48 protein-coding genes, 2 tRNA genes, 3 rRNA genes and 1 pseudogene (2 of these 54 cut by a window edge) are annotated in these 57671 nt (G+C 42.6%); 31 read left to right on the forward strand and 23 right to left on the reverse strand.

The features are described from left to right. The 3 genes in view from ACFN7Z_RS17205 to tviB are tightly spaced (at most 19 nt apart) and all read right to left on the reverse strand, a layout consistent with a single transcriptional unit that may run on beyond the window. On the reverse strand, positions 1 to 349 hold the 5' portion of the coding sequence (locus ACFN7Z_RS17205) for an oligosaccharide flippase family protein (RefSeq protein WP_159151671.1). Its footprint begins 896 nt before the window's first position; 349 of the gene's 1245 nt are visible here — the first part of the coding sequence; the start codon lies at positions 347 to 349; the stop codon falls past the left edge of the window. Between the two features lie 4 nt (positions 350 to 353). Continuing rightward, positions 354 to 1382 carry an NAD-dependent epimerase/dehydratase family protein gene (locus ACFN7Z_RS17210; RefSeq protein ID WP_159151672.1) on the reverse strand — a complete coding sequence of 343 codons (1029 nt, stop codon included), beginning with the start codon at positions 1380 to 1382 and terminating at the stop codon, positions 354 to 356. A 19-nt stretch (positions 1383 to 1401) separates the two neighbouring features. After that, positions 1402 to 2679 carry a Vi polysaccharide biosynthesis UDP-N-acetylglucosamine C-6 dehydrogenase TviB gene (tviB, locus tag ACFN7Z_RS17215; protein WP_159151673.1) on the reverse strand — a complete coding sequence of 426 codons (1278 nt, stop codon included), beginning with the start codon at positions 2677 to 2679 and terminating at the stop codon, positions 1402 to 1404. Positions 2680 to 2987: 308 nt separating this feature from the next. Here tviB and ACFN7Z_RS17220 point away from each other — a divergent pair, with 308 nt between their 5' ends. The 5 genes from ACFN7Z_RS17220 to ACFN7Z_RS17240 all read left to right on the forward strand — a co-directional run bounded on the left by ACFN7Z_RS17220 (position 2988) and on the right by ACFN7Z_RS17240 (position 8386). Next, on the forward strand, positions 2988 to 4091 hold the full coding sequence (locus tag ACFN7Z_RS17220; protein ID WP_159151674.1) for a polysaccharide biosynthesis/export family protein: 1104 nt from the start codon (positions 2988 to 2990) through the stop codon (positions 4089 to 4091). After that, positions 4091 to 4519: a low molecular weight protein-tyrosine-phosphatase gene (locus tag ACFN7Z_RS17225; RefSeq protein ID WP_159151675.1), complete on the forward strand. Its 429-nt coding sequence runs from the start codon at positions 4091 to 4093 to the stop codon at positions 4517 to 4519. Before ACFN7Z_RS17220 ends, ACFN7Z_RS17225 begins: the two co-directional genes overlap by 1 nt. Before the next feature lie 15 nt (positions 4520 to 4534). Then, on the forward strand, positions 4535 to 6721 hold the full coding sequence (locus tag ACFN7Z_RS17230; RefSeq protein WP_159151676.1) for a polysaccharide biosynthesis tyrosine autokinase: 2187 nt from the start codon (positions 4535 to 4537) through the stop codon (positions 6719 to 6721). 213 nt (positions 6722 to 6934) lie between these two features. Further along, positions 6935 to 7639 (forward strand): FKBP-type peptidyl-prolyl cis-trans isomerase, encoded by a 705-nt coding sequence (locus ACFN7Z_RS17235; RefSeq protein WP_125274497.1) that lies wholly within the window; start codon positions 6935 to 6937, stop codon positions 7637 to 7639. 54 nt (positions 7640 to 7693) lie between these two features. Next, positions 7694 to 8386, forward strand: a complete 693-nt coding sequence (locus ACFN7Z_RS17240) for an FKBP-type peptidyl-prolyl cis-trans isomerase (protein WP_159151677.1) — start codon at positions 7694 to 7696, stop codon at positions 8384 to 8386. Between the two features lie 150 nt (positions 8387 to 8536). Here the strand turns inward: ACFN7Z_RS17240 and murJ are convergent, their stop codons facing one another. Together murJ and ampD are read right to left on the reverse strand one after the other, a co-directional pair. Then, a complete protein-coding gene (murJ, locus tag ACFN7Z_RS17245) occupies positions 8537 to 10093 on the reverse strand; it encodes a murein biosynthesis integral membrane protein MurJ (protein ID WP_171503111.1) in 1557 nt (518 codons plus the stop codon). Between the two features lie 77 nt (positions 10094 to 10170). After that, positions 10171 to 10743 carry a 1,6-anhydro-N-acetylmuramyl-L-alanine amidase AmpD gene (ampD, locus tag ACFN7Z_RS17250; RefSeq protein ID WP_159151685.1) on the reverse strand — a complete coding sequence of 191 codons (573 nt, stop codon included), beginning with the start codon at positions 10741 to 10743 and terminating at the stop codon, positions 10171 to 10173. A 184-nt stretch (positions 10744 to 10927) separates the two neighbouring features. Here ampD and nadC point away from each other — a divergent pair, with 184 nt between their 5' ends. Continuing rightward, the gene (gene nadC, locus ACFN7Z_RS17255; RefSeq protein WP_159151679.1) at positions 10928 to 11773 is read left to right on the forward strand and encodes a carboxylating nicotinate-nucleotide diphosphorylase; all 846 of its coding nucleotides are present in this window, start codon (positions 10928 to 10930) and stop codon (positions 11771 to 11773) included. A 75-nt stretch (positions 11774 to 11848) separates the two neighbouring features. Here nadC and rph read toward each other — a convergent pair whose 3' ends face one another. Then, positions 11849 to 12565: a ribonuclease PH gene (rph, locus tag ACFN7Z_RS17260; protein WP_004684198.1), complete on the reverse strand. Its 717-nt coding sequence runs from the start codon at positions 12563 to 12565 to the stop codon at positions 11849 to 11851. 161 nt (positions 12566 to 12726) lie between these two features. Between rph and ACFN7Z_RS17265 the strand changes: the two genes are divergently transcribed. Both ACFN7Z_RS17265 and ACFN7Z_RS17270 read left to right on the forward strand, forming a co-directional pair. Further along, positions 12727 to 13404 (forward strand): TetR family transcriptional regulator, encoded by a 678-nt coding sequence (locus ACFN7Z_RS17265; protein ID WP_159151680.1) that lies wholly within the window; start codon positions 12727 to 12729, stop codon positions 13402 to 13404. A 108-nt stretch (positions 13405 to 13512) separates the two neighbouring features. Next, the gene (locus tag ACFN7Z_RS17270; protein WP_159151681.1) at positions 13513 to 15147 is read left to right on the forward strand and encodes a PglL family O-oligosaccharyltransferase; all 1635 of its coding nucleotides are present in this window, start codon (positions 13513 to 13515) and stop codon (positions 15145 to 15147) included. Positions 15148 to 15220: 73 nt separating this feature from the next. On the opposite strand, the gene ACFN7Z_RS17275 is transcribed toward ACFN7Z_RS17270, so the two are convergent. Next, a complete protein-coding gene (locus ACFN7Z_RS17275; protein ID WP_004684194.1) occupies positions 15221 to 15838 on the reverse strand; it encodes a thiol:disulfide interchange protein DsbA/DsbL in 618 nt (205 codons plus the stop codon). Positions 15839 to 16018: 180 nt separating this feature from the next. Here ACFN7Z_RS17275 and ubiG point away from each other — a divergent pair, with 180 nt between their 5' ends. The 14 genes from ubiG (at position 16019) to ACFN7Z_RS17345 (ending at position 29412) form a co-directional block, all read left to right on the forward strand. Beyond that, positions 16019 to 16735 (forward strand): bifunctional 2-polyprenyl-6-hydroxyphenol methylase/3-demethylubiquinol 3-O-methyltransferase UbiG, encoded by a 717-nt coding sequence (ubiG, locus tag ACFN7Z_RS17280; RefSeq protein ID WP_159151682.1) that lies wholly within the window; start codon positions 16019 to 16021, stop codon positions 16733 to 16735. Continuing rightward, positions 16732 to 17427, forward strand: coding sequence for an HAD family hydrolase (locus ACFN7Z_RS17285; RefSeq protein WP_159151683.1), 696 nt, complete (start codon positions 16732 to 16734; stop codon positions 17425 to 17427). Before ubiG ends, ACFN7Z_RS17285 begins: the two co-directional genes overlap by 4 nt. Positions 17428 to 17463: 36 nt before the next feature. After that, positions 17464 to 18210 (forward strand): YciK family oxidoreductase, encoded by a 747-nt coding sequence (locus tag ACFN7Z_RS17290; protein ID WP_005401600.1) that lies wholly within the window; start codon positions 17464 to 17466, stop codon positions 18208 to 18210. A 153-nt stretch (positions 18211 to 18363) separates the two neighbouring features. Next, positions 18364 to 18783, forward strand: a complete 420-nt coding sequence (locus ACFN7Z_RS17295; protein WP_159151686.1) for a hypothetical protein — start codon at positions 18364 to 18366, stop codon at positions 18781 to 18783. A gap of 170 nt (positions 18784 to 18953) precedes the next feature. Continuing rightward, the gene (locus ACFN7Z_RS17300) at positions 18954 to 20399 is read left to right on the forward strand and encodes a capsule assembly Wzi family protein (RefSeq protein ID WP_395442295.1); all 1446 of its coding nucleotides are present in this window, start codon (positions 18954 to 18956) and stop codon (positions 20397 to 20399) included. Between the two features lie 371 nt (positions 20400 to 20770). Further along, entirely contained in the window at positions 20771 to 21154 is a 384-nt protein-coding gene (locus tag ACFN7Z_RS17305; protein WP_125281672.1) for an RcnB family protein, read from the forward strand. A gap of 299 nt (positions 21155 to 21453) precedes the next feature. Further along, entirely contained in the window at positions 21454 to 21810 is a 357-nt protein-coding gene (locus ACFN7Z_RS17310; RefSeq protein ID WP_125281671.1) for an RcnB family protein, read from the forward strand. A 124-nt stretch (positions 21811 to 21934) separates the two neighbouring features. Further along, positions 21935 to 23287, forward strand: a complete 1353-nt coding sequence (gene argA, locus ACFN7Z_RS17315; RefSeq protein ID WP_159151867.1) for an amino-acid N-acetyltransferase — start codon at positions 21935 to 21937, stop codon at positions 23285 to 23287. Positions 23288 to 23618: 331 nt separating this feature from the next. Continuing rightward, positions 23619 to 24578, forward strand: a complete 960-nt coding sequence (locus ACFN7Z_RS17320; RefSeq protein ID WP_159151866.1) for a sulfonate ABC transporter substrate-binding protein — start codon at positions 23619 to 23621, stop codon at positions 24576 to 24578. 16 nt (positions 24579 to 24594) lie between these two features. Beyond that, complete coding sequence (locus ACFN7Z_RS17325; protein ID WP_159151865.1) at positions 24595 to 25590, forward strand: aliphatic sulfonate ABC transporter substrate-binding protein; 996 nt, start codon at positions 24595 to 24597, stop codon at positions 25588 to 25590. A gap of 26 nt (positions 25591 to 25616) precedes the next feature. After that, positions 25617 to 26792, forward strand: coding sequence for an FMNH2-dependent alkanesulfonate monooxygenase (gene ssuD, locus ACFN7Z_RS17330; protein ID WP_159151864.1), 1176 nt, complete (start codon positions 25617 to 25619; stop codon positions 26790 to 26792). Then, the gene (gene ssuC, locus ACFN7Z_RS17335; RefSeq protein ID WP_159151863.1) at positions 26792 to 27607 is read left to right on the forward strand and encodes an aliphatic sulfonate ABC transporter permease SsuC; all 816 of its coding nucleotides are present in this window, start codon (positions 26792 to 26794) and stop codon (positions 27605 to 27607) included. Before ssuD ends, ssuC begins: the two co-directional genes overlap by 1 nt. A gap of 10 nt (positions 27608 to 27617) precedes the next feature. Beyond that, entirely contained in the window at positions 27618 to 28418 is an 801-nt protein-coding gene (locus ACFN7Z_RS17340; RefSeq protein ID WP_159151862.1) for an ABC transporter ATP-binding protein, read from the forward strand. Between the two features lie 355 nt (positions 28419 to 28773). Then, positions 28774 to 29412: a TetR/AcrR family transcriptional regulator gene (locus tag ACFN7Z_RS17345; protein WP_058868590.1), complete on the forward strand. Its 639-nt coding sequence runs from the start codon at positions 28774 to 28776 to the stop codon at positions 29410 to 29412. 60 nt (positions 29413 to 29472) lie between these two features. Here the strand turns inward: ACFN7Z_RS17345 and ACFN7Z_RS17350 are convergent, their stop codons facing one another. After that, positions 29473 to 30033, reverse strand: a complete 561-nt coding sequence (locus tag ACFN7Z_RS17350) for a 5'-nucleosidase (protein ID WP_062031505.1) — start codon at positions 30031 to 30033, stop codon at positions 29473 to 29475. Positions 30034 to 30165: 132 nt separating this feature from the next. Next, positions 30166 to 31302 (reverse strand): annotated as a pseudogene (locus ACFN7Z_RS17355) (TDT family transporter). Between the two features lie 197 nt (positions 31303 to 31499). On the opposite strand from ACFN7Z_RS17355, the gene ribF reads away from it, so the two are divergent. The 6 genes from ribF (at position 31500) to ACFN7Z_RS17385 (ending at position 38794) form a co-directional block, all read left to right on the forward strand. Then, entirely contained in the window at positions 31500 to 32501 is a 1002-nt protein-coding gene (gene ribF / locus ACFN7Z_RS17360; protein ID WP_395442300.1) for a bifunctional riboflavin kinase/FAD synthetase, read from the forward strand. 64 nt (positions 32502 to 32565) lie between these two features. Next, positions 32566 to 35409 carry an isoleucine--tRNA ligase gene (ileS, locus tag ACFN7Z_RS17365; protein WP_279732344.1) on the forward strand — a complete coding sequence of 948 codons (2844 nt, stop codon included), beginning with the start codon at positions 32566 to 32568 and terminating at the stop codon, positions 35407 to 35409. Beyond that, on the forward strand, positions 35402 to 35941 hold the full coding sequence (lspA, locus tag ACFN7Z_RS17370) for a signal peptidase II (protein ID WP_125281747.1): 540 nt from the start codon (positions 35402 to 35404) through the stop codon (positions 35939 to 35941). The genes ileS and lspA overlap by 8 nt, the downstream gene beginning before the upstream one ends. After that, positions 35934 to 36416, forward strand: coding sequence for a peptidylprolyl isomerase (locus ACFN7Z_RS17375; RefSeq protein WP_004684162.1), 483 nt, complete (start codon positions 35934 to 35936; stop codon positions 36414 to 36416). The genes lspA and ACFN7Z_RS17375 overlap by 8 nt, the downstream gene beginning before the upstream one ends. A gap of 155 nt (positions 36417 to 36571) precedes the next feature. Next, positions 36572 to 37114, forward strand: coding sequence for an NADPH-dependent FMN reductase (locus ACFN7Z_RS17380; RefSeq protein WP_114836732.1), 543 nt, complete (start codon positions 36572 to 36574; stop codon positions 37112 to 37114). 645 nt (positions 37115 to 37759) lie between these two features. Further along, positions 37760 to 38794 (forward strand): TauD/TfdA family dioxygenase, encoded by a 1035-nt coding sequence (locus tag ACFN7Z_RS17385; protein ID WP_279699727.1) that lies wholly within the window; start codon positions 37760 to 37762, stop codon positions 38792 to 38794. Positions 38795 to 38828: 34 nt separating this feature from the next. Here the strand turns inward: ACFN7Z_RS17385 and ACFN7Z_RS17390 are convergent, their stop codons facing one another. The 7 genes from ACFN7Z_RS17390 to tyrS form a co-directional block, all read right to left on the reverse strand. After that, positions 38829 to 39986: a PQQ-dependent sugar dehydrogenase gene (locus ACFN7Z_RS17390; RefSeq protein WP_094148650.1), complete on the reverse strand. Its 1158-nt coding sequence runs from the start codon at positions 39984 to 39986 to the stop codon at positions 38829 to 38831. 601 nt (positions 39987 to 40587) lie between these two features. Continuing rightward, a 5S ribosomal RNA gene (rrf, locus tag ACFN7Z_RS17395) occupies positions 40588 to 40702 on the reverse strand. A 175-nt stretch (positions 40703 to 40877) separates the two neighbouring features. Beyond that, a 23S ribosomal RNA gene (locus tag ACFN7Z_RS17400) occupies positions 40878 to 43771 on the reverse strand. 420 nt (positions 43772 to 44191) lie between these two features. Then, positions 44192 to 44267, reverse strand: a tRNA-Ala gene (locus tag ACFN7Z_RS17405). A gap of 68 nt (positions 44268 to 44335) precedes the next feature. Then, a tRNA-Ile gene (locus ACFN7Z_RS17410) sits at positions 44336 to 44412 on the reverse strand. A gap of 61 nt (positions 44413 to 44473) precedes the next feature. Continuing rightward, positions 44474 to 46010, reverse strand: a 16S ribosomal RNA gene (locus ACFN7Z_RS17415). Together the 16S, 23S and 5S rRNA genes with 2 tRNA genes alongside form the textbook arrangement of a ribosomal RNA operon. A gap of 1286 nt (positions 46011 to 47296) precedes the next feature. After that, complete coding sequence (gene tyrS / locus ACFN7Z_RS17420) at positions 47297 to 48529, reverse strand: tyrosine--tRNA ligase (RefSeq protein ID WP_205667419.1); 1233 nt, start codon at positions 48527 to 48529, stop codon at positions 47297 to 47299. A gap of 63 nt (positions 48530 to 48592) precedes the next feature. Between tyrS and ACFN7Z_RS17425 the strand changes: the two genes are divergently transcribed. Further along, positions 48593 to 49720, forward strand: a complete 1128-nt coding sequence (locus tag ACFN7Z_RS17425; protein WP_130234880.1) for an anhydro-N-acetylmuramic acid kinase — start codon at positions 48593 to 48595, stop codon at positions 49718 to 49720. A 111-nt stretch (positions 49721 to 49831) separates the two neighbouring features. On the opposite strand, the gene ACFN7Z_RS17430 is transcribed toward ACFN7Z_RS17425, so the two are convergent. The 4 genes from ACFN7Z_RS17430 to ACFN7Z_RS17445 all read right to left on the reverse strand — a co-directional run bounded on the left by ACFN7Z_RS17430 (position 49832) and on the right by ACFN7Z_RS17445 (position 54087). Further along, positions 49832 to 51115: a lytic murein transglycosylase gene (locus tag ACFN7Z_RS17430; protein WP_279699864.1), complete on the reverse strand. Its 1284-nt coding sequence runs from the start codon at positions 51113 to 51115 to the stop codon at positions 49832 to 49834. A gap of 791 nt (positions 51116 to 51906) precedes the next feature. Next, positions 51907 to 53028, reverse strand: a complete 1122-nt coding sequence (locus ACFN7Z_RS17435; protein WP_130234878.1) for a 5-(carboxyamino)imidazole ribonucleotide synthase — start codon at positions 53026 to 53028, stop codon at positions 51907 to 51909. 15 nt (positions 53029 to 53043) lie between these two features. Beyond that, positions 53044 to 53556: a 5-(carboxyamino)imidazole ribonucleotide mutase gene (purE, locus tag ACFN7Z_RS17440; RefSeq protein WP_058870640.1), complete on the reverse strand. Its 513-nt coding sequence runs from the start codon at positions 53554 to 53556 to the stop codon at positions 53044 to 53046. A 192-nt stretch (positions 53557 to 53748) separates the two neighbouring features. After that, positions 53749 to 54087, reverse strand: a complete 339-nt coding sequence (locus ACFN7Z_RS17445) for a DMT family protein (protein WP_279699866.1) — start codon at positions 54085 to 54087, stop codon at positions 53749 to 53751. Between the two features lie 255 nt (positions 54088 to 54342). Between ACFN7Z_RS17445 and mpl the strand changes: the two genes are divergently transcribed. Continuing rightward, the gene (gene mpl / locus ACFN7Z_RS17450; RefSeq protein WP_279699868.1) at positions 54343 to 55710 is read left to right on the forward strand and encodes a UDP-N-acetylmuramate:L-alanyl-gamma-D-glutamyl-meso-diaminopimelate ligase; all 1368 of its coding nucleotides are present in this window, start codon (positions 54343 to 54345) and stop codon (positions 55708 to 55710) included. A 60-nt stretch (positions 55711 to 55770) separates the two neighbouring features. On the opposite strand, the gene ACFN7Z_RS17455 is transcribed toward mpl, so the two are convergent. The 3 genes from ACFN7Z_RS17455 to ACFN7Z_RS17465 form a co-directional block, all read right to left on the reverse strand. Beyond that, positions 55771 to 56154, reverse strand: coding sequence for a hypothetical protein (locus tag ACFN7Z_RS17455; protein WP_130234876.1), 384 nt, complete (start codon positions 56152 to 56154; stop codon positions 55771 to 55773). An 87-nt stretch (positions 56155 to 56241) separates the two neighbouring features. After that, positions 56242 to 56526, reverse strand: coding sequence for a GNAT family N-acetyltransferase (locus tag ACFN7Z_RS17460; protein WP_279699869.1), 285 nt, complete (start codon positions 56524 to 56526; stop codon positions 56242 to 56244). 35 nt (positions 56527 to 56561) lie between these two features. Further along, positions 56562 to 56846, reverse strand: a complete 285-nt coding sequence (locus ACFN7Z_RS17465) for a GNAT family N-acetyltransferase (RefSeq protein ID WP_104221951.1) — start codon at positions 56844 to 56846, stop codon at positions 56562 to 56564. 398 nt (positions 56847 to 57244) lie between these two features. Between ACFN7Z_RS17465 and ACFN7Z_RS17470 the strand changes: the two genes are divergently transcribed. Beyond that, positions 57245 to 57671: the 5' end (the start) of a TerC family protein gene (locus ACFN7Z_RS17470; protein WP_279699870.1), read on the forward strand. It continues 539 nt past the right edge of the window; the window shows 427 of its 966 coding nt (coding positions 1-427); it begins with the start codon at positions 57245 to 57247; its stop codon lies beyond the right edge, outside the window.

Genomic DNA, 57671 nt, shown 5'->3' on the forward strand with positions numbered 1-57671 from the left:
GAATTAGGTTTACCAATATCACTAATGAAAAAATTAATAAGTAAATTTTAGTCACTATAGTTTTACTATAGATATAACTAACTTGTCTTATACTTTTTCTATGCTGTACCATTTCACGTGTTGAAGACAAATTAAAACCATAATCGGTAATTGCCTGAAAATATGCAATTAAAGATAGACCTAAAATAATTGCCCCATACTGTTGAAATCCCAACACTTTAATTAAATAAGGCAGAGTAACAAAAGGTAAAACAGCATTAACCAACTTTAAAACTGATAATGAAAAAAAGTTTTCCAGCAGCCTTTTTACTTCTCTGGATTTCAAAATATGAGGCAATGATTTAAACATAAATTCAGTTTTGTAAAGCCCTTACATACCAACGCATTGCCAAACCAACACCATCACTAATTCTATGTGTTGCCGAATAACCCAGTAAACTTACAATTTTATCTATACTTGCCTGTGAATGACGTACATCACCTGCCCGAAACTCTCTATACACTGGGTCTTTATTGTAAATTACACCATTCTCATCTAAGGCTGTTTTAAGAGCATTAAACAAATTATTCAGCGTAGTACGATCTCCCACTGCTACGTTATAAACCTGATTTTTAGCTTCATCATTTTGCGTAGTGGCTGCCAGAATATTGGCCTGAACCGTGTTCTCAATAAAACAGAAATCACGGCTGGTTTCACCATCACCATTAATGAAAACATCATCACCAGCAATCATGGCTGCTGTCCATTTTGGAATGACTGCGGCATAGGCCCCATTCGGGTCCTGGCGCTTGCCGAAAACATTAAAGTAACGCAGACCAATGGTTTTAAACCCATAAGTCCGTGCAAATACTTCAGCATACAGCTCATTTACATATTTGGTGACCGCATAAGGCGAAAGCGGCTTACCAATATTTTCTTCGACTTTTGGTAAGGCAGGATGGTCACCATAAGTCGAACTGCTGGCAGCATAGGTAAAGCTGGAAACATGAGCATCACGTGCAGCCGTCAGCATATTTAAAAAGCCGGTAATATTGGCTGCATTGGTGGTAATCGGGTCTGCAATCGAGCGTGGCACAGAACCTAAAGCAGCCTGATGCAAGACATAGTCCACTCCTGCACATGCTGTCTGGCAGTCTTCAAAGTTACGAATATCACCTTCATAAAATTTGAAGTTCGCCCACTGTTCAGGCTTGACCAGATTTTGTACTTCATCCAGATTATACTGATGACCTGTAGCAAAATTGTCCAGACCCACCACATTTTGATTTAACTTTAATAGGGTTTCCAGTAAATTTGAGCCAATAAAGCCCGCTACACCAGTAATTAACCAGATTTTAGGGGCTTGTTCTAATTGCTCGCATACAGTTTGATATTGGCTCATATATAGGGTCCCCTATAAATTACAGACGAAGGTCAGATTCAGATTGATCTAGTACATATTTCAGGTCATACAAAATATGTGCGGACTTGCCAAGGGCACGTAATGCATCAGCACCCATAGCTTTAAACTGATCATGTGCAACGGCTAGAATTACCGCATCATACCGACCCTGTTCCAGATTGGTGACTGGAGTAATCCCGTATTCATGCTGAGCTTCGCCCGCATCTACCCACGGGTCATACACATCGGCAGCAATCTTGTATTCTGTTAGTTCATTAACAATATCAATAATTTTGGTGTTACGAATATCTGGGCAGTTTTCTTTAAAACTTAAGCCTAAAACCAGAACCTTGGCGCCTTCGACCTGAATTTTTTTCTTGATCATCGCCTTGACCAACTGGGTAACCACATAAGCCCCCATGCCATCATTTAAGCGGCGACCTGCAAGAATAATTTCCGGATGATAACCGATGGACTGTGCTTTATGAGTTAAATAGTACGGATCGACACCAATACAGTGTCCACCCACTAAACCTGGACGGAATGGCAGGAAATTCCATTTTGTACCGGCAGCCTGTAATACAGCTTCGGTATCAATTCCCATTTTATTAAAGATCACTGCCAGCTCATTAATCAAGGCAATATTGACATCACGCTGGGTATTTTCAATCACTTTTGCCGCTTCAGCCACTTTAATGCTAGCTGCCTTATGCGTACCTGCTTCAATAACTAAGTTATAAACTTGATCAATAAAGTCAGCAACTTCAGGTGTTGATCCTGAAGTAATTTTTAAAATATTCGTGACTCGGTGTAATTTATCACCTGGGTTAATTCTTTCTGGGCTATAACCAGCAAAAAAATCTTGGTTAAATTTTAAATTAGACACCTGTTCAAGTACTGGAATACATGTTTCTTCAGTAGCACCAGGATAAACAGTTGATTCATAAACAACGATATCACCTTTTTTAAGTACCTTTCCAATACTGGTTGAAGCCTTTATAAGCGGTGTTAAATCAGGTTGTTTAAACTCATCAATCGGTGTTGGCACGGTCACAATAAAAAAATTGCAACTATGTAAGTCGGCCAAATCAGATGAATAACTTAAATAAGTTGCTTCTTTCAACTCGTCTGAAGAAACTTCTAAAGTATGGTCTTGGCCACTTTTTAATTCTTCAATCCGTGTTGTGTGGATATCAAACCCAACGACCGATACTTTTTTACCAAATTCGACTGCCAATGGCAAACCAACATAGCCTAAACCAATCACTGCTATTTTCAGATCAGAGAGTTGTAGCATTTTAACGCCTTATTTATTTCTGTTATGAACATGAATCTTATCGGCGGGAATACTACCAGAAAAACATGAATTTTCTGTTATGATTTTTTACCAAATTCTTAGTGCAGTCCTGTTTGATTAAACTTAGAGACTAGATAGATCCTGCTATTTTGCTCAATACAGTAAAATTCGCAACATTTGTATCCATAGCAATCAACAAAAATTCTTACTATAAAAATTGATTACAATTTGCTATATACCCTAAAGCTAAGTTCGGTAAAATGCTGTTTAATTGAAATGATTTTAAAAAATCTAAAATGGGAATTTTTGTGCGACATTTTAAATCTATAATTCTATTGTCCTTTATCATGACATCTACTGGATGCACTCTGACATCTGGACTACAAACTTATGATTTACCTGAGGAAGGTATGTATCAAACAGAGTTAGGCACACAAGTCAATGTTGTGAAACTCACCCAAACATCATTACCAGCTGTCCAACCTGCCCAATACAATCAAGAATATTTTTCTCATTTGTTCAATATTCCTCAAAAAAATTACAAGCTCAGTGCTGGAGATATTCTTTCAATTTATCTCTGGGCTTATCCTGAAATTACTCCTTCTGCTACAGTCAGTGTCAGCAACAATGATTCTGCTCGGGCTACAGGTTATCAAATTGATCAAAGTGGTTATATCCAATTTCCTATTATTGGTCGCTACAAAGCAGCAGGAAAGTCTTTAACACAAGTGAACCAAGAATTACGTAGCCAGCTTTCACGGTATTTAAAAACTCCCGACGTCATTGCTCGTGTTCTATCGTATCAAGGACAACGCTACTCTGTACAAGGCAGTGTCATGAAAGGTGGACAGTTTACTTTAACTGACCAACCCACAAGTGTTTATACTGCATTAGGTTTAGCTGGCGGTATCAATACTCAGTTAGGAGATAACACCTCTATTACTCTTGTCCGCCAAGGTAAAACTTATAATCTCAATAGCATTTCGCTTGAAAAGGCGGGTTATTCACTACACAATTTATTGATTCAGCCTAATGATACACTTTATGTAAACTCAAAAGAAAATCAGAAAATTTATGTAATGGGTGAGTCGGGACAAAACAAACCGATCCCGATGCGAGATCAGGGTATTAGCTTAAGTGATGTCATTGGGGAAAGCCTCGGTTTGAATCCACTTTCAGGCAGTCGAAGCAAAATTTATGTGGTTCGTAGTCATCGTGATGCAGGGATCACTGATGTCTATCACCTAGATTTAACCAGTATTGGTGATTTTGGATTGGCAAATAAATTTCAAATGCAAAGCAATGATATTGTGTACATCGATGCCTCAGGTTTAACGCGCTGGCAACGTGTCATCAATCAAGTCATTCCATTCTCAAATGTTATTTATAATATTGATCGCATGGGACAATAATGCAATTCAAAAATATTTTGGTCGTTTGTATAGGTAATATCTGTCGTAGCCCTATGGCAGAGTACCTACTCAAACAAAACCATCCACAGCTCACAATTCACTCTGCAGGCATTTCTGGCATGATTGGATATGCGGCTGATGACAAAGCAAAGCTTTGCATGCAACGTATTGGAATTGACATGAGCCCTCATATTGCAAGAAAACTTAATGCTGAACTGATTAAGCAAGCTGATTTGATTTTAGTCATGAGCCAAAATCAACAGAAGCATATTGAGCAAACATGGCCATTTGCAAAAGGAAAAACATTTCGCCTAGGTCATTGGCAAGGAAAAAATATTCCTGACCCCTATCAACATGATCAAGCTTTTTTTGATGAAACTTCCCTGCTTATACAAGCCTGTGTAGCAGATTGGACTAAACATATTTAACTTTGATGTACGATTATGAGCCAAACTACAAATACAGAAGATACTATTGATTTAAAAGAACTATTTTTCTCATTGATCGCACAATGGAAGTTAATTGCGCTGTGTATCCTTTTGAGTCTAATTTGTGCCCTACTATACTTAAGAGCAACTCCAGATACCTATTCGGTGGACGCCTTGGTACAAGTAGAAGAAAATAAAGGGGCTTCTGCAGCTTTATTAGGTGACCTATCGAGCATGATTGAACAGAAGCAACCTGCTCAAGCAGAAATCGAAATTTTAAAATCGCGTTTGGTATTAGGCAATGTTATTCAACATTTGAATTTAGATCTTAAAATTTCGGGCACGCAAAATTCATTTACTGATCGTCTATTATCTCCACACCATTATCAAACAGAGTACCAGCCGAAATCGGTGTTGTTTAAAGATGATGAAAAAACATTCGATATTCGCCAGTTTAATGTTCCATCAAACTTCCGTGATAAAAACCTTGAACTTCGCTTTAAAGATGGTCAGTTTAGTTTAACGAATACACAAACTGAACAAGTCATTTTAACAGGAAAAACGAACCAATCGAATACCTTACGTACAGCGGATGGCTTGTGGAATATTTCTATCTATACGCAAGATCAACTAAAAGACGTTTATTTACTTGAAAAACAATCACTACCTGCCGCAGTCGACAGTATTCTGATGAATTATTCAGTCGCAGAAAAAGGAAAGTTAACAGGTATTCTTGGGCTCAATTATCAAGGTACAGACAAAACTCATATTACCCAAGTACTCAATGCTATTCTGGTTTCTTATAGCCAACAAAACATTGAACGTCGTTCAGCTGAAACAGCGCAAACACTTAAATTCTTAGATGAACAACTACCAGAGCTGAAACAACAACTTGATGTAGCAGAACGTGAATTCAACAAATTTCGCCAACAATACAACACCGTAGATGTCACTAAAGAATCTGAGTTGTATTTAACGCAAAGTGTAACCTTAGAAACTCAAAAAGCAGAACTTGAACAAAAAGTTGCAGAGGCTTCGGCCAAATATACTGCTGAGCATCCAGTCATGCAGCAAATGAATGCACAACTAGGAGCAATCGATAAAAAGATTGGGGAGTTAAATGCGACATTAAAAGAACTGCCAGATTTACAACGTCGTTATTTACAGCTTTACCGTGAAGTTGAAGTTAAACAACAACTTTATACAGCGTTATTGAACTCATATCAGCAACTACGTATTGCTAAAGCGGGCGAGATTGGAAATGTTCGTATTGTAGATACAGCAGTGGAACCAATTGAGCCGATTGCACCGAAGAAGCTACAGATTTTAATTCTCTCTATTTTCTTAGGTGGTTTCCTCGGTACGCTCTTGGCGTTATTACGTAATATGATGCGTTCAGGGATCAAAGACTCCACTCAAATTGAAAATGAATTGGATCTGCCCGTGTATGCAACGGTTCCTCGTTCACCTGTACAAGAAAGCCGTATTAATATTTTAAAGAAGAAAAAGAATATTCCTATTCTGGCTGTTAAAAATAGTGATGATATCGCTATTGAAAGCTTAAGAAGCATGCGTACAGCCATCCATTTCGCTCTAAGCTCTGCCCGAAACAATCTGATCACAATTTCAGGGCCAGCTCCAGAAGTTGGAAAGTCCTTTATTTCAACCAACTTAGCCACAATTTTGGCGCAAAGTGACAAACGCGTATTAATCATAGACGCAGACTTACGTCGTGGTTATTTACACAAGTATTTTAATCTCGACACACAACCTGGCTTAACAGAATTACTCAATGGTCAACACAGCTTAGAGACAGTGATTCGAAATACTGAAGTACCTGGCTTAAGCGTCATCTCCAGAGGTAAAAGTCCAGCGAATCCGTCTGAACTACTAAGCTCTAACCAGTTCAAAAATCTATTAGAGCAAATGTCAGAGAAATTTGATCATGTGATTATCGATACTCCACCAGTCTTAGCCGTGACGGATGGCATCATTATTTCTCAATACACAGGCGTTAACTTAGTGATTGCCCGTTATGCGAAAACACAAATGAAGGAGCTTGAATTGACCCTGAATCGCTTCGAACAAGCCGGCGTGAAAGTGAATGGATTCATTCTAAATGATATCCAGCGTTCAAGTGCAGGCTATGGCTATGGCTATAACTATGCTTATGCCTATAAAGCCAATAAAGAATCAGACTAAATACATTCTCTAACCGATAAAAAGCCAGAACTTGATTTCTGGCTTTTTATTTTGTATGACAAACGTTTATATATTCAAATCCTTATAGTTTTTTTAAGGACTTCGGCATATATTAATTTGAAAATGTACTGGTGGTACAAAACACGTCATTCATGAAGTCTGCTAAGATGCTAAAAAACTTTTTGAATGTAATAGAATTAGGAAAAATTTCACATGAGTAAAGCCTTACCCATTGCTGTAGCTGTTATTCTAGGCGGTGCTGCACTTGTTCCCGTTTATTATGCATCTCAACACCCAGCTTCAGCCGAAGCCCAAGTTTCAAAAAATGCATCTGCCGTAGAAAAAATTAGCTATGCACTGGGTTATGAGGTTGCTCATCAAACTCCACCAGAACTCGATATTAACAGTTTTGTAACCGGTGTCCGTGCTGGTCATGCCCGTAGCCAACCCGCCTATACCGAAGAAGAATTAAAACAAGCCTATGAGCAGTTCCAACAAGAAATGCAGCAAAAGCAGGCCAATGATGCGAAGCAAGCACAAACAACCAGTGACAGCTTCTTAACTGAAAATGCGAAAAAACCTGGGGTGAAAACCACAGCGTCAGGCTTACAGTACAAAATTACGCAAGAAGGCACAGGCAAGCAACCCACTGCCAGCTCTGTCGTGACCGTGCATTACAAAGGCCAACTGGTCGATGGTAAAGTCTTTGATAGTTCACTTGAACGTGGCGAGCCAATTGAGTTCCCATTAAATCAAGTAATTCCAGGTTGGACTGAAGGTCTACAACTCATGAAAGAAGGTGGGAAGGCGACACTTTACATCCCTTCTAACTTAGGCTACGGCCCACAAGGTGTACCCGGCATGATCCCAGCCAACAGCACGCTTATTTTTGATGTTGAACTGATCAAAGTAAAATAAGACAAGTCAATCAAAGGAGAGCTTTTGCTCTCCTCTTTTTATTGAGAATACAAGATGAAAATTCAAACAACATTACTCTGTGGCTTGTTACTTTCTACACCTGTTTTTGCTGCACCGATTAATAATAAAAGCAGCATCAACCAACAAGTCGGTTATAGCTTTGGCTATCTCATGGGTCGGAGCAATGCCGAGTCAATTCAAGATTTAGATCTCGATGCTTTTGTGCAAGGGTTACGTGAAGCATCTAAAGGCCAAGCTGCGTCATTAAGCGATGAAGAAATGGCGCGTGTACTCACCCAATATAAACGCCAAGCCGAGGCAAAACAGTTATTAGAAGTTAAACAACTGGCTGATAAAAATGCCAAAATTGGTGCGGCCTTTTTAGCTGAAAATGCGAAAAAACCCGAGGTGAAAACCACGACTTCAGGCTTGCAATATATGGTTTTACAACAAGGCCAAGGCAAGTCACCTAAGGCCAACAGCAAAGTCAAAGTTCATTATGAAGGGCGTTTGATTGATCAAACCGTTTTTGACAGCTCGATTGCACGTCAACAGCCTGCGGAGTTTCAAGTCAGCCAAGTAATTCAAGGTTGGACTGAAGGCTTACAGCTAATGAAAGAAGGTGCTAAATATCGTTTCTTTATTCCCGCTAAACTGGGCTATGGCCAAATTGGTTCAGGTGATGTGATTGAACCAAATAGCACCTTGATTTTTGATGTGGAACTGATTGAAGTGTTGCCAAAATAAGGCAGCAATGCAAAGGCAATGCTATATACAAAATAAAAAGCCTGATCTTCGTGATCAGGCTTTTTATTAATTTCAATCTATTCTTCAATCAAGCCGTGCTTTTTTTAAGCTACGCACTTTGCTTGCAATATAAAAAAGTACTGCTTTGTTTTATGCTTCATGTTTGAGATGACGTGGTCTAAACCCAGTAAAGAGCAAACCAATCGCATAAGCCACGACACCCACCACACACAATCCGAGCACTTCTGCAACGCGAATCCACTGTGACACATCACCATTATACCAAGTCAATGCATACCACAATGCCGCAATCATCACGGCGTTAGAAATACCAAACTGGATAAACAGTTTTTTCCAGTGTGCACCAAAACGGAAAATATCGCGCTTGTGTAGATAGAAATACAACATCCCCGCATTCACCAGAGCAGAGCCCGAAGAAGCTAAAGCCAAAGCCATATGCTCTGCCTGCCAGTCAATCAGTTTAAAGAAACCAATAAACACCACGTTTAAAATCGCATTCGCAGCAACGGCCATTAAACCGACACGGACAGGAGTCTTGGTGTCTTGTTGCGCATAAAACCCTGGGGCAAAGACTTTAATCAACATGAATGAAATCACCCCAGCGCTCATACACTGCAACGCTAAAGCCGTCATTTGAGTATCTTCAAGGGTAAATTGTCCACGTTGGAACAAGGCCTGAATAATAGGGGTCGATAACATAAACAGTGCAATACTAGCCGGTACCCCCACTAAAACAATGACCTTCGCAGCCCAATCCATCATGCCACGAAACTTCGACATATTTTGCTCTGCATGACGGGTCGACAATGCCGGTAAAATCACCGTACCAATCGCTACCCCAATCAAGCCCAAAGGTAACTCGGTCATGCGTTCCGCACTGTACAACCATGACACTGAACCGTCTTGCATAAACGAAGCCCAAATGGTGTTCAGGAGTAAGTTGATTTGCGTGACAGAAACACCAAATAGCGCAGGCAGCATCAATTTCATGATGCGATCCACCCCTTCATGTTTAAAATCGACTTTCGGTGGAATCAGTAATTTTTTATGCCAAAGTTCAGGAATTTGGATCGCCAGTTGCAATACACCCGCAGCAATAACTGCCCAACCGAGTGCCATAATCGGCTCCGCCATATACGGCGTCAACCACCATGCTCCTGCAATCATCGCAACATTCAGCAATACTGGTGAAAATGCGGGTGAAGCAAAGGAACCATAACTATTTAGAATACTGCTGGCAAAGGCTGTCAGCGACATAAACAATAAATAAGGAATGGTGAGGCGGAACATTGAAACCGCGAGGTCGAACTTCTCTGGATCGGCATGGAAACCCGGTGCATAGATGTATAGCACTGCTGGAGCTGCGACCATAGCAATGAAGGTTAAAGCCGTCATAACCGTCATTAAACAACCAAAGACACGGCTAATCAGAATCTGAACTTCCGCATGGGTACGCCCAGTTTTATATTCGGTCAGGACTGGAATAAACGCCTGTGAGAATGCTCCCTCAGCAAATAACCGACGGAAGAAGTTCGGGATACGAAAGGCCACCACAAAGGTATCAAAATCTTTCCCAGCACCAAAGACATTTAGTAAGACAATGTCTCGTACCAAACCCAAGACCCGAGAAAGCATGGTCATTGCACTTACAATTACGGTTGACCGCCACAGCGCCATCGTATCCACCTAGTTTTTCATTTGCCGCTATTGTAATGAAACTTCAGCGAATATTTGATTGTTTAATGTTGTTGTCGACTCTCAATTCATTGACTTTTTAACTGCTGCAAACGATTTCGATAGTCTAACCAATCAAAAAATGTGCCTGGATCGGTCTTACGTCCTGGCGCAATATCGGAATGTCCTGCCAAATGCTGCTGAATTTGAGGATAGGCTTGTTGTAAACAGGCCGTCACGTGTACCAATGTTTCATATTGGGCATCTTCAAAAGGCAAGTCATCACTGCCCTCAAGCTCAATGCCAATCGAATAATCATTACACTCTTTCTTGGCCAAATAGCTTGAACGCCCTGCATGCCATGCACGGTCATTAAAATTGACAAATTGTAAGACTTCGCCACTTCTTAAAATCAGTAAATGCGCTGAAACTTGCATACCTTGAATAGTTTGAAAATATGGATGTACTGACCAATCCAATTGATTTTGAAAAAATTGTTCAATATAACCGCCACCAAACTGTGAGGGAGGCAAACTGATATTATGGATGACAATCAGTTGAATCTCAGTATCAGCAGGACGTGCATTAAAATTAGGCGATGGAATTTGTCTCGCTCCTAGCAGTTGCCCTGCTTGCACTTGAAACCACGGAATGACCTGCATATTTTTATTCCTCAAACCCATTACGCCCTTTGGGCAATCTTTTTTAATGTCTCTCATGCTAAATCTTTCCCCGTCATTTCTCAAATTGGTCAGCGTTTGATTCTTAAATTTTCACGCCTTTTTCAGGAAAAATGCTAATATATTGCACAATTTTCATGGCTTCTATAAAGATACGGACAATCGGATGAGCATATCGCAGCAACTGCTTGAACAATCTATTCAACTGAATATTCAACAGGCATTACAAGAAGACATCGGTGATGGTGACATTACGGCACTTTTGACACCTGAAGATGAACAAGCGACTGCGACCATTATTAGCCGTGAAGACATGATTCTTGCAGGTCAACCTTGGGTCAATGCATTAATTGCAGCTTTTGATTCCAGTGTACAAATCACCTGGCTAAAAAACGATGGCGATCTGGTTCGTGCCAATGAAACCATTTTTAAACTGGCGGGTTCAGCACGCAGCTTACTTACGGTTGAACGCCCTGCACTCAACTTTGTACAAACGCTATCTGCTGTGGCCAGCAAAACTGCGGAATATGTCAAACAACTCGATGGCTTAAACACCAAGTTGCTGGATACCCGTAAAACCCTACCGGGTCTGCGTATTGCCCAGAAATATGCTGTTGCAGTCGGCGGTGGTCAAAATCATCGTTTAGGTCTATTCGATGCTTTTTTAATTAAAGAAAATCACATCATGGCAGCGGGTGGCATTGCTCAAGCCATTGCCAAAGCGCATCAAATTGCCCCAGGCAAACCTGTCGAAGTCGAAGTTGAAACTTGGGCTGAATTAGACCAAGCATTGGAAGCCCAAGCTGATATCGTGATGTTAGATAACTTTAGCCAGCAACAAATGATTGATGCGGTCAAGCATGTTGCAGGACGTTGTAAATTGGAAGCGTCAGGCAACATCACCATTGCCAACTTACGCGAAGTCGCAACCACAGGCGTGGATTATATTTCGATGGGTGTATTGACCAAAGATGTCAAAGCAGTCGACCTTTCTATGCGTTTTAATACTTAATTTCAACAATTTGCATTCAGTCAACACGCAATAAAAAAACGCACTCTAAAGTGCGTTTTTTTATTGCGTTAAAACTTACCAGCCCAGTGCTTGCTGTTGTTTTTTCACCAATTCTTGAATGCCCTTTTCTGCCATTTCTAACATGGCATTGCACTGTACACGGGTAAATGGTTTATCTTCTGCCGTGCCTTGAATTTCAATAAATTCGCCAGCTTGAGTCATGACCACATTTAAATCCGTTTGGCAGTTTGAGTCTTCTTCATAGCACAAGTCTAAAAGCACTTCATCTTGGAAAATACCGACTGAAATGGCAGCCACTAAGCCTTTTAATGGATCTTGCTTAATTTTCTTTTTCTCAAGCAACGTATTCATCGCATCAATGAGGGCCACCGCAGCACCGGTGATCGCAGCAGTACGTGTACCGCCATCTGCCTGAATCACATCACAGTCAATGGTGATGGTATTTTCACCTAATTTTTTTAAATCCACCATGGCGCGTAGACTACGACCAATCAAACGTTGAATTTCTTGAGTACGACCACTTTGCTTACCACGCGCAGCCTCACGGTCACTACGGGTATGCGTCGAACGTGGCAACATGCCATATTCAGCGGTTACCCAACCCTGACCCTTGCCTTTTAAAAAGCGTGGTACTGAGTTATCAATACTTGCCGTACAAAGAACTTTGGTATGACCAAACTCAACCAATACCGAACCTTCCGCATAACGTGTGTAGTTACGAGTAATGGTGACATCACGTAATTGATCTAATGTTCGTTGGTCGATACGCATAATACGCCCTTCATCTAGCTTAATAGGTTGGCGCATAGTATAGCAGAAGCAGACCCAAAGCATTTGTCTGACTGCATTGCATTTGTAATTGATCGCCTGCTTCCCTACCCATCCATATTCTTTGTTAAACTGAAGCTTAAAAGAGGCTGAGGCAATCATCTATGTCGATTCGGGAAGAACGTAAACAACAAAGCCGCCAAGCTTTGCTGAATGCTGCATTACAACTCAGCACCTCGGGACGTTCCTTTGCTCGCATTAGTCTCCGTGAAGTCACTCGCCAAGTGGGTTTAGTGCCGACCGCTTTTTATCGCCACTTTAATGATTTGGATGAGTTAGGACTTGAACTGGTCGACCAAGCTGCGCTCCACATCAAAAGTATGTTAACGCAATTGGGACAAAGCTATGTTTATGGTCCACATGCCACGATTGAGCATAGTCTAGACCTATTTTTTCATGCTGTAGAGCAACATCCTGAACAATGGATTTTCTTGATTGGAGAACGTTGGGGTGGGTCGGCCTTGATCCGTGCTGCCGTTGAGCGAGAAATTGCCTTTTTAATCGATGACTTCGCCCATGAATTAACCCGTATTGAAAGCATGCAACATATTCATGACAGCGAAGACCTCAAAGTATTGGCCAATATTTTAATGGATGCCTCTTTTAACTGGGCCATGCGCTGGATTGGTTTGAGTCGAGATGTGGCTCCCGATAAACTCCAACAGCAGCGGGCTGAATTTAAACTACAAACCATCGTGCAGATTCAACTCATGTTCCGTGGAATCTCCAATTGGCAACGACCATCTGCTCAAACCAAACACGCCAATCCGACTTTGCATTAAGCCGCTCGCAGACGCAATTTTGGTGTATTACAAAATTTTTAATGCGCTTTGCTCAAACTTGGATGCTTTTTCACTATCATAGAGCCAGTTTTTTCATCTGTAGCTCCTATGCGTTTTTTTCTTTTTTTAGCGGCGAGTGTCTGTATTGCCTTGGCATGGCTATTGCCCATTCATTATCGACCTTGGGTCACCTATACAGGTGAATTGTTTGCATTTTTATCTTTATTTGCACTCTCTGCCCTATTTTTAAAAGAAAAACTCTTGCTCCCGAAAGTGAGTTTGCCACTATTGCTATTGAGTCTGGTGCCCTTCATTCAGTACGGTTTTGGCGAGCTGTTCTTTTTCAGCAAAGCACTGATGTGTGGCTTATATATCTTTGCATTCTGGCTGAGTATAGTTTTAGGGTTTAACCTGAGCCAAAAACCCTTAGAACGTGAACAATTATTTAGTGGCCTGTGTACTGTATTTTGGTCAGTCGGTCTGGTAACAGCGCTCATCGCCACTTGCCAATGGCTCAATATTGAACAGTACATTCCCGGTATGACCTCTTTGAAAGGAATTAGGCCTTATGCTAACTTTGCTCAGCCGAACAATATGGCGAGCTTTCTCATTCTGGCCTTACTCGGCACTCTATACCTATTTGAAAAGAAAAAATACAACTCGATTCTGCTGTGCGCAAGTGCGGCATTGATACTATTTGCGCTGGCACTGAGTCAGTCCCGTACATCATGGGTCGCAAGTATCTGTGTACTGCTGTATTTGCTCTATCAACAGTACGAGGGTGTGGTTCAACTGAAGTGGTATAGTGCCGTCGCATGGTTTGTATTGTTTATCGCTTTTATTGCCCTACTTCCTCAGTTGAACCAACTTTTGATTCAACTATCCAATGTCGATGTCACTCAAACGAAAGAGGTTATCGCTCGTGCAACAGGTGATATGTCACGTCTTGCCATTTGGCAACAGATGCTCCATGCCATTGCTGAGCGACCTTGGTTTGGCTATGGTTGGCATCAAACCAGTGTGGCTTACACCCTAATCAGTGATCAGTTCCAAGGCCCCGTTTGGGTGAAAAGTGCGCACAACTTCATTCTCGACTTTATTGTGTGGAACGGATTAGTGATTGCGATTCCATTTTTTGCCTATCTCAGCTATTGGGGCTATCAACTGCAAAAGCATGCGACATCGCTCGAATCTGTGATTGGACTTCTGATGGTCGGCGCTTTACTGATTCACGGTATGCTCGAATTTCCGTTGTTCTACGCTTATTTCTTGCTGCCACTCGGATTGATTCTAGGCATTATTCAATCTCAGCAAAAAGTGAAAACGTGGACTTTACCGAGCTTTGCCATGCCGATCACATTTACTGTCTGTGTGGTCTTGGTCGCACTGATTATTCGTGACTATGAGTTGATGGTACCAAAGCTGAATCAAGCTTCTCGTTATGAACACACCCCTGAAAAGTTCACCAATCACGATCATATTTTACTGCTGTCGGAGTTTAACCGCCGCATTGCATGGATTCAGTTAAATCCATACAGCAAAGTCAGCCCTGAGCAAATTCGTGACTATGAGGAAATGGTGCTGAACTACCCGATCCCCTATGATTTGACTAAATTTGCCAAACTCTTGGCCTTTAATGGCTATGAAGCCGAAGCTCGTCATCAACTTTGGCGCTTAAAAACCTTAAGAAAAATTGAGCTGCGTTATGAGGATTTATTACAACCTGCATCAAGTGTGCAATAAACATCGTTAACGCATAAAAAAGCCTGCTGATGCAGGCTTTTTTAACTGAATAAGGACTTAAAACAGATTCAGCTTATTTTGCAGCGCGTTCTTTTTCAATCAAGTAATCCACGACTTGAGTCACTTTAGCATCTTCGCCTTGCACAATATATTTACCATTCACCGTCACCGCTGGAACACCACTGAGTTGATAGCGCTTGGCTAAGTCTTGTGCTTGGGCAATTTTTGAAGTGATCGCAAATGATTTATAAGTGCTGTTAAATTTCGCTTCTGGAATACCAAACTGAGTATAGAACTTGGCTAAAGCAGGTTGCTCTAGAATCGGTTGATTTTGATCATGAATGGCATGGAATAACGTCAGGTGAGTCTTTTTACGCACACCCAAGGCCTCAGACACATAATAAGCTCGCGCCGCTTGCTCCCACACTGGATTCATGGCTGCTGGCGTACGCACAAAACGCACATCTTTCGGTAGTTTTTTCAACCAAGTCTGCATATGGGGTTCAAGTTTAAAACAGTGACCACAGCCATACCAAAAAAATTCGCGGACTTCAATTTTTCCTGGCACTTCCACCTGTACAGGTGTTGGTACGACGATATAGTCCTGACCTGCCACAAAATTTGCAGCCAATGCACTGCCCGAAATTGCGAAAACAGCGGTTGCTAAGCCACTCAAAAGGAGTTTTTTCATTGAACTTATTGTCCTCAAAATCATTATGATAAGTTTATGCAAATACTATAAATCAAATATGCCAAATTCGTTTTCATTCTGTGAACTTTTTTCAGGCTTTTATCGCTTTTTCTAGAATAAACGCTACACTAAGCCCTATTGAACATTTTAAATATCATGACTTAAATTGAGGTGCCGACGATGTCGCAACTGAATGTTGATCCACAAGAAATTGCCAAATTTGAAGCATTTGCTGCCATATGGTGGGATCAGCACTCGGAATTCCGCCCTTTACATATGATCAATCCACTGCGCTTAAACTGGATTGATGAACATGCAGGTGGACTCAGTGGAAAAAAAGTCCTTGATGTCGGCTGTGGTGGCGGAATTTTAGCTGAAAGTATGGCACGTCGTGGAGCAAATGTGCTCGGCATTGATATGGGCGAAGCCCCCCTGAATGTGGCACGTTTACATGCAGAACAAGAAGGTGTTGAGCATATCGAATATCGCCAAATTCCAGTGGAGCAGCTCGCAGAAGAACAAGCAGGACAATACGATATTGTGACCTGCATGGAAATGTTGGAACACGTGCCCAATCCAGCCTCAATCATTGAAGCCTGCCATAAACTGGTGAAACCAGGTGGTCATGTATTCTTCTCCACCATTAACCGTAATCCCAAAGCCTACCTGTTTGCCATTATTGGTGCTGAATATGTACTGCGCATGTTAGCCAAAGGCACCCACGATTATCAAAAATTCATTAAGCCCTCAGAACTGGCACATGATATTCGCGGTGCAGGGCTCAAACTGAAAGACATGACGGGTTTACATTACAACCCCTTGACCAAACGCTATTGGTTAGCGCCAAATGTGGATGTCAATTACATGGTTTATACCGTCAAAGAAGGTGCTGCATGAAAGCCGTCTTATTCGACCTTGACGGCACACTGATCGACACTGCCGCCGACTTTATTCGCATTATTCAAGACATGTGCCGTGAAAAAGGTGTTGCTGTGGTCGATGCAAACCTGATCCGTAGTCAAGTCTCTGAAGGCGCACGGGCTATGGTGAAATTGGTTTATCCAGAACTGGAAGTCGAAGACCCGATTTTTCTTGCACATCGTCAGCGTTTTTTAGATACCTACGGTGCCGATATCGCAGTAGATACTGACCTGTTTTCGGGCATGTATCCGCTTATTGAAAAGCTTGAAAACCAAGAGATTCCTTGGGGCATCGTCACCAATAAACCGCGCTGGCTCAGTGAAGCATTATTAAATGCGTTGGATTTGACAGAACGCTGTGCGGTTTTAGTCTGCCCAGAGGATGTCTCGCAGACCAAGCCTGATCCTGAACCGATGTATTTGGCTGCCAAGCACATCGCGATTGCACCTCAAGACTGTATCTATGTCGGCGATCATCCACGTGACATCGATGCGGGTCGTAACGCGCAGATGTATACCATTTTGGCGGCTTATGGTTATTTACCATTCGCGCACAAAGATGACTTAACAGCGTGGCAAGCAGATTGTATAGTGAAGACTGTGGCTGAATTGGACGATGTTATTCAGTCTCTTGTGAGTCAAACTACACCGTCCAATTCACTGACTTGATCACAATTAAAAAATCAAAATAACGAGGAGGTAATGATGAAATATTCAGAATATCAACCTCGCCCCGATCTGCTCAAGGATCGCATCATCTTAATTACAGGTGCGGGCGATGGTATTGGTCGTGCTGCTGCATTAAGTTATGCCCTACACGGCGCAACTGTAGTGCTGCATGGGCGTACCTTAAATAAGCTCGAAGTCATTTATGATGAAATTGAAGGCTTAGGTGCGCCGCAACCTGCAATTTTACCCTTGCAGCTGTCGAGCGCCTCTCCTCGTGATTATGAATTACTGGTCGACACCTTAGAACGCCAATTTGGTCGCCTAGATGGCATTTTGCATAATGCGGGCATTTTAGGTGAGCGCACTGAACTGGAAAATTATCCTGTTGATGTCTGGGATGATGTCATGGCCGTCAACTTGCGTGCGCCATTCGTTATGACTCAAGAGTTAATGCCACTCCTGAAAAAATCTGAGCATGCCTCCGTGGTTTTTGCCAGCTCAGGTGTCGGGCGTGAAACGCGTGAACGTTGGGGCGCATATTCGGTGTCTAAGATCGCGATTGAAGCGGTCAGCCAACTATTTGCCAAAGAAAATACCTCACCGAATATCCGCTTTAACTGTATCAATCCGGGAGCTACACGCACTGCAATGCGTGCCAAAGCCTATCCCGATGAAGATCCAAAAACATTGCCAACGCCTGAAAATATCATGCCTGCCTATCTGTACCTGATGGGCGATGATAGTTTACATATGAATGGTCAAAGTATTGATGCACAAGACTAAAATGTGTCACTCAAGAGGAAGCTTCGGCTTCCTTTTTTTATGCGTTAAACTGAAGCTTAGTCATCTGCAACATGATTTCAAGGTTCAGAAAAGGTTGTCTTTTTTCAATTTTTGCGGATACTGATGCCCAACTCTATTTTTGAAGCATATGCCATGACGGACTTGAGCAACATCACTGTACAACCCACTGAAGATGGTATGGTCAGCCTGTTGATTGACCAACAGCCGATTTCAGAAAAATATGGGATGAAGTTTGAAGCCAGTATTGTGGAGGAACTTCAAGCGCTGGAAAATGGCGCCACACTGAAACTTTTCGACCAGTTTGTTTTTGCCCATACCGACTTGAACTTTGAACATAGCTATCACTACGTCACGGTCATTGCTAAGAATGATGAACAATACAAAGCCAAGAAAAGCTTTGTTTATCGCATCAAAATTGAAGGTCAGCCTGACATTGAGCATGCCATCAGTAAAAATGGTGAACCGATGACCGCAGCAGATATACGTGAATTTATCCAAGCGCATGTGCAGAAGTCATTGAGTGATTATACCGACCTCAACTACGCTTATTAAGCCGAATCAGCCAAGTTGAAAACGCAGCTTGGCAGTGAAGCTCCAAACACTATTGTAACGTTTTATGTGAAAATTTATAATTTTACAACATTACTAAATAGTAAAGCTTGAAAAAAAGATATAAAAAAAATAAGGTGACACTTAGCTTTAAGTCCTGAGAATAAAACGGAATGTTTCTAAAAAAAACACTTGCAATCGCTGTGCTAATGGGTGCAACAACGAGTATCTTTGCTCAAGGTCTCGTTTTAAATGATCAAAATTTAAGAACGGATCTAAACTGGTTAAATCAGCAGGGTGTGATACAAGTTAGCACATCGACATGGCCAATGAGTGGTGATGAAATTCAAAGAGTATTGTCTCAGGCTAAAGTAGCGACTTCTGCTCAGCAAAAAGTTATTGAGTCAGTGCGAGCTCATCTCGATCGTGAGAACACGATGTTTAAAGCACGCTTATTTGCTGAGAGTGATCAAAAAGAAATTCCGCAAGCTTTTGGTGATCAAGAAAAAGTACAGTACCAAGCAGGTTTGGAATTTAATGCTGGTGGTGAAAATTGGGATGTTCGCCTTAGGGTGAATGGAGAAAAAGACCCTCAAATTGATAATGGCCATGATGTAAATGCTGAAGGTTCATATATTGCAGGAAAATTGTGGAATCAATGGGTAGTTGCAGGTCAGATACCAACATATTGGGGCCCAGGACATGATGGTAGCTTAATTCGTGGCGATGCAAGCCGTCCAGTCTATGGGTTTACGGCTCAGCGTGCAGATCAAGCAGCTTTTGAAACAAAATGGTTGTCATGGATTGGCCCTTGGCAGTATCAAGCATTTGCTGGTCAATTAGATGATTATTCTGCTGTGCCTGATGCTAAATTAGTGGGTTTACGTCTTACAGCACAACCTTTACCTTATTTAGAATTAGGCGCTTCCCGTGCTTTTCAATGGGGCGGAGAAGGTCGTCCTGAAAGTTTAAGTTCATTATGGGATGCTTTTGTCGGAAATAAAGACAATGGTGGGACTGGAGAACCAGATCCATCTAACCAAGTTGCTGGTTTTGATGCTCGATTGAATTTTCAGCAGTTGTTGAATGTACCTATGAGTCTGTATGGGCAATATGTAGGTGAAGATGAAGCTGGTGGCTTACCTTCTAAAAAAATGTATCTTGCTGGCGTAGATTATTCGTCATCTTTTAAAAACATGCCATATCAACTTTATACAGAATGGGCTGATACTCGTACCAACCGTGACGCGTTAGAGGTTTCATATAATCATTCAACTTATACCGATGGTTATTACCAACATGGTTTCCCATTGGGGCATGCTATGGGTGGTGATGGTGAGATGATTTCTGTAGGTGGAGATATTCGATTTGATCCAATGAATCGTTTAAATGGTCGATTATTATTTGCAAAGGTTAATCAATCTGGCCGTATTACCAATGCAGCCTTTCCTGAAACAGATGATATTAAAGCTATCGATTTAACTTGGTCACATTACTTAAGATCATTTGTACCAATCAAAATTAATGGTTGGTTCAGTGATTCTGATTTACATGGTAATGATGCTGGTGCATCGATTGGTATCGAAATACCTTTGGATAAACGTATTTTTCATTACTAATATTTGTTAATAATCACATTCATACACTCTACAAATGTGATTGTTAGTTGCAAATTTTCCAAATCCAATAATAATTTTCTGCTCTCTACACTCAGCTTATAGCTTGAATGTAGAGATCTATCATCTAAAGTTTTTATAAAACTCACTACCTATGTTATTTTCTTCACATATATCATCACCTATTATTCAAGAATTAAAAGCATCTCTTTGGACTTTGGCGCAATTGATGATTTAATTCAGGCTTAGAATTGGGCATAATCTTCTTAATATCTCTGCATTTGTTAATAAATACCCAATTCATCTTCACAGTTTCTCTGCATTTTTTTCGTACATTATAGGAAAGAATGAAATTACCTTAATGAGGATTCAACATGAAAAAGATTTTGACAGTATTGGCAATCTCTTTCAGTGCTTTGATGGCAAGCAGTCTCAGTACTGCTGCCCCTCAGTTTGACCACGATCATCCACGCTATGGCAATGAGCCACGCGGACGTGACTTTCGCGATTCAGGTAATGACGATCAGCAAGATCGTCGACGTATGCGCGAAGAGCGCGGTGTCAAACGTTTACAACAGCATAAATGGCAACAAGGTTATGTCATGCCACAGCATTACCGTGGTAACGGCTATAAAGTCGAATATAAAGACCATAATCTTCCAAAGCCAAACCGAAACCAGCAGTGGTACAAAATCAACAATGACTACATTTTAGTCGAAGCAGACAGCAACAGTATTCTGCGCATTATGGGGCTTTAATCTGCGCTTCATTTTGTACAACTCAGCAACATTATTATTGAGACCTGAATCAACACCCTTTCATCCGCTTGAGCACGAATGCATACTCCTCTTAAGAGACCACAGTCAGGCACAGCATGGAAGGCGTTGTTTCAGGTTTTTTATGTGCCAAAGCTTTTGTTTGCAAGCATTGCAGAAAAACAACCATCTCCTCAGTCTCTTCATACATTTCACAATTCACCTAAATAGCCCTCACGCTTTCTCTAGAGTTATTCGCTAATTTTGAATGATCGAAACAAGACAAATACTGGACGAAAGCAATGAAAAAAATTCTGACTGCAATCACTCTCTCTTTAGGCTCGCTCATGGCTACATCTGCAATGGCGGCACCACAGTACTATGACCGCTCGCATGATCATGACTCGCGTTGGGATCATCGCGATGACCGCCGTTGGGACAATGACAACCGCTACCAAAACAAACGTGTTAACCCAAGCCGAGACTGGCGCTCAGGTCAAACTTTGCCACGCGGCTATGACTCATCGCGTTATCATGTTAGTGACCGCGAAGCACGTCGCCTACCCAACACTGGGCGCTACCAACAGTGGTATAAGGTCAATGGTGACTATGTTTTAGTCAATGAACGTAATAACCGTATCCTGCGTATTATCGGTTAATTCTGGCTAGTGTCGCAAAACCAATAGAACACCTGAACATTGCTTCAGGTGTTTTTCTATTTAAGACTTCCTCTTCTGCATTTTTTGATTAAAATCATGCTAAGCAGTTCATTTTGAGACAGGCATGCAAACGAATTCCATCGAAACACATCACAGTACAACTTTGCAGTATGTGCATTGGTTTCGACATTCTGCGCCTTATATCAATGCTCACCGTAATAAAACCTTTGTGATTATGTTCGATGGTGAAGCCGTTCAGCATGATAACTTTCAACATATTATTCACGACATTGCCCTGCTGCATTCACTCGGGATTCGCCTGATCTTGGTGCATGGCGCGCGTCCGCAAATCAACCACAACTTAAAACAAAGCCAACTACAAACGCCATTTCATCAACATCGCCGCGTGACCACGCGAGAATCACTAAGTTGCGTGATGAATGCGGTAGGCTCAATTCGTTTGCAAATTGAAGCCTTACTGTCTATGGGACTGGCCAATTCACCGATGTATGGCGCACGTATTGATGTAGTTTCAGGGAATTTTGTTACAGCCAAGCCCTATGGCATTCGCGATGGGGTCGACTTTCAGTTAACCGGCGAAGTTCGTACGGTCGATACCGATGCCATTCAAGGCCATTTGGATAATCACAATATTGTGCTGCTCGGGCCAACTGGATATTCCACCACAGGCGAAGTTTTCAACCTACTGGCAGAGGAAGTGGCGACCCGCACAGCGATTCATCTTAAAGCGGATAAACTGATTTTCTTGGGCAAACAACATGGTCTGCTCAGTGAACATGGTCAGTTGCAACGCGAAATTTCGCCACACAAGCTCGATGCACAAATTGAGAAGTACCAAGATTCGAATCCAGACATTGCCGTGCTTTTACGCGGTGCTAAAAAGGCCTCCACACATGGCGTCCATCGTGTCCATCTGATTTCCTATGCTTATGATGGTGCCTTGGTTGAGGAGCTCTTCACGCGTGATGGTTCGGGCACCATGATTACCGATGCCCATTATGAAGAAGTTCGTATGGCCAACATTCAAGATGTCGGCGGACTGATTAACCTATTACGCCCACTTGAAGAAGAAGGCATTTTGGTTTATCGCTCACGTGAACGTCTCGAAAACGAAATTGGCCAATTTGCGGTGATTGAACGTGATGGCATGATCTTGGCCTGCGCCGCACTCTACCCACTGCCAGCAGCAGAGGGTGAAATCCGCAGCGCTGAAATTGCCTGTGTCGCAGTCGACCCGAGCTATCGCAAATCAAATCGCGGCAGCCAAATTTTGCATTATCTCGAAGGTAAAGCCCGCAGTATAGGCATTCAACAGTTGTTTGTACTGACCACACGTACTGCACATTGGTTCTTAGAACATGGCTTTGAAACGGCTAATGTCGATGAACTTCCCAATGCACGCCAAGCCTTATACAACTATCAGCGCAACTCGCTCGTCTTTAAAAAGCCACTTTAAGTGGCTTTTGCAGGATTATGGATATCTTTATTTCTCATATCTTTATCTAGAAAACACCGCAAAAATCGCTCAAAGCTATATTGCGTGAAACACTAAGCTTATTCCAAAAATAAAAATACCTTTTAAACAATAAATATCAAGAAGTTAATCTCAATAAATTTTATATTTTATGTTTTTTATATTGCTGTTTTTTACATAAGTTTTGCACTTTTGTTTTTATCTTTTTTTTTCATGTCTAAAGCCCGATTTCTTATTTTTTCTGAAAAGAAATGCCCATTAGCGTATGTGTTCACCAACTCACTCACCTTATTTATTTGGAGTTATGAAACACATGAGCACTTCTCGAGCACAGTTCTGGATCAAAACAACCGTTCTTTCTGCAGCAGTCGTGGGTGCCATGATGTTATCTGGATGTGGGAAAAAAGAGGCTGAAACCGTCACACTCAATATTGGCTTTCAAAAATATGGCATTTTGCCCATCGTCAAAGAGCGAGGCACTTTAGAAACGGCGCTTAAAGCACAAAATGTCCAAGTCAAATGGGTCGAGTTTCCTGCAGGTCCACAACTCCTCGAAGGTTTAAATGTCGGCAGTGTGGTCTTTGGTGAAGCAGGTGAAGCGCCTCCAATTTTCGCACAAGCTGCAAATTCGAACTTGGTTTACATTGCCAACCAACCTGCTGCACCTAAAGCAGAAGCACTGATCGTACAAAAAGACTCAAAGATTCAGAGCATTCAAGATTTAAAAGGCAAGCGGATCGCACTCAACAAAGGTTCAAATGTGCATTACCTGTTACTTAAAGTGTTAGAAGCGAATAACCTGAAACTTTCTGATATTGAAGCGGTGTATCTTCCGCCATCAGATGCACGTGCTGCGTTTGAACGTGGTGCAGTCGATGCTTGGGTCATTTGGGATCCCTTCTTTGCTGCCGCTGAACACCAAATCTCAGCACGTGTGATTGCTACTGGAGAAAACTTGGTGAGTAATCATCAGTTCTATTTGGCCGATCGTAAATTTGCCGAAACCCATCCAGAAGTTTTAAAAACGGTCGTTAATGAACTCAACAACACCACACAGTGGGTCAAACAGAATCAACAACAAGCAGCCAAATTGTTAGAAAAACCGACAGGCTTGTCTTTAGACATTTTACAAACCTCGATTGGTCGTATGGGCTTTGGCGTTCAACCCATTTCAGCCGAAGTCGCAAAAAAACAGCAGTACGTTGCCGATGCTTTCTATCAACAAAAACTCATTCCGAACCAGCTGAATATTGACGCTGCCATTATTAAATAAAAATATAGAGATCATTATGAAAACACTGAAAACAGTTTCCAGTATTGGCATCGTTAGCTTGAGTCTTGGACTCGGGGCATGCCAAAAGCAAGACACGGCAGCAACAAATATTTCTGAAAAGCAGGCAGCAGATCCAGTTAAAACCCTGTCGATTGGCTATCAAAAGTCGTCTTTGAACCTGTTGGTCGCACGTGAGCAAAAATTATTTGAGCAACAATTTCCTCAAGCCAAAATTGAATGGAAAGAGTTCCCCGCTGGCCCACAAATGTTAGAAGCCTTATCTGTGGGTGCAGTTGATTTTGGCTCAGTGGGCAATACCCCACCGATCTTTGCTCAAGCTGCTGACAAAGAGCTCAGTTATGTCGGCTATGAGCAAGTTCCAGCCAATGCTCAAGCGCTGTTGATTGCTAAAAATAGTCCCATTGATTCAATTCAAGACCTAAAAGGTAAGCGGATTGCGGTACAACGCGGTTCAAGCGCACATGAGTTACTGGCGAAAGTCTTACAAAAAGCAGGGCTCAGTTGGCAGGATATTCAACCGATTTGGCTGCCCCCTGCAGATGCACGTGCCGCGTTTGATAAACAATCCATTGATGCATGGGCCATTTGGGAACCCTACCTCAGTGCAGCAGAGCAGGATGCACAGGCCGAAGTCTTGATTGATGGCACAGCATTTCCGCAAACTTATTCTTTTTATATTGGCAACCCCAAGTTCATTCAGACTTATCCTGAGGCCACCGCTCAGTTCATTCACGGGCTGAATCAGGCCGATCAATGGGTGCTAAAAAACCAATCGCAAGCACTTTCGGTCTATACCCAAAGTACGGGTTTACAGCCCTCTATTGCCCAACGCGTCATCGACAAACGTCTGAAACCTTCACCAATTCAAACCCTGACGCCTGAAGTTGTGCAAGCACAACAACAAATTGCGGACTTGTTCCAACAAGTCCAGCTCATTCCGAAACACATTCAAGTTCAAAGTACCGTTTGGGTTGCACCGAGCAAACCTTAAACGACTCTATCTAAGGATTTTTAAAAATGAAAATTTTCTGGTTTATCCCAACTCACGGTGACAGTCGCTACTTAGGTACCAGCAAAGGTGCTCGTCAAGTGGACCATGCTTATATGAAGCAAATTGCGGTTGCCGTGGATAATTTGGGTTATGAAGGCGTACTGATTCCAACGGGTCGTTCATGTGAAGACCCCTGGTTGACCGCAGCCAGCCTGATTGATGCCACAAAAAAATTAAAATTCCTAGTTGCACTGCGTCCAGGCGTGACCACTCCAGCACTGGCTGCACGGATGGCAGCCACCTTTGACCGTCTCTCCAATGGTCGGGTTTTATTGAACTTGGTGACAGGTGGCGATGAAAAAGAACTGCAAGGCGATGGCGTTTATGAAGACCACTCAACTCGCTATAAAACTGCCAATGAATACGTCAAAATTTGGCGTGAGATTTTAATCCGCTCCCATACAGGTGAAAGCTTTACCTTTCACGGCGAACGTCTAAACGTAGATGATGCCAAACTGCTATATCCACCTGTGCAACAACCCTACCCTCCACTTTGGTTTGGCGGCTCATCGGATGATGCCATCGAGTTAGCCACTGATCAGGTCGACACTTATCTGACATGGGGTGAACCCCCTGCTGCTGTTAAAGACAAAATTGACACTGTCCGTGCCAAAGCTGAAGCCAAAGGTCGTACGCTCAACTATGGTATTCGTCTGCATGTGATTGCGCGTGAAACCAATGAACAAGCATGGCAAGCGGCGGAAGAGCTCATTCAATATGTCGATGATGCTACGATTGCTGCAGCACAGGCCAAATTTAAGAGCATGGACTCGGTCGGTCAACGTCGCATGGCTGAACTACATAATGGGGACCGCAGCAAGCTTGAAGTGTCCTCAAACCTTTGGGCAGGCGTAGGTCTAGTTCGTGGGGGTGCAGGTACGGCATTGGTCGGTGACCCTGAAACGGTTGCAGCCCGTATTCAAGAATATGCCGACTTGGGCATCAACACCTTTATTTTCTCAGGCTATCCACATCTTGAAGAGTCGATTCGTTTTGCCGAGTTGGTGTTCCCACTCCTGCCGCTTGAAACTCAAGCAAAGTTGGCACAACCAAATTTAACAGGCCCCTTTGGTGAGATTGTGGCAAACAACTACACACCCGATGAAAACAAAAAAACAAAAGTGATTCAGGAGCCTGCCTAATGTCCAAAATTGTTTCAGTGCAAACCCTCCAGCAGGAAAAGGTTTCACGTGGAACTCAGTTAGGGCAGCTATTGCTGCCTTGGCTCTTTCCTATCGGCTTGATTGTGCTTTGGCAAATTGCCTCCAGCACGGGACTTTTAGAAAGTCGGATTTTACCTGCACCAACGGCAGTAGTTACTGCTTTTTGGCACCTGCTACTGAGTGGTGAACTATGGAAGCATGTGCAAGTTAGTGCAGGCCGTGCCTTACTCGGCCTATTGGTGGGTGGAGGTTTAGGGCTATTTCTGGGTTTGTTAAATGGTTCATCGAAAACGGCGTCAACTCTACTCGACACCACTCTACAGATGATCCGAAATATTCCTGCACTGGCACTTATTCCGTTGGTGATCCTATGGTTCGGGATTGATGAAACCGCCAAGCTGTTCTTGGTTGCGGTTGGGGTCTTTTTCCCCATTTACATCAACACCTATCACGGCATACGTTCGGTAGATCCACAACTGATTGAAATGGGGAAAAGCTATGGTTTGACCCGTTGGCAACTGTATAAAGAAATTATTTTACCGGGTGCGATGCCTTCTATTTTAGTCGGACTACGCTTTTCACTGGGTTTGGTATGGGTCCTGCTGATCGTTGCCGAAACCATTTCAGCCCAAGCCGGCATCGGTTATATGACCATGAATGCACGTGAATTTTTACAGACTGACATCGTTTTGGTCGGGATTTTACTGTATGCCCTACTTGGAAAATTGGCTGATCTACTGGCCGTCACATTAGAAAAATATCTGCTGCGCTGGCATGCAGGATACCAAAAATAAGGAGTTTGAGATGACTGATTTAAGCCTTGGTCGCCACGCCAATATTCCATCGCCGCCAAATCACAATCAAGACATTAACCCTCAAGCGGTGCTTGGGGCCGAAATTATTATCGAACAACTGCATAAGTTTTATGGTTCAGTTAAAGTCCTTGAAGACTTAGATCTACATATTCAGCCGGGTGAGTTTTTAGCCATTGTCGGACGCAGTGGTTGTGGTAAAAGTACCCTCCTGCGCCTGATTGCCAACTTAGAACAACAAAGCTACGGCGAAATTAAGTTTAAGTCCGCACGACACCTCCGCGAAGGGATTACCGCAGACGATATACGGGTCATGTTCCAAGATCCACGACTGTTACCATGGCGCTCCATTGAACAAAACGTACAACTGGGGTTGCCGAAACAACAACATGCCACTGCCTCGGGTCTGCTAGAAAAAGCCGGACTCAAAGAGAAAGCGGGACTTTGGCCTTCGCAACTCTCTGGGGGACAGCGTCAACGGACCGCTTTGGCACGCGCTTTATCGCATAAACCACGGATTTTATTGCTTGATGAACCTTTGGGAGCACTCGATGCCTTAACCCGCTTAGACATGCAGAATTTGATTGAAAAATTATGGACGGAACAAGGCTTTACCGCCATTTTAGTCACCCATGATGTTAGTGAGGCTGTTCAACTGGCCGATCGGATTATTTTGCTGGACCGTGGCCATATTGCCAAAGAGTTTCAAGTCGACCTACCCCGCCCTCGCGTCAAAGATATGCCGTTCAATACCCTTGAACAGCAGGTGTTAAATGCGGTTTTAGCCACATAAGTAGACTAAAAAATCCTTAGCTTGGGGGGCTAAGGATTTTTTATGCTGAATTTCAGTAAAAAAACAAGACCATCATATAACTTAAGCATACTTTATTTTAATAATGTAATAAATTTCACGTTATTTTTATCAAAACATACCACTTCACATTGAATTATTTCATATAGTTTAGACAAAATAGTTTTTATATAATTATATTTTATTGGACAACTTTTAGAATTTATCGCAATTTAAGAGACAATCTACAGAATAAATGATCATTATTCAAAAAATTAAATTTCCACTTTGTGCACAAATCTGATGATTTGCCGTACAATTTGTCCTTCCCCCTTTTTATTGTTTTTTAAATTACAGAATGGAACAGAAAAAGAGTACTCAAAAACGCCACCAGCTGCTGAATGCTGCACTAGATGTCTTCTCGCTCTATGGATTTAATGGAGCAAGCTTAGATGAAATCGCACAGATTGCTGAAATGCACAAATCAAATATTTTCTATTACTATGAAAATAAAGAAGCTTTGTACGTTGAAGTTTTAACGACGGTTCTACAAAAATGGTTAGCCCCACTACAGATGTTAGAAGCTGACTTAGAGCCGGAAGAAGCGATCACCAACTACTTATTGCAAAAAATTGAGGTTTCTCGGACTCAACCGAAAGCGTCTCGCTTGTTTGCTTTAGAAGTGATCCAAGGGGCTCCGCATATTTTGGAAATCCTCAAAGGGCCTTTAAAGAAGTTGGTCAAACGTAAAGCCAAAGTCATTAGCAATTGGCAAGAGCAAGGTAAAATTTCAACTGAAATAGACCCTGAGCTGTTAATCCTCAACATTTGGGCCTTAACACAAAACTATGCTGACTTTGCCACGCAAATGGAAATGGTAACAGGTAAAACCCTACGTAACCGCAGTATGCAACAACGAGTCATTCAACATACCGTGCATATGATGCTGTATGGCGTGATCCCGCGAACACCGTCTGCATTATTCAAAGCTGAGTAATTTTGGCATACGACCATAGCACTCTATGGTCGCCGAATTGAAAAAGACAGAATCAAAGCCTCAGATACTTTCAAATAATGCTAATAATTTCTGAGCTCCCAATAACAAATTGTCTTCCCAGTCCAAATGCGCGGTGTCGTTGGCACCATCTGAAATATATTTGACTGAAATCAGACGGACACCCTGTTTTTTACAGACCTTTGCCAGCGCATATCCTTCCATATCAACCAAATGACACGGTACTTTGGGCTTACCTGTTTCAAAGCTATCCCCTGTTCCACAAATGCCGGTACGGAGCTGCTGGAAAAACGGTTCTAAGTGAATTTCCGCAGGATGCATGGTGTCAAATGGGGTAAAACCGACAGCGAAACCCAGTGGAGAGACATCCATGTCGCGTTGTACAAATTGAGAGACTTCAACCAATTCGTGCTTATCAAAATACGTACTACCTGCTGTGCCTAAATTAATCAGGGTTTTACAGCCTGTTTTTTGAATCACTTCAAATGCTTTATAGGCCGCGTTGACTTTACCAATACCGCTGTAGTGAACTTCAATCCCTGCTTGCTCAAATAATCCTTTAGACTCATTTGGCAAAGCCATGATTAGTGCAACATCCGACATAAAATACTCAAAGAACAGACTTCATTCATGCCATTAGAAAACAAATCGATCCGAAAGAAAAGCGCCTCTGGTCTCTGCTACACCAAAGTGTATAAGACCAGATGACGCTTTGAACTGAAAGGATTGTAGAGCTCATTTATACTGCTGTTCTAAATAGGTTTTTAAGCAGGGTGAAAAGAATAAATGACCTTGATAAAAACCGTGTGCCGTCTTGGTTGCGACCAAACTCCATAACAACATCAGGATGGCTGCAAAAGCATAACCAACAGCATACAGGAAGGCCAAATTGAGTTGCTGGGCTAAGGTGAAGATTGCCAGTGTATATACGCCCAATGGGAAGGTCAGTCCCCACCAACCCATATTAAATGGTAAGTCATGTTTGGCATGGTGCAAAGTCGTCAGTAGCGCAATCCCCAACCACCACAGTCCAAAACCCAGCAGGATTAAACTGGCCAAAATCCCTGCCTGATGAAATAACTGACCCAGTTGTGCTAAGCCCAAACTCGCCATCAGCGTCGGTGCCTGATGCCCCAAAACCAATAACGCCAAAGCAGCAGTGCCTATCGATCCCAAAGCCAACCAACTGCTGACCGCCAACTCTTTTTCAGGCAGTTTATGTAAGACCAAACGCAACATTAAAATCGTTAAAATTGCAAAGGCGGGTAATACTGAAACACCTCACAACACATAACTGCCCAATAAAATCGCAACGGCGTGAGTATCAGTTGCCAAATGCCCCAGCAATAAACCACCACTGCTGGCTGCAACTTCACAGGCCACGATCGGCAATAACCACACTGCGGTCATCTGCTGTAAAGCATGCTCCTGATGTCGATACATAGCAAAAGGAACTGCCCACGCCACCAAGAGCGCCAAGACTATATTTGCATACCAGAGCGTTTGCGCAATCTGTACAGCTGTGTCGCCATAAATAGGCTGACCATATTTTAAAAAGCCATTGAGGATGGTGGCCAGCGCCATCGGGATCGTCCCTAAAAATAGACTCATGCTTGGATGTTGAAAAATCTGTTTGGCTTCGTGCGGATAAAATGCCCAATGTAAGCCATATAGCACACTAAAAAGTACGAACAGTAAAATATTGAAATACCACAGCCCTGTGCCGAGTTGCCATGTGAATGCCTTTAACATCGGAAACGCTGATACAATTAATGCCACAACACCTGTTCCCATACTGACAGTGAACCAGTTGGGGGTGAATTGACGGATCAGATTTTGCCGCTGTCCAAGTTGTGTAAATGGTTTTTGCATGAGTTCGGCCTCATTTAAAATCTACATTTATACTAATCAAATTTATAAATAAGAAAAATTGATTAATTTATATTAAATAAATCAATAAAAATATACTTTGCACTAAATTTTGCGTTGTCAAAAAACAACCACAAGACGAATGCCCAAGAATATGGCAATATATAAGCCGTTCTTAATTCCAAGCACTTGATTTGCCCATGAAGCTGCTCCGTCTAAATGCTTTGCCTTCACATATCCAATTAGAAAAAACCGCTGTCACTATCGGTAATTTTGACGGGGTGCATTTGGGTCATCAAGCCATGATTCATCAGCTCAAAGCCGTTGCAAAACAACAAAATCTAAAAACAGTGGTGATGATTTTTGAGCCTCAACCACTTGAATTTTTTAAAGGTTATGATGCTCCACCGCGTATTTCATCATTGCGTGAAAAAGTCGAATATTTAACTGAGCTGGGTGTGGACTATATTGCGGTCGCGAAATTTGACAACAGCTTCCGCAGTTTAAGTGCAGAACAATTTGCCGATATTTTAAAAGAAAAACTCAATGCCCAAAGTTTGGTTTTAGGCGATGACTTTCACTTTGGTAAAAACCGCCAAGGCAACAGCGAATTTCTCGAAAACTATGGTTTTCAAGTCCACAATCTAGAAACCATCCTCGCAGAAGGTGAACGCGTCAGTTCAACTCGGATTCGCCAAACATTGGCCGCAGGGGACTTGGCGCTGGCTGCTCAGTTATTAGGGCGCCCTTATAGCATTACGGGTCGGGTACAATATGGCGACCAAATTGGCCGAACCCTTGATTTTCCAACTATTAATGTACGTTTAAACCGACATAAACCCTGTTTAAACGGCATTTATGGTGTAGATGTGATGTGTGAAACCACGTCTTTACGCGACAAAGTGAAAGCAGACCATCCTGATCGATTAGGGGTTGCAGGATATGACCATTCAGCGCTTTTTGGTGCGGGTCATGTCGGAACACGTCCAGCCATTCAACAAGCACAGCCAGAATGGCGATTAGAAGTACATTTCCCTGATGTTTCTGCTAATCTGTATGGCTTGTTAATGCGGGTCACTTTCTTGAACTACTTACATGGTGAAAAGAACTACCCTTCGCTGGAAGCACTCAAAGCGGGAATTGATGATGATGTGGTGAAACTGCTTGAGTTCCGCCAAAACACCCCCACATTTCCCTTTTAAATACCAATCAATTTTATGTAAAACGCGTCAGCCGAGCCGCTGATTAAATTGGAAGACATCTTGCATGAGCGATAAGCAAACTACTGAAAATGCAGTGGATTATAAAGCCACACTCAACCTCCCAGGTACCGAATTTGCCATGAAAGCAAACCTCGCGGTGCGTGAAGCAAAATGGTTAGAAGAGTGGTATGCCGACAACATTTATCAGCAGATTCGTGCGTCGCGTATTGGCAAGAAAAAATATGTCCTGCATGACGGCCCTCCTTATGCAAATGGCCAAATTCACTTGGGTCATGCGGTCAATAAAGTTTTAAAAGATATCATTATTAAAAGTCGTATTCTCGACGGCTTCGATGCTCCTTATGTACCAGGTTGGGACTGCCACGGCCTTCCGATTGAACTGAAAGTAGAAGAGAAAGTCGGTAAAGTGGGTGTGAAGGTGGATGCTTCTACTTTCCGTAAAGCCTGCCGTGAATATGCTTACACCCAAGTTGAACTGCAAAAGAAAGACTTTGTGCGTATGGGTGTGTTTGGTGACTGGGACAACCCTTACCTGACCATGAACTTTAAGCAGGAAGCGGACATTGTGCGCTCTGTTGGCGCGATTGCAAAAGCAGGCCATATCGAACCAGGTCTTAAACCTGTGAACTGGTGTTTAGACTGTGGTTCAGCTTTGGCTGAAGCTGAAGTGGAATATGAAGATAAAAAATCTGACGCGATTGACGTTGGTTTTACGGTTGTCGACTTAAAAGAATTAAGCGCACGTTTAAATCTCAACGTAGACACTGCAACAGATATCGTAATTTGGACCACCACACCTTGGACTTTGCCTGCAAACCAAGCAGTTGCCGTCCATGCTGAAATTGACTATCAACTAGTTCAAGTTAGCACCGACCGTGGCGTGCAAAACTTTATTTTAGCTAAAGACTTAGTTGAGTCGGCAGTTGAGCGTTATAAGCTTGAAAACCCTGTGGTTCTCGCTGATTTTAACGGCTCAGCAATCGAAAACCTATTATTACAACACCCGTTACTGACCGATCGTCAAGTGCCTGTGATTTTGGGTGAACATGTCATTGCAACCAGCGGTACAGGGGCGGTACATACTGCACCTGGCCATGGTGTAGACGACTATAAAGTTGGCTTACAGTACAACTTAAAAGTTGAAAACCCAGTGGGTGGTAATGGTGTGTATTTACCAACTTCACCGATTTTTGCAGGCGAGCACATCTACAAAGCCAATCCAAAAATCATTGAAGCATTGGATGCAGTTGGTCGCTTATGGGCACATCAACCGATCAAACATAGCTACCCACACTGCTGGCGCCATAAAACACCGATTATCTTCCGTGCGACCCCACAGTGGTTTATCAGCATGGATGCACAAGGTCTGCGTCAAAACGCTTTAAATGCGATCGAAAACGAGATCAGCTTTGTGCCTGATTGGGGTAAAAATCGTATTCAAGCCATGATCGAAGGTCGTCCAGACTGGTGTATCTCACGTCAACGTACGTGGGGTGTGCCAATCCCATTCTTCGTGCATAAAGACACCAACGAGCTCCATCCGCGCACAGCCGAGTTGATCGAAGAAGTCGCGAAATTGATCGAACAAGAAGGGATTGACGCTTGGTATAACCGTGAAGCGAAAGACTTTATCGGGGATGAAGCGGAACAGTACAACTGTGTGCGTGACACTTTAGACGTGTGGTTCGACTCAGGCACAACGCACTATGCCGTGTTGCGTGAACGCGAAGAACTCACCGATCCAGCCGATTTATACCTTGAAGGTTCAGACCAACACCGTGGTTGGTTCCAGTCTTCATTGCTCACCTCGATTGCGATCAATGAACGTGCGCCGTACAAAGGTTTACTGACCCATGGCTTCGTGGTGGATGAAAAAGGCCGTAAGATGTCAAAATCTTTGGGCAACATCATCACCCCACAAGACATCATTAAAGACATGGGTGCAGATGGCTTACGTTTCTGGATTGCATCAGCCGATTACCGCTATGAAATGACTGCTGGTAAAGAAATCTTTAACCGTGCATCAGATGGCTACCGCCGTATTCGTAATACCTTGCGTTTCTTATTGGCAAACTTAAATGGTTTCAAACCATCGACGGATGCACTTCCTGTAGATCAATTGATCGCACTTGATCAATACATCTTGCAACGTGCAGCGGACGTACAGAAAACTATTCAGCAAGCCTATGAAGATATGAACTTCCATATCGTGGCAAATGCACTAACCAACTTCTGTATCAATGACTTGGGTGGTTTCTACCTCGACATCATCAAAGACCGTCAGTACACCACCAAAGCCGATTCACAAGCGCGCCATTCAGCTCAAACTGCGCTGTATCATTTGGTTCAAGCCTTTGTACGTTGGATGTCACCAATTTTGAGCTTTACCGCTCAAGAAGCATGGCCTCTCATTCCAGAGCAAACTGAGAAATACGTGTTCACTGCGGAATGGTATGACATTCCTGTGGCTTCAAAAGCAAACTTGTTGTCTGAAGCCGATTGGCAAACGCTGATTGCGGTGAAGTCTGCGGTGAACAAGTTCATCGAAACTGCGCGTACCGCGAAAATCGTGGGTTCAAATCTCTCTGCCAAAGTTGAACTGTGGGCAGATGCAAAACTCAAAGACGTACTGGATCGTTTAGATGATGAACTTCGCTTTGTTATGATCACTTCACAAGTCTTGGTCAATGCATTCGATGCAACTCAAGGTGAAGCCTCTGATCTGGCAGGTCTGAATGTGCAAGTCTCTGCGGCTGATGGTGAAAAATGTGTACGCTGCTGGCATGTGCTGCCAGATGTGAATACACATGTTACACATCCAGGTTTATGTGGTCGTTGTATTATCAACCTTCCTACAGGCCAAGGCGAAGAGAGAAAGTATGCCTAACCCTCAACAGAAAAAGGGCTTATTCCAATTCTATCCGCACAATTTGGTGTGGGTAGGTTTGGCTATTCTAGCAATTGTCTTAGATCAATGGACCAAATGGATTGCCAGTACCCATCTGAATTATGCAGATCCAGTACCAATCCTGCCCTTTTTAAATTGGACTTTATTGCATAACTATGGGGCAGCCTTTAGTTTCTTGTCCGATGCGGGCGGCTGGCAACGTTATTTCTTTACCTCTCTTGCAGGTATTGTATCTGTCATTTTTCTGTTTTGGCTGATGCGTATGCCCAAAACCGTAAAAGTGCTGCCCATCGCGATTGCTCTTATTTTAGGTGGTGCTATAGGGAATTTAATTGATCGTGTAACCTTAGGTTATGTGGTTGATTTTATTCATGTGTACTATCAAAACAGCCACTTCCCTGCGTTTAATATTGCAGATAGTGCGATTACGCTAGGAACGATCCTTTTGTTGATCGATACCTTTTTTCTCGAAAAAAACCGTATCCAACGTGCCGAAGTAAACCATGACTGATTTTATTAATCCCAATGAAGAAACTCGCGTGAGCGAAGGTTCAAAAGTAGAGTTACATTTTTCTGTTTGCATTGAAAATGGCGTAGAAATTGATAACACACGTAGCCGTGAAGAGCCTGTAAGCCTAGTGATGGGTGATGGCAGCTTACTTCCTGGTTTTGAAAAAGCCCTGTTCGGTTTACGTGCTGGCGACCGTCGTACGGTGAGCCTACCACCAGAAGATGCTTTTGGCCCGTGGAATCCTGAAAACGTACAACAGTTTGATACGGTCAAATTTGAACAGCGTCCTATTGAAGGGCACATGATCGAGTTTGAAGACAAAGCCAAACAAAGCCTGTATGGCGTAGTGAAAACTGTAGGTGATGACATCACCGAAGTCGACTTTAACCATCCATTGGCAGGTAAAGATATTACCTTTGAAGTTGAAATCTTCAAAGTGACGCCTGCTGGCCAACAAGGCATCAAAATTATGTAAAGCCACAGATCGATTGTCTGTGTTTCATTTAAAGCTCCTTCGGGGGCTTTTTTAATGCCTCAAACATTTGTCGATCAGATACATATTCAATCTATGCAAAGCCTAATTTTCATACTACCGTAACGTAATCACATTTATTTTCCCAAGGATTTTTCATGAAAATTCAGGTCATTATAGGCAGTGTGCGCGAAGGTCGGACAGCCATTAAAGTTGCGCGATGGGTGCAAAAAGGCTTTGAACAACTAGAACTCAATACGGTCCAACTCGAATTAGTCGACTTAAAAGAGTGGGATTTGCCAATTTTTTCAGGTGCAAATCCCCCAATGACAGGGATTTATGATCAACCCAAACAACAAGCATGGGCCGACCACATTGCCCAAGGTGATGCCTTTATTTTCATTAGCCCAGAATACAATCATGGTTATAGCCCTGCACTTAAAAATGCCCTAGATTACTTAGGCAAAGAATGGCAAGGTAAACCTGCGGCCTATATCAGTTATGGTGGTACCAATGGCTCACGTTCCATCGACCAAATTCGCCAAGTCGGTACTCAGCTCGGTCTGGTCGATACCAATGCGGTGATTGAAATTCGAGATATTTTTTCACGCAATAAAACCGAAGATTTTGAACCAAATCCTTTTGATGAGAAGAATCTAAAAGCAGCAATTGATAAACTCATTAAATATGTCAGCGCATAAGCATGAGATTATTCTGTACGCTATTGCTTACAGTAACTTAAGTATTTGTCGGCTTTTCAATAAACAGCATCGACGCTATAGTTAAATCATACAGAGACAGGATGTCTCAGATTAAAAACAAAAATAACAACATACATAGCAGGATGCTGATCGGTAGGACAGGAGTTATACCGTTTGAAAGAATTTAAAAAGCCCTCGACAGGATGTCGGGGGCTTTTTAATTGTATTGATTCTTAGCTCAATATTTCTCCAAAAAACCAAATCAAGATCAGATATTAACTAACCTCTTATATGCTTCAATACTTTAGAAGAAGCTCGTGAATACAAATTAAAATTGGTCTGAATGGATGTCTTTCTCAACTTAAATATTATAAAAATAATGATATAAAACATATATATAAATACAAAATACTTCCCAAGTAATCATTTCCGTCCAACGTACATATTTAAGCGCTAATCTATAAATTAGATCCATCAAATATTAAGACTTTCACCGTTTGTCGGTATGTTCTTCTGTACAACGAAATATTACATCTGGCGCTCGCACTACACTTTATACTCTCGCCCACTGAACATTTGCCGCTTTAGCCAAAATGCTTCAGTCCAATACAATAAATTAAAAAAACAAAAATAGAGACCATTCACATGCAACTAAACACCACACTTTTAAATGATTATTGCAAAATTTATGTCGCTGACCCCGAATATACAGATGTAGATGCTCTAGCTGCCTATGTTAGAGTCCATCGCACAGAACTTATGCAAGAGTTGCATCAGTACGGCATCTTATTATTTCGTGGCTTTAAATTACAACGTCACTATGAATTTCATGAGCTCATCGAATATCATTTTCAGCTTGAACCTTGGCATACATTTACGCCTAAAAAATCAGGTTGGTTCGCCTCTTTCATTTGTAAATATAGCGAAAATCATGCAGGTCATGATAGACCTTATCTCAACCACAATACGGTGCAATTAGGCTCTGTTGAAAACTCAATTCAAGGTCCACATGTCGAAGGTGGCCTACACTCGACTCGCTCGCGTTATATTGCCTTGTTTTGCCAAGAACCCGCGGACCACTTACTCGAAACCGGGTTTAATAACCTCGAAAAAATTTGGGCCCATTCTCCAGTCAGCTCACAACAAAAATACTTAGGCGCATGGAACCATTTTTCTTATATTTCAACACGTAAGCTTAATCTATTTGATCGCTTGACCTTCAATAAAAACTCATTTGGTTTCCAGAAAAAATCAAATAAAGAAAGCAAACTTACCTTAAAACGCTCACCTTTCGTTGTCATACACCCGAACACGCAAAAGTTGATGATCCAGCCGTGGGCTTTTGCAAACAATACCAATTCTTTTGCCCATCAAGCTGCACAAAAAAGATTTAAGCAGCGAGGAAAGCTTCAACCAGACCCTACGGCTCATTGCATGCAACTGTCATGGGAACTTTTCACCCATGAAGGTGAAAAAATTGAATGGACCGATCAGGAAAAACAGCACTTCTTTGAAGCCTTATATCACGATGCACTCTTGCTCAAATGGCAAAAAGGGGATGTCGCCTTGATCGATAATATTAAAATTGTCCATTGGCAGATGAATGGCAAACAAGGACAACGAAAACTGATGCAGATCCAAGCCAATGTCTTCAATGCCGATCAACATGCTGCGCTTTAAAACCGTCTTTCCTAGCAACACTCTATTCGGGTGATTAATGTGAAAGCAGCTGAATTAAATCTGCATGTTTCCCATCCTCAATCACCCAAATACTGCCATCTTTCGCTTGTTGTAAACCACGGATACGTTCTTTCATATCTATCCGTTGGATTTCTTTTACTGGCTGTGCTTTGGTGTCTACAATAATTAATGCTTTAGATGAAAGCCCACCAATGATGGCTTTATCCTGCCACTTTGGAAACATCTGTCCCGTATAAAAAATCAAACTCGATGGAGAAATTACGGGTGTCCAGTCTAATTTTGGCGTTTCAAACTCAGGCCGCGTGGCGTGGTCAGGGATATTCACACCACTATAATGATCACCATTCGAAACGATTGGATAACCATAGTTTTTAGCCTTTTGAATTAAATTAAGTTCATCCCCACCTTTGGGGCCCATCTCCACCACCCAAAGTTGTTTTTTGGCATCCAAGGCCATTCCCAAAGGATTACGATGCCCCAAACTCCATATTTGTTTTGCGACATCACCCTGCATCTGAAATGGATTATCTGAAGCAACCGAACCATCATCATTCAAGCGAATCATTTTTCCAAGGTTCGATGTTAAATCTTGTGCAGGCTCAAACTTTTGCCGTTCTCCCGAACTAATCCATAATTTCCCTGCACCATCAAATAACATCCGATGTGCATAATGTCCCTGCCCGCGCACCTTGGGTACTTGTTTCCATATCGTTTTAAGGTTGTCTAATTGTGGTTGCGCCTGATCTAAATTCAAATCAGCACGAATCACAACCGCACCATAACCACCTTGCACTGCTTCTGCATAGCTAAGATAAATTTGATGGTTTTGTGCAAACTCAGGATGTAAAGCAATATCGCCTAATCCGCCCTGACCACCATAAGCCACTTTAGGTATATTCCTAATGAGAGTCTTTGTCTGATCTATCGGATTAAATAAAATCAACTGTCCTGATCTTTCAGTAATCAATAATCGCCCATCAGGCAATACCGCTAATGCCCATGGCTCATTAAATTCAGCAATACGTTTGAGGTGTATAGATGTGCCTAAAGAAGCAGAACTGTCCTGTTGTTCCTGTGCTGCTGACTCCGCTGGTCTTTGTGCATGACATGCCATTAATCCAAAAAATGCACTCACTGTCATCAACAAACAAAAAGCTTTTTTTCTCAGCATTGCCTTCCCCATTAAATGCACGAACACCATTCATTGTAGAGAGATCATAAGCATAAGGTTATCCGCTATAAGATGAATCTATGTAAGCCAAAGCTTACAAAAACTGAGGAAAGTGACCACTAGCCTTAAAACAGCTTACAGCATATATTAAATACATCAGGAGACAGGACGTTTCCCAAACTTAAAACAACAATAATCAGTTTGAGCATCAGGATGTGAGATATGACAGGAGTTGTATCTAAGCACTGAAATACAAAGAAACCTCGACAGGATGTCGGGGTTTCTTTTTTATAGAGCACATTAAAATCTAAATCAAAACCTGTTTTGGCATATTTTGCATGATCACGAGTTAACTATAGCCATATTCCATTTAAAGATATTGCTAACAAACTATGAACATTTGATCGACTATTCAATATTTTTAAAAATCTAAAAATAAAAATGTTAGATAGATTAAATGTCATGATCGATAAATAAGTAAATCAGTATGTAGAAACCTATCCTAAACCTCAATTAGACGATTGATTCGTTTATTATTTAACCTTCCTTGCATAAAAAAATCCCCCTATCTCATTTGAGTTAGGGGGATTTAGAATTAATGAGCTGGCGATGACTTACTCTCACATGGATAACTCCACACTACCATCAGCGCTAAGAGGTTTCACTTCTGAGTTCGGGAAGGGATCAGGTGGTTCACTCTTGCTATTGTCGCCAGCACAACTGTTTATGACTATTCGTTGGGTCTAACCTCAGAGCAGTGCTCTTCGTGCCTAACTTTCATCAAATGAGTTATTAACAGGTATATTTGAGTTGGATATTTTATCTAGCTTTATAACTAAATCAAGTTGTTTGCAGTGATTTGAACCACAACACCAACTGTTTGGGTGTTGTATAGTCAAGCCTCACGAGCAATTAGTATTGGTCAGCTTCACATATCACTATGCTTCCACATCCAACCTATCAACGTCGTAGTCTTCAACGGCTCTTTAGAGGACATAAAGTCCTAGGGAAATCTTATCTTGAGGTAGGCTTCCCGCTTAGATGCTTTCAGCGGTTATCCCTTCCGAACATAGCTACCCGGCGATGCGACTGGCGTCACAACCGGTACACCAGAGGTTCGTCCACTCTGGTCCTCTCGTACTAGGAGCAGATCCTCTCAAATTTCCAACGCCCACGGTAGATAGGGACCGAACTGTCTCACGACGTTCTAAACCCAGCTCGCGTACCTCTTTAAATGGCGAACAGCCATACCCTTGGGACCTGCTTCAGCCCCAGGATGAGATGAGCCGACATCGAGGTGCCAAACACCGCCGTCGATATGAACTCTTGGGCGGTATCAGCCTGTTATCCCCAGAGTACCTTTTATCCGTTGAGCGATGGCCCTTCCATACAGAACCACCGGATCACTAAGACCTACTTTCGTACCTGCTCGACTTGTGGGTCTCGCAGTTAAGCGCGCTTTTGCCTTTATACTCTACGCGTGATTTCCGACCACGCTGAGCGCACCTTCGTACTCCTCCGTTACTCTTTAGGAGGAGACCGCCCCAGTCAAACTACCCACCAGACATGGTCCTCGTCCCGGATAACGGGACAGAGTTAGAACCTCAATATTACCAGGGTGGTATTTCAAGATTGGCTCCACCGAAACTAGCGTCTCGGTTTCAAAGCCTCCCACCTATCCTACACAAGTAAGATCAAAGTTCAATGTCAAGCTGCAGTAAAGGTTCACGGGGTCTTTCCGTCTAGCCGCGGGTACACCGCATCTTCACGGCGAATTCGATTTCACTGAGTCTCTGCTGGAGACAGCGCCCCCATCATTATGCCATTCGTGCAGGTCGGAACTTACCCGACAAGGAATTTCGCTACCTTAGGACCGTTATAGTTACGGCCGCCGTTTACTGGGGCTTCGATCAAGAGCTTCGCTTACGCTAACCCCATCAATTAACCTTCCAGCACCGGGCAGGCATCACACCCTATACGTCCACTTTCGTGTTTGCAGAGTGCTATGTTTTTAATAAACAGTTGCAGGGGCCTGGTTTCTGTGGCTGCCAATAGCTCAAGGAGTAAATCCTATCACCGTCGGCAGCGTACCTTCTCCCGAAGTTACGGTACCATTTTGCCTAGTTCCTTCAGCAGAGTTCTCTCAAGCGCTTTGGTCTACTCGACCTGACCACCTGTGTCGGTTTCGGGTACGATTCCTATGTAACTGAAGCTTAGAGACTTTTCCTGGAAGCATGGTATCAGCCACTTCACTGTACAAGTACAGCTTGCTATCAGTTCTCAGCATAGAGTACCCCGGATTTGCCTAAGATACATGCCTACAACCTTCCACCTGGACAACCAACGCCAGGCTGACTTAACCTTCTCCGTCCTCTCATCGCATTACATAGAAGTATTGGAATATTAACCAATTTCCCATCGACTACGCCTCTCGGCCTCGCCTTAGGGGTCGACTCACCCAGCCCCGATTAACGTTGGACTGGAACCCTTGGTCTTTCAGCGTGCGAGTTTTTCACTCGCATTGTCGTTACTCACGTCAGCATTCGCACTTCTGATACCTCCAGCATACTTCTCAATACACCTTCATCGGCTTACAGAACGCTCCCCTACCACTTGCAATAAATTGCAAATCCGCAGCTTCGGCATATAGTTTTAGCCCCGTTACATCTTCCGCGCAGGCCGACTCGACTAGTGAGCTATTACGCTTTCTTTAAAGGGTGGCTGCTTCTAAGCCAACCTCCTAGCTGTCTATGCCTTCCCACATCGTTTCCCACTTAACTATAATTTTGGGGCCTTAGCTGGCGGTCTGGATTGTTTTCCTCTTGACTACGGACGTTAGCACCCGCAGTCTGTCTCCCGGATAGTACTCATTGGTATTCGGAGTTTGCATCGGTTTGGTAAGTCGGGATGACCCCCTAGCCGAAACAGTGCTCTACCCCCAATGGTATTCGTCCGAGGCGCTACCTAAATAGCTTTCGGGGAGAACCAGCTATCACCGAGTTTGATTAGCCTTTCACCCCTATCCACAAGTCATCCCCTGGCTTTTCAACGACAGTGGGTTCGGTCCTCCAGTTAGTGTTACCCAACCTTCAACCTGCTCATGGATAGATCACCCGGTTTCGGGTCTACACCCAGCAACTAAACGCCCTATTAAGACTCGATTTCTCTACGGCTCCCCTATGCGGTTAACCTTGCTACTGAATGTAAGTCGCTGACCCATTATACAAAAGGTACGCAGTCACCGAACAAGTCGGCTCCCACTGCTTGTATGCATGCGGTTTCAGGATCTATTTCACTCCCCTCACAGGGGTTCTTTTCGCCTTTCCCTCACGGTACTGGTTCACTATCGGTCAGTCAGGAGTATTTAGCCTTGGAGGATGGTCCCCCCATATTCAGACAAGGTTTCACGTGCCCCGCCCTACTCGACATCATCATATAAGCCCTTTCGTGTACAGGACTATCACCCACTATGGTTGCACTTCCCAGAGCATTCCACTAGAACTTATATGACTTAATGGGCTTTTCCCCGTTCGCTCGCCGCTACTGAGGGAATCTCAATTGATTTCTTTTCCTAAGGGTACTGAGATGTTTCACTTCCCCTCGTTCGCCTCGTATGACTATGTATTCATCATACGATACCTGCCTTATGACAGGTGGGTTTCCCCATTCAGAAATCTCCGGATCACAGGATATTTGCCGCCTCCCCGGAGCTTATCGCAGGCTATTACGTCTTTCATCGCCTCTGACTGCCAAGGCATCCACCACATGCACTTAATTACTTGACTATACAACCCCAAACAGTCGTTAATCCCTACAAGTAGGATTAAGACAGTCTATGATGATTTCTCATCACTTCCTTACAGTTTGTTGCTCTGTGTACTTAAACACTGTACAGCTTCAATTCAATTCACATACCAAAACGCTTGATTCAGTTAATTTCGCTAGTAACTCATTTCTTCAATCTTCATCAATCAGTAATAAATCACTGTTAATGTCGATCTTAAAAACGAGTATGAACAAATTATTTCAACTCAAATATATTCTGTTAATGATTTTTCCAGCCTTCGTCAGGTCAGGAAACTGTGATAAATCACAGAAGTTAATAAGTTATCTACTTACTAATTTCTGTAATCCAACCTATCTGCGCGAAGCATAGCTTCTTGCTTAAATTTCAAGGAAAAGCATGCTTTTCTTGTCTTGAAATTTGGTGGAGACTAGGAGAGTCGAACTCCTGACCTCCTGCGTGCAAAGCAGGCGCTCTACCAACTAAGCTAAGTCCCCAGCTTATCAATAAGTCAATGTCTCTGTTTTTCTGTATTCAGCATTTAACAATGCTTGTTAGTCAGATTTGGTGGGTCTGACAAGACTTGAACTTGTGACCCCACGCTTATCAAGCGTGTGCTCTAACCAACTGAGCTACAGACCCTCAGATACATCGTCATGAAGAACAACTTGTTGTGGATTCTTACCAATCGTCAATCTTTCGTTAAGGAGGTGATCCAGCCGCAGGTTCCCCTACGGCTACCTTGTTACGACTTCACCCCAGTCATCGGCCACACCGTGGTAAGCGTCCTCCTTGCGGTTAGACTACCTACTTCTGGTGCAACAAATTCCCATGGTGTGACGGGCGGTGTGTACAAGGCCCGGGAACGTATTCACCGCGGCATTCTGATCCGCGATTACTAGCGATTCCGACTTCATGGAGTCGAGTTGCAGACTCCAATCCGGACTACGATCGGCTTTTTGAGATTAGCATCCTATCGCTAGGTAGCAACCCTTTGTACCGACCATTGTAGCACGTGTGTAGCCCTGGTCGTAAGGGCCATGATGACTTGACGTCGTCCCCGCCTTCCTCCAGTTTGTCACTGGCAGTATCCTTAAAGTTCCCGGCTTAACCCGCTGGCAAATAAGGAAAAGGGTTGCGCTCGTTGCGGGACTTAACCCAACATCTCACGACACGAGCTGACGACAGCCATGCAGCACCTGTATGTAAGTTCCCGAAGGCACCAATCCATCTCTGGAAAGTTCTTACTATGTCAAGACCAGGTAAGGTTCTTCGCGTTGCATCGAATTAAACCACATGCTCCACCGCTTGTGCGGGCCCCCGTCAATTCATTTGAGTTTTAGTCTTGCGACCGTACTCCCCAGGCGGTCTACTTATCGCGTTAGCTGCGCCACTAAAGCCTCAAAGGCCCCAACGGCTAGTAGACATCGTTTACGGCATGGACTACCAGGGTATCTAATCCTGTTTGCTCCCCATGCTTTCGTACCTCAGCGTCAGTATTAGGCCAGATGGCTGCCTTCGCCATCGGTATTCCTCCAGATCTCTACGCATTTCACCGCTACACCTGGAATTCTACCATCCTCTCCCATACTCTAGCTTCCCAGTATCGAATGCAATTCCTAAGTTAAGCTCAGGGATTTCACATCCGACTTAAAAAGCCGCCTACGCACGCTTTACGCCCAGTAAATCCGATTAACGCTCGCACCCTCTGTATTACCGCGGCTGCTGGCACAGAGTTAGCCGGTGCTTATTCTGCGAGTAACGTCCACTATCCCAGAGTATTAATCCAAGTAGCCTCCTCCTCGCTTAAAGTGCTTTACAACCAAAAGGCCTTCTTCACACACGCGGCATGGCTGGATCAGGCTTTCGCCCATTGTCCAATATTCCCCACTGCTGCCTCCCGTAGGAGTCTGGGCCGTGTCTCAGTCCCAGTGTGGCGGATCATCCTCTCAGACCCGCTACAGATCGTCGCCTTGGTAGGCCTTTACCCCACCAACTAGCTAATCTGACTTAGGCTCATCTATTAGCGCAAGGTCCGAAGATCCCCTGCTTTCCCCCGTAGGGCGTATGCGGTATTAGCATTCCTTTCGGAATGTTGTCCCCCACTAATAGGCAGATTCCTAAGCATTACTCACCCGTCCGCCGCTAGGTCAGTTACCGAAGCAACCTCCCCGCTCGACTTGCATGTGTTAAGCCTGCCGCCAGCGTTCAATCTGAGCCATGATCAAACTCTTCAGTTAAAAATCATTAGTAGCTTATGGCTACAAATCTTGGCTCATCAATTTTCTGACAAATATTTCTCAAATAAACTTCGAGTAATTTCTACCATCAATCAATGAAATATTTTCGATCGATCAATCAGTAAAAATCCACACAAGTTGTTCTTCATAATCTCTTAATGATCTTTCTAACACCTCGTCAGTGCTAGAAGCTGGACTCAATATACTTAACAACTCAGCACTTCGTGCTTCGTTCGTTTCCGTCTATCTCGTCGGTATGGGGTGCATTCTAGAGGATTTCTAAAGCTTTGCAACCCCCAAATTCACTTATTTGAAACGGGCGTTGGTTTTTTCTACAAAACTTAAGAAAAATCGTATTTTTCATCTGTTTTTTGATCATATTTATCATTTTTTCTCTTATTTCTTTCAACATGAGCATTTCATTTCCAATCTTTAAAAGTCTTTTAAGCTTGAAATTTAAGCCTTAGCATTTATTTTTTCTTTCAGAAGAGTCTTACCAATCTTCTAGCAACGTTGTTTTCAGACTTAAAATCACTCTGTATTCCGTCCATCTCTGTATTTTTGATAAATCATCTTTCTAAAGACGTAGTTCTTTTATATTTGATACATGCCTAAGCTGAAAAACTGCCACACCGCTATAAAGGCACCTAATTATTTAACAAGAATACAATGCTTAGTCTCTTTTTATTTCATTCGCGTAATAGCAAAGCCCTTTTCTCCCCACATCTCAATCAAAATAATTCAAGACAGAGCTGAAATAACAGCCACGATAAAGCTGGATGATAAGAAGCATCTGAATATAAGTAGAAAACGCAGTGTTATATACCTGTAAGGTAATGACCAACTTTATTTAAGAGTCTGTTGTACCTAACTTTTATGAAAACTCGTTATTTGTCTGCGAGAAACTGATTTTAAAAAACTAAATTTTTGCCAATAAAAAAGGAAGAGATCTCTCCCAAAACCTCTTCCTCGGAGTTAGATCGTTATCTGATCCATAGATGTCATTATTATAGTTATCTTAAAAAAAGTCCCTTGGGGAAGAGACTTGAAAACTGTGGAGAGTTATTCTTATTGACCCTGCTAACGATGTTAAAAACATCGACTAGACGTTGAAATCTTATACACACTCATTTTAAATTGCAATATTTTTGGAAAAAATTAAGCATTGTTTTTATAAGGTTTTTTTTGAATTTACTTATTTGATTTTTTTATAAAGATTAAAAAAATAAAAAGCAGGTCGAAGCCTGCTTTTATATCAATAACTTAAAGCATATATATGCACTGACTTAGTCTGTAAAAGTGACTTTGGCAATGGCTTTTTTACCCGACTGGACAATTAAAGTGACATTTTCTTTAACAGAGAAACCCATATCGACCACGTTCCAATCAACTTTGACCGCACCACGACCCACGGCATCTTTTGCCGCTGCAGCATTTGGGTTTAAGCCCGCTACGCGAAGAATCGTTGCAATAAACAACTCGCCACCAAATTCTGCACGTGAAATTGTCACTTCTGGTGTCCCTTCGGGTAGTTCACCCTCAGTAATCAGGTTGCCTGCACCTTTATGTGCATTTTCTGCTGCTTCAGCACCATGGAAACGCTCTACCAACTCAAGGGCTAGAATCTTTTTCACCTCTTGTGGATTACGCCCTTCAGCAATTTCGTTTAGCAGGACTTTAATGTCTTCAACGGATTTAAAGCTGAGTAAATCGAAATAGCGTTCAATTAAAGCATCTGGCATCGAAAGAACTTTTTGATACATCGCCCCTGGTGCATCAAATACACCAATATAGTTACCCAAAGACTTAGACATCTTGTTCACACCGTCTAAACCTTCAAGGATTGGCACTGTAATGCAGACTTGCGCGTCTTGATCATAACGACCTTGAAGTGTACGCCCCATCAATAAGTTAAAGGTTTGGTCCGTACCGCCTAATTCAACATCCGCTTCAAGGGCAATCGAGTCATAGCCTTGAACCAATGGATACAAAAACTCATGAATTGCGATTGGTTGATGGTTGTTATAACGCTTGGTGAAGTCATCACGCTCAAGCATACGTGCAACCGTTTGCTGTGATGCCAACTGAATTAAATCAGCCGCTGTTTTGGTTGCAAACCATTCTGAGTTGAAGCGCACTTTAGTTTTATTCGGATCAAGAATTTTAAACACCTGTTCTTGATAGGTTTTTGCATTTTCAAGCACTTGCTCACGCGACAATGGTGGGCGTGTTGCACTTTTTCCAGTCGGGTCACCGATCATCGCGGTATAATCCCCAATCAAGAAGGTCACGTCATGACCCAAGTCTTGGAAAGTTTTCAGTTTATTAATTAAAACCGTATGCCCTAAGTGCAAGTCAGGCGCAGTCGGGTCAAAACCCGCTTTAATTTTTAAAGGACGATTTTCTTTTAATTTCTTCAGAAGATCTTCTTCAGAAATAATTTCATGCGTGCCTCGTTGAATGAGAGCAAGTTGTTCTTCAGCCGGCAGGAAATTTGACATCACAAAACCCAAACACATCAGTTATTCAATTTGTGCGATATACTAACACTTTTTCAGCACATTGCAGGCTTTAGAATAATCATGACAGCGATCTATATTGGGGTAATGACCGGCACCAGCATGGATGGTGTTGATATTGTTGCTGCTTCTTTTGATCCATTGCAGCTTCACGCCACCCTCACTCTTTCTTTCGACCCAGATTTACGCGATGAACTGATGGCACTCACTTTGCCCGGTGACAACGAAATCGACCGTATGGGCAAGGCAGATGTGGCTTTAGCAAAGATGATTGGCGAAGGCATCAATCAGCTGATTGAGCAAAGTCATTTAGATCGTAGTCAAATCAAAGCGATTGGCTCACATGGACAAACCATTCGCCATCGCCCAGAGCACGGCTTTACCCTGCAAATTGGTGACCCAAACATCATCACTGAAATCACCCAAATTCCGGTGATTTCAGACTTTCGACGTCGTGATATGGCCGCAGGTGGCCAAGGTGCCCCGCTGGTTCCTGCGTTTCACCAAGATATGTTCCAACATGAAAGCATTCATCGCGTCATCTTAAACCTAGGCGGCATCGCCAATGTCAGCATGTTACCCGCAGGCCAACCTGATCAGGTCTACGGTTTTGATACAGGCCCAGCCAACATTTTAATGGACGCTTGGTGTGAACGCTTTACTGGACAGCCCTACGATGAAAATGGCAATTGGGCAGCTTACGGCCATCCGATTCGCAGCTTGCTTGATCGGCTCCAATCCCATGAGTATTTTTCTAAAGAACCACCAAAAAGCACTGGCCGTGAAGACTTTAACCTCGAATGGTTAGATGAACAAATTGCCGACTGGCGCAATGACCTTGAATATGACGAGCTTGAAGACAGTCCAGAAAATGTTCAAGCCACATTAATGAAGCTCACCACGCGCGCCATTAAAAAAGCCATCTATCGCTCCGATATGGATACTGGTGAAGTCTACGTCTGCGGCGGTGGTGCGTATAACTCGCATCTTTTAGAACAATTACGCTGGCGCTTACGTAAACACAATTGGTCTGTACAAACCACCTCCGCCATTGGCTTAGACCCAACGTGGGTAGAAGCAACCGCCTTTGCTTGGTTGGCTATGCGCTTTATCCAGCAACTCAGTGGCAACTTACCGACAGTGACAGGGGCACAAGGTAACCGTATTCTCGGAACGATTACCGCGGTTTAAACATCACAATGCTTCTGACCTTTTAGTCGCAACCAGTGCAAATCAAAAAAGCCAGTCAGGTGAATAACCGACTGGCTTTTTATCTATCTCAGCGATTTTTTGCTGTTAATGTTAACGCATCATCAACTTGGCATTTTCCTGACGAAAGGCTTTTAAAATTTGCTGTCCCGCTCGTCCCGTCGGACTTAAACCTAAACGGATTTGCTCCTGTCGAATGGCTTGACGAGTTTTATCACCAATCAAACCATCTACCGCGCCAATATCATAGCCACGATTCAGTAAAAACTGCTGAATTTCACGACGTTCAGAACGTGAAGTGCCTGCATCATCAGTTGGCCAAGTTGTACTAAAACCGCCTTGCCCTTGTAAACGGTCTGACAAATGCGCAATCGCTAATGCATAACTTTCTGCTGCGTTATAACTATAGATTGCATCAAAGTTTTTAAACACTAAAAACAGTGGACCATTTTCACCAGCAGGTGCCATCAACCCCGCTTGCGAGCTAGAAGATAAATTGCCTTGAATTAACGCTGAGCCATCTGCACGTACCAAGCCATTTTGCATCCAGTAAGATAAGGACTTCTTATTGCGACGACTTTCACCACTCAGAGAGATCGCTTGCGGATTTTTCACTTCAAATCCCCAAGGTTGCCCAGTTTGCCAACCGCGTTTTTTGAGGAAATTGGCTGTTGATGCTAAAGCATCTGTAGTACTCGACACCAAATCACGGCGTCCATCGCCATCAAAGTCGACGGCCAGCTCTTCATAAGTCGATGGCATAAACTGGGTATGGCCAAACGCACCTGCCCATGAGCCTTTCAGTTGTGACTCCGTTAAATCGCCACGCTGTAAAATACGCATAGTGGCAAAAAACTCTCCACGGAAATAGCTTTGGCGGCGCCCTTCACAACTCAATGTGCCTAAAGCTTGTAATAATGGATATTTACCTGAAATATCGCCAAAATTACTTTCCACGCCCCACACGGCAACCACGGTCTCCGCAGGCACACCATATGCTGCCGCAACACGATTCAACACTTCACGATGCTGCGCCAATTTTTGCTGACCTACTGCAACACGCTCATCATCCACCAATCCTGACAAATAATCCCAAATCGGCGTGGAAAATTCAGGTTGGTAATTTAATTTTTCAATCACAGAATAATCAGGCGCTAAATTTTGTGTGTAGCGATCATAAGTGGACGCAGACACACCATTCGAAATCGCTTGGTTTTTTAAATTGGCAATACAGCTTTGAAATGAATTCTGAGGACGATAATCGGAAGTTGCGACATTTGAACTGCCTGTAACTTTTTGACCATTAATAATAAGCTCAGCATTCGCCTGAGTCGCCGCTAAAAAAAATGAACCTAAAAGAAAAGCAAAACGGTGCATAAAATCCCTAATGATTCTTTATCTCTGAATTATGCTTTTAACCTTAACACTTTCGATTTCACTTTTCTGAATCAAAACGTAAATGAATATTCATTTTGGTTTAAATTCAAAACCATCTTTTAAATTTAAAACCACTTATCCACAACACTACAGATCTCAACTTTTGAATTCAAAAACAACCTTTAGTTCAGCAAGCACTTTAAATTCAATCATCTTGTTTTAAATTTATTTTATCCACATTTTTATTTAACATTCATAATCAACAATATACAAAGAATTAAACTTCGAAACCCAAGCTCAATATTTTTAAATTCAAAACTTTAAATTCATCTCACAGACTTTAAATTTATTGTTATGAATTTAAATTCAAACAGCATCAAAACTTTTAAATTCATTTTAAATTTAAACACTCGATTTAAATTTAAAACCCACTTTTAAATTCAAAATTTTACTTCTATTTTTTAAATTCAAAACATACTTGAAAAGATATCCACATACCCAAGTTGATAGAGCTCTCTACTGTTTCACTTTCTTTTAGGTGAAAACCAGTGTCACATTCAATTGTAGACGCTGTTTTAAACGTGCTTCTCTGCACAAAACTCGCTTTATTTTGCTTTCAGTTTATTTTTCTATGCGCTAATTTTATCAAAACGGATAAAAAACACTCAATTTATTTCAATTTTGATCCGATTAACGGTCACTTTTTTCAAAGAGGCGCAATCATGCCTGAATGAGTCCAAATAAAAAAGCGACCACTATCGTGATCGCTTTTTTTAACAACAACTGAAGCTTTAGATGGTCATATCTTCGCTCAGTGCCAATGGATTTGGTAAAATTTTCGCTAACTGGCGACATAGCATCGTGAGTTGAACGGTATCATTCGGCATTAAAGTTAGGTGACCAATCTTACGACCTTCACGTTCTTCCTTATTATAAAGATGTAGATGTACACCTTCTAAGGCCAAGACTTGTTCAGACTGTGGATACTGACCAATAATATTGATCATGACCGTAGGGCGAACGACTTCAGTTGAACCCAAGGGTAAGCCTGCAACTGCACGAATATGGTTTTCAAACTGAGAGCATACTGCGCCTTCAATCGACCAGTGTCCTGAATTATGCACACGTGGCGCCATTTCATTGGCATACAAACCTTTGTCTGTTACAAACAGTTCTAAGGTCAACACGCCAACATAATTCAAATGATTCAATAGGCGAGTGATGTAGTCTTGTGCAACGGGTTGTAAGTCCGCACTATTCGGTGCAGGAACAATCGAATGCGACAAAATACCATGATGGTGATGGTTTTCAGCCAATGGCCACGTTTTCACATCGCCATTTTGACCACGTACCGCAATGATCGAAACCTCACGCGAGAAGGTCACAAAGCTTTCTGCAATTAAACTACCAGCAGGGCCTAATTCAGCCCATGCTTGTTCAATTTGCTGCTCAGAACGCAATACGAACTGACCTTTACCATCATAGCCACCTGTGGCTGTCTTCAGTACAATCGGTAAACCCAACTCAGCAACTGCAGCGCTTAAACTTTCTAGGGAATCTACCGCTTTATAAGGCGCAACTGGAATCTCAAGCTCATCAAATAATGCTTTTTCAGACAAGCGATGTTGTGCAATAGCTAAAGCCTGACGCGGCGGATGCATATCTTTTTGCTTGGTCAAAACATCAACATCAGACAAAGGCGTATTTTCAAACTCAAGGCTGAAGACATCTGCACTGGCAATAAAGTCTTGTAAACCGTTTTCAGTTTTGCTTGAAATCACAGTTCCTAAAGCCGCTGAAGGGCAGTCTGTACTCACATCAAAGAACGTACATTGAATATTCAGTGGCAAAGCCGCTTGCGCCATCATGCGACCCAGCTGCCCACCACCAAAAATACCGATGGTTTTATTCATGAGGAATGCCCCGTATTAAGCTTGGCCTGGAATATTGCTGCTTGCGACTTTGTCGGTTTGTGCAGCACGGAAATCGGCTACATTTTTTGCAATTTCAGGACGTGTCAGACCTAAAATTTGTGCTGCCATAATCGCGGCATTGGTTGCGCCTGCTGGACCAATTGCTAAAGTACCCACTGCAATACCTGCTGGCATTTGCACAATGGATAACAGTGAATCGACACCGTTTAAAATCGAAGACTTCACTGGCACACCAAGTACAGGCAAATCAGTTTTTGCCGCACACATTCCTGGTAAATGCGCCGCACCGCCTGCACCCGCAATAATCACTTGGATACCACGGTCACGTGCTTGCTCAGCATATTCAAAAAGACGATCTGGCGTACGGTGCGCAGACACAACTTCCGCTTCAAATGGGACACCAAGTTGCTTAAGCATATTGGCAGTGTGTTCGAGAGTGGCCCAATCTGATTGAGAACCCATGATAATTCCAACGAGAGGAGTGTCTTGTGAAGCGGCCGCATTCATTGCAATGTTTCCAGAGATAGTTAAGAGAGATAAATCTCGACTAGCGCCAAGCTTTAATAAGAGCCCCGTATTATAGACTGATTTTTCAGCTCTCCAAAATTTAACCGTACAACTAAATGCAGATTTTTCTTGTTTTTTTATGTCGTAGCATAAAACTTAAATAAAAAGAGGACTGTAGCCTCACTTTTTGATTTATTGGCTGCGAAAGACAAAATACACACAACCAAATAAACACAGTCCTGCCCACAAATAATCGAGCTTAAAAGGCTGTTTAAATAAGAAAATCATAAACGGTACAAAAACCAAGAGCGTCACCACTTCTTGGGTGATTTTCATTTCACCCATTGACCAGCCTTGCTGTGACAGCATACGGGTCGCAGGAATCATAAAACTGTATTCCACCAACGCGATGAACCAGCTAAATAAAATGGTTTGCCAAAGCGGTACACCCGGCAAAAATTTTAAGTGTCCATACCATGCAAGTGTCATAAAACAGTTGGCAATAATCAATAAAATAAAGGGTAGGGACATGAAGCAAGATCGCCAAATTTAGGAGCATTTTATTCTACGTTTTTTGCTAGAAAATTCAGCAAATATTGCACTTTTCAGCCGACTTTTTTACAGAATAAAAGCGTTGTTCAAGCCGCAGAATAATTAAACGATTAGATACAAGAATCACTATCTTTTCGCTAAGCGCCTTGCTATGGTTGCTTTCACATCGAATTAATCACGACAACAGCACCAACAATACGTGATGTGTCTATAAAAGCAGTGGAGTGAGGCGGAATGCATCTGCATATTTTGGGTATTTGTGGCACCTTTATGGGGTCTTTAGCGCTTTTAGCACGTGATCTTGGCCACACAGTGACGGGTTCGGATCTAAACGTTTATCCTCCCATGTCCACCCAGCTCGAAAATGCAGGCATTACCTTAATGCAAGGTTATGACCGCAGTCATTTACAACCTCATCCTGATTTAGTCATCGTCGGCAATGCGATGAAACGTGGAATTGATGCCGTTGAATACATGCTCAATGAAGGCTTGCCGTATATTTCAGGCCCACAATTTTTGGCCGATCATGTGCTTCAAGGCAAACACGTACTTGGCGTAGCAGGAACCCATGGTAAAACCACCACCACCACCATGTTGGCTTGGGTATTGGATCAGGCGGGTTTAGAGCCAGGTTTCCTAATTGGCGGTGTACCGTTAGGTTTCTCTGAAAGTGCGCGTTTAGGTGGTGGCAAATACTTCTGTGTCGAAGCCGATGAATATGATTCTGCCTTTTTTGACAAACGTTCGAAGTTCGTGCATTACCACCCAAAAACAGCCATTTTGAATAACCTTGAATTTGACCATGCCGATATTTTTGATGATCTAGCAGCGATTCAAAAACAATTCCATCACTTGGTTCGTACTATTCCAAGTGAGGGTCGTATCATTGCGCCGATTACTGAAAGCAATATTGATGAAGTTTTAGAGCAGGGCTGTTGGACACCCGTGGTTCGTACCTCTTTAGAGGCCCACGACCAGTCCGAATTGTATGCCGAACAACTCAGTGCGGATGGTTCGCACTTTAAAGTCCTCCAACACGGAGTGGTGAAAGGCACGGTGCAATGGAACATGACAGGGCAGCACAGCGTAGCGAATGCTTTGGCGACTATCGCTGCGGCTGAACATGTGGGCGTAAGCATTGAAAAAGCGTGTGAAGCACTGTCTAACTTTGGCGGCGTGAAGCGCCGTATGGAGCTTTTAGGCATGGTGCGTGGCGTTGAAGTGTATGATGACTTTGCCCATCACCCAACCGCAATAGATACGACGCTGGAAGGCGCACGTAAGCGTTTAGGAGAACGTAAGTTGTGGGCGATTATTGAACCTCGTTCAAATACCATGCGCATGGGAAGCCATAAAGATGGACTCGCACACTCTGCACGTTTGGCCGATGAAGTGATTTGGTATCAACCAGAAGGTTTAGACTGGGACTTACAACCTGTCATTGCAGCTGCACCGAACAAGGCTGTGGTTGCACGTACATTAGATGACATTATCCATACCATCGTCAGTGATGCAGGCGAGGGCGATGCTGTTGTGATCATGTCTAATGGCGGCTTTGGTGGTTTACACCAAAAATTGATTAGCGCCTTAAACGCAGAATAATTTGTTCTCACTTAGACGAAAAAACCCGCATATGGCGGGTTTTTTTACAAGCTTATTAAATTAAAAACCAGACATCGTACCCGTATATTCAAAGTCTTTTAGTTTTGCCCAACCTTGAACCGTGTCTCCCAAGCGCTTGCTGAAATACATGATCGAAACCCACTGTTCTTGGCCATCATCATAGGTGCTATAAGCAGTGATATGGTCATTTTTAATCATAAACAGATCTTTGATTTTACAAGCATTGCTCGGTGCTGAATGAAAATATACTCTGGTTGTAGCAATCACTTTCATACCCCAACGTGGAATAATCTGAACTTCTTTTTGTTCTGCCTTTTCCTCAAGTTTTACACAATCTTCAGCATGCAATAAGGGGGCAACTGAACAGAATAGGGCAATAGATAAAAGCATCTTCATATACTTTAATTCCATCATGTTCAGCATTGCAAAGTCCAAGTTAGAACTGCAATGGGAGCTATATCGATCTCATTTTAGTTTAACGCTTAGAACTGCGATGAATGTTGTGAACAATTAAGCTGCAACATCCTCAAAACTTTTCTCACGGCGAAACATCACATCGACATAAGAACAAGTCGGGATAATTTTCAGGTTTTTCTCACGTGAAAAATCAACCAGAGTATCCAATAGCAAACGCGCCACACCTTGACCCCGTAGTGAATCATCGACCCAAGTATGGTTGGCATCAATGGTTGCGTCATCCCGCCAAATATAGCTAATTTCAGCAATACGCTGACCGTCTGCATTATTTAAGAAAAACTCACCTTTTTGATCACGATCTACATGTTGAAATTGCATAGCACACTCATTGAATGGATTGATGGTTATCTATCTTAGAGGAATAAAACATCATGAATAGATGGATCTTTGTCGAATACCGATTTGGAAAAAGGGCACAAGGGTAAAATTTTCACGCCCTTATCACGTGCAAAGTTAACCAAAACATCCAATAACTGACGCCCCACATGTTGCCCACGGAGCAACTCACTGACCCAAGTGTGATCAATGATAAATTTATCGTCCCCAGCCCAACTATAAGTCATTTCCGCCACACGCTCGTTTTCTTGCTCAACAAAAACTTCGCCTTTACTACCTGTTTCTTGATGTTGAATTTTCATTATTATTCCTCTTTGGTTTACTGTTTTTTTTAGCTTGCCATAAATTGAAGCAAAATTTTGTCTCATTTATATTTCATCTACAATTTTCTTTAATATTTGCTCAAACCATAAAAATATGCGATGCTTAGCTCACTTTTGGATCAAATCCAAAACCAAATTTATATTGAACAAGGGGAGTAGCCTCCTCCAAACGTGAAAAATCAATGCCATGCATCACTTTCACGTGTCAGATTATCGTCATTACACTTTGCAAAAAGTCGGTATCTGAGCATTTTAGCGCACAAAATACATACGCTAAAATGTAGGCAAGACCTTGATCATGTTGTCACAGATGTTTTATTTCATCTGGCAGCAGGTCAAGGTTTTTTTGTGGCCGATTGCTGGATGTGGAGGATTTCATGGAATCTATCGGCAATTTATGGCTATACATTGCTTTTTTCGGCATTGTTACCGTGATGCTACTGATTGACTTTTTAGGCTTTAAACAAAAAGAAGGTCAAGAAGTTAAAATCAAAACCGCCGCTTTATGGAGTATTGCGTGGGTTTCCGTCGCATCACTCTTTGGTGTAGGTCTCTGGCTTTATTTACAACAAACTGCAGGTGTCACTGTGGCCAACACCAAGGTCATGGAGTATTTTGCAGGTTATTTACTTGAAAAATCTTTAGCCGTTGACAACGTCTTTGTCTGGCTGATGATCTTTGCTGCTTTTGCCATCCCACCTGCATTACAACGCCAATTACTGCTTTACGGTGTCTTGGGTGCGATTATTCTACGTACCATCTTTATTTTTATTGGCGCGTGGTTCGTGCAAGAGTTCTCATGGA

The organism is Acinetobacter sp. P1332, assembly GCF_044057475.1.
GTDB classification, from domain to species: Bacteria; Pseudomonadota; Gammaproteobacteria; order Pseudomonadales; family Moraxellaceae; genus Acinetobacter; species Acinetobacter johnsonii.

Coding starts and splice junctions, on each gene's coding strand:
- ACFN7Z_RS17380 (WP_114836732.1), top strand. CDS start 36,572: ATGAAAATTCAGGTCATTATAGGCAGTGTGCGCGAAGGTCGGACAGCC.
- ACFN7Z_RS17375 (WP_004684162.1), top strand. CDS start 35,934: ATGACTGATTTTATTAATCCCAATGAAGAAACTCGCGTGAGCGAAGGT.
- ACFN7Z_RS17285 (WP_159151683.1), top strand. CDS start 16,732: ATGAAAGCCGTCTTATTCGACCTTGACGGCACACTGATCGACACTGCC.
- ACFN7Z_RS17295 (WP_159151686.1), top strand. CDS start 18,364: ATGACGGACTTGAGCAACATCACTGTACAACCCACTGAAGATGGTATG.
- ssuD (WP_159151864.1), top strand. CDS start 25,617: ATGAAAATTTTCTGGTTTATCCCAACTCACGGTGACAGTCGCTACTTA.
- ACFN7Z_RS17345 (WP_058868590.1), top strand. CDS start 28,774: ATGGAACAGAAAAAGAGTACTCAAAAACGCCACCAGCTGCTGAATGCT.
- ACFN7Z_RS17465 (WP_104221951.1), bottom strand. CDS start 56,846: ATGAAAATTCAACATCAAGAAACAGGTAGTAAAGGCGAAGTTTTTGTT.
- ileS (WP_279732344.1), top strand. CDS start 32,566: ATGAGCGATAAGCAAACTACTGAAAATGCAGTGGATTATAAAGCCACA.
- ubiG (WP_159151682.1), top strand. CDS start 16,019: ATGTCGCAACTGAATGTTGATCCACAAGAAATTGCCAAATTTGAAGCA.
- ACFN7Z_RS17240 (WP_159151677.1), top strand. CDS start 7,694: ATGAAAATTCAAACAACATTACTCTGTGGCTTGTTACTTTCTACACCT.
- ACFN7Z_RS17225 (WP_159151675.1), top strand. CDS start 4,091: ATGCAATTCAAAAATATTTTGGTCGTTTGTATAGGTAATATCTGTCGT.
- ssuC (WP_159151863.1), top strand. CDS start 26,792: ATGTCCAAAATTGTTTCAGTGCAAACCCTCCAGCAGGAAAAGGTTTCA.
- ACFN7Z_RS17275 (WP_004684194.1), bottom strand. CDS start 15,838: ATGAAAAAACTCCTTTTGAGTGGCTTAGCAACCGCTGTTTTCGCAATT.
- ACFN7Z_RS17385 (WP_279699727.1), top strand. CDS start 37,760: ATGCAACTAAACACCACACTTTTAAATGATTATTGCAAAATTTATGTC.
- ACFN7Z_RS17390 (WP_094148650.1), bottom strand. CDS start 39,986: ATGCTGAGAAAAAAAGCTTTTTGTTTGTTGATGACAGTGAGTGCATTT.
- purE (WP_058870640.1), bottom strand. CDS start 53,556: ATGAATGCGGCCGCTTCACAAGACACTCCTCTCGTTGGAATTATCATG.
- ACFN7Z_RS17270 (WP_159151681.1), top strand. CDS start 13,513: ATGCGTTTTTTTCTTTTTTTAGCGGCGAGTGTCTGTATTGCCTTGGCA.
- ACFN7Z_RS17230 (WP_159151676.1), top strand. CDS start 4,535: ATGAGCCAAACTACAAATACAGAAGATACTATTGATTTAAAAGAACTA.
- ACFN7Z_RS17445 (WP_279699866.1), bottom strand. CDS start 54,087: ATGTCCCTACCCTTTATTTTATTGATTATTGCCAACTGTTTTATGACA.
- ACFN7Z_RS17235 (WP_125274497.1), top strand. CDS start 6,935: ATGAGTAAAGCCTTACCCATTGCTGTAGCTGTTATTCTAGGCGGTGCT.
- ACFN7Z_RS17430 (WP_279699864.1), bottom strand. CDS start 51,115: ATGCACCGTTTTGCTTTTCTTTTAGGTTCATTTTTTTTAGCGGCGACT.
- ACFN7Z_RS17320 (WP_159151866.1), top strand. CDS start 23,619: ATGAGCACTTCTCGAGCACAGTTCTGGATCAAAACAACCGTTCTTTCT.
- ACFN7Z_RS17460 (WP_279699869.1), bottom strand. CDS start 56,526: ATGCAATTTCAACATGTAGATCGTGATCAAAAAGGTGAGTTTTTCTTA.
- ampD (WP_159151685.1), bottom strand. CDS start 10,743: ATGCAGGTCATTCCGTGGTTTCAAGTGCAAGCAGGGCAACTGCTAGGA.
- ACFN7Z_RS17435 (WP_130234878.1), bottom strand. CDS start 53,028: ATGAATAAAACCATCGGTATTTTTGGTGGTGGGCAGCTGGGTCGCATG.
- ACFN7Z_RS17350 (WP_062031505.1), bottom strand. CDS start 30,033: ATGTCGGATGTTGCACTAATCATGGCTTTGCCAAATGAGTCTAAAGGA.
- ACFN7Z_RS17305 (WP_125281672.1), top strand. CDS start 20,771: ATGAAAAAGATTTTGACAGTATTGGCAATCTCTTTCAGTGCTTTGATG.
- ACFN7Z_RS17300 (WP_395442295.1), top strand. CDS start 18,954: ATGTTTCTAAAAAAAACACTTGCAATCGCTGTGCTAATGGGTGCAACA.
- nadC (WP_159151679.1), top strand. CDS start 10,928: ATGAGCATATCGCAGCAACTGCTTGAACAATCTATTCAACTGAATATT.
- ACFN7Z_RS17340 (WP_159151862.1), top strand. CDS start 27,618: ATGACTGATTTAAGCCTTGGTCGCCACGCCAATATTCCATCGCCGCCA.
- mpl (WP_279699868.1), top strand. CDS start 54,343: ATGCATCTGCATATTTTGGGTATTTGTGGCACCTTTATGGGGTCTTTA.
- ACFN7Z_RS17290 (WP_005401600.1), top strand. CDS start 17,464: ATGAAATATTCAGAATATCAACCTCGCCCCGATCTGCTCAAGGATCGC.
- tviB (WP_159151673.1), bottom strand. CDS start 2,679: ATGCTACAACTCTCTGATCTGAAAATAGCAGTGATTGGTTTAGGCTAT.
- ACFN7Z_RS17265 (WP_159151680.1), top strand. CDS start 12,727: ATGTCGATTCGGGAAGAACGTAAACAACAAAGCCGCCAAGCTTTGCTG.
- rph (WP_004684198.1), bottom strand. CDS start 12,565: ATGCGTATCGACCAACGAACATTAGATCAATTACGTGATGTCACCATT.
- lspA (WP_125281747.1), top strand. CDS start 35,402: ATGCCTAACCCTCAACAGAAAAAGGGCTTATTCCAATTCTATCCGCAC.
- ACFN7Z_RS17310 (WP_125281671.1), top strand. CDS start 21,454: ATGAAAAAAATTCTGACTGCAATCACTCTCTCTTTAGGCTCGCTCATG.
- tyrS (WP_205667419.1), bottom strand. CDS start 48,529: ATGTGTTTGGGTTTTGTGATGTCAAATTTCCTGCCGGCTGAAGAACAA.
- ACFN7Z_RS17425 (WP_130234880.1), top strand. CDS start 48,593: ATGACAGCGATCTATATTGGGGTAATGACCGGCACCAGCATGGATGGT.
- ACFN7Z_RS17325 (WP_159151865.1), top strand. CDS start 24,595: ATGAAAACACTGAAAACAGTTTCCAGTATTGGCATCGTTAGCTTGAGT.
- ribF (WP_395442300.1), top strand. CDS start 31,500: ATGAAGCTGCTCCGTCTAAATGCTTTGCCTTCACATATCCAATTAGAA.
- ACFN7Z_RS17210 (WP_159151672.1), bottom strand. CDS start 1,382: ATGAGCCAATATCAAACTGTATGCGAGCAATTAGAACAAGCCCCTAAA.
- argA (WP_159151867.1), top strand. CDS start 21,935: ATGCAAACGAATTCCATCGAAACACATCACAGTACAACTTTGCAGTAT.
- ACFN7Z_RS17455 (WP_130234876.1), bottom strand. CDS start 56,154: ATGCTGAACATGATGGAATTAAAGTATATGAAGATGCTTTTATCTATT.